Annotated in this window: 62 protein-coding genes and 9 pseudogenes (2 of these 71 running past the window's edge); 35 read left to right on the top strand and 36 right to left on the bottom strand. The window is 69.1% G+C overall.

What is annotated here, in order from left to right; genetic code table 11:
* On the bottom strand, window positions 1–848 hold the 5' portion of the coding sequence (locus OHA89_RS01150; RefSeq protein ID WP_406364917.1) for a DivIVA domain-containing protein. Its footprint begins 196 nt before the window's first position; the window shows 848 of its 1,044 coding nt (coding positions 1–848); it begins with the start codon at window positions 846–848; its stop codon lies off the left edge, out of view.
* Window positions 849–1,048: 200 nt separating this feature from the next.
* Between OHA89_RS01150 and OHA89_RS01155 the strand changes: the two genes are divergently transcribed.
* Complete coding sequence (locus OHA89_RS01155) at window positions 1,049–1,279, top strand: hypothetical protein (protein ID WP_266615452.1); 231 nt, start codon at window positions 1,049–1,051, stop codon at window positions 1,277–1,279.
* Window positions 1,280–1,605: 326 nt separating this feature from the next.
* Here OHA89_RS01155 and OHA89_RS01160 read toward each other — a convergent pair whose 3' ends face one another.
* The 5 genes and pseudogenes from OHA89_RS01160 to OHA89_RS01180 all read right to left on the bottom strand — a co-directional run bounded on the left by OHA89_RS01160 (window position 1,606) and on the right by OHA89_RS01180 (window position 6,844).
* Window positions 1,606–2,988 carry a cytochrome P450 gene (locus tag OHA89_RS01160; RefSeq protein WP_266615454.1) on the bottom strand — a complete coding sequence of 461 codons (1,383 nt, stop codon included), beginning with the start codon at window positions 2,986–2,988 and terminating at the stop codon, window positions 1,606–1,608.
* Window positions 2,989–3,171: 183 nt separating this feature from the next.
* On the bottom strand, window positions 3,172–4,683 hold the full coding sequence (locus OHA89_RS01165; RefSeq protein WP_406364918.1) for a prenyltransferase/squalene oxidase repeat-containing protein: 1,512 nt from the start codon (window positions 4,681–4,683) through the stop codon (window positions 3,172–3,174).
* A pseudogene (locus tag OHA89_RS01170) lies at window positions 4,577–5,017 on the bottom strand (prenyltransferase/squalene oxidase repeat-containing protein); the annotation flags it as partial. The pseudogene OHA89_RS01170 and the gene OHA89_RS01165, both read right to left, overlap by 107 nt.
* A 195-nt stretch (window positions 5,018–5,212) precedes the next feature.
* Complete coding sequence (locus OHA89_RS01175) at window positions 5,213–5,806, bottom strand: isochorismatase family protein (RefSeq protein ID WP_406364919.1); 594 nt, start codon at window positions 5,804–5,806, stop codon at window positions 5,213–5,215.
* A gap of 474 nt (window positions 5,807–6,280) precedes the next feature.
* Window positions 6,281–6,844, bottom strand: a complete 564-nt coding sequence (locus OHA89_RS01180) for an EF-hand domain-containing protein (protein WP_266615459.1) — start codon at window positions 6,842–6,844, stop codon at window positions 6,281–6,283.
* Between the two features lie 135 nt (window positions 6,845–6,979).
* On the opposite strand from OHA89_RS01180, the gene OHA89_RS01185 reads away from it, so the two are divergent.
* The 9 genes from OHA89_RS01185 to OHA89_RS01225 all read left to right on the top strand — a co-directional run bounded on the left by OHA89_RS01185 (window position 6,980) and on the right by OHA89_RS01225 (window position 15,911).
* Window positions 6,980–7,729 (top strand): phenylalanine 4-monooxygenase, encoded by a 750-nt coding sequence (locus OHA89_RS01185; RefSeq protein WP_266615460.1) that lies wholly within the window; start codon window positions 6,980–6,982, stop codon window positions 7,727–7,729.
* Window positions 7,730–8,192: 463 nt separating this feature from the next.
* Complete coding sequence (locus tag OHA89_RS01190) at window positions 8,193–8,351, top strand: hypothetical protein (protein WP_266615462.1); 159 nt, start codon at window positions 8,193–8,195, stop codon at window positions 8,349–8,351.
* A gap of 90 nt (window positions 8,352–8,441) precedes the next feature.
* On the top strand, window positions 8,442–8,747 hold the full coding sequence (locus tag OHA89_RS01195) for a transposase (RefSeq protein WP_266615905.1): 306 nt from the start codon (window positions 8,442–8,444) through the stop codon (window positions 8,745–8,747).
* Window positions 8,744–9,106: an IS3 family transposase gene (locus OHA89_RS01200; RefSeq protein ID WP_406364920.1), complete on the top strand. Its 363-nt coding sequence runs from the start codon at window positions 8,744–8,746 to the stop codon at window positions 9,104–9,106. Before OHA89_RS01195 ends, OHA89_RS01200 begins: the two co-directional genes overlap by 4 nt.
* Window positions 9,107–9,328: 222 nt before the next feature.
* On the top strand, window positions 9,329–10,408 hold the full coding sequence (locus tag OHA89_RS01205) for a polyprenyl synthetase family protein (protein ID WP_266615463.1): 1,080 nt from the start codon (window positions 9,329–9,331) through the stop codon (window positions 10,406–10,408).
* Window positions 10,409–10,438: 30 nt separating this feature from the next.
* On the top strand, window positions 10,439–11,191 hold the full coding sequence (locus OHA89_RS01210) for a methyltransferase (protein ID WP_406364921.1): 753 nt from the start codon (window positions 10,439–10,441) through the stop codon (window positions 11,189–11,191).
* Window positions 11,188–12,147, top strand: a complete 960-nt coding sequence (locus OHA89_RS01215; RefSeq protein ID WP_406364923.1) for a UbiA family prenyltransferase — start codon at window positions 11,188–11,190, stop codon at window positions 12,145–12,147. The genes OHA89_RS01210 and OHA89_RS01215 overlap by 4 nt, the downstream gene beginning before the upstream one ends.
* Window positions 12,144–13,487 carry an FAD-dependent oxidoreductase gene (locus OHA89_RS01220; RefSeq protein ID WP_406364924.1) on the top strand — a complete coding sequence of 448 codons (1,344 nt, stop codon included), beginning with the start codon at window positions 12,144–12,146 and terminating at the stop codon, window positions 13,485–13,487. The genes OHA89_RS01215 and OHA89_RS01220 overlap by 4 nt, the downstream gene beginning before the upstream one ends.
* A 303-nt stretch (window positions 13,488–13,790) precedes the next feature.
* Entirely contained in the window at window positions 13,791–15,911 is a 2,121-nt protein-coding gene (locus OHA89_RS01225) for an MMPL family transporter (RefSeq protein ID WP_406364925.1), read from the top strand.
* Window positions 15,912–16,070: 159 nt separating this feature from the next.
* Here the strand turns inward: OHA89_RS01225 and OHA89_RS01230 are convergent, their stop codons facing one another.
* Together OHA89_RS01230 and OHA89_RS01235 are read right to left on the bottom strand one after the other, a co-directional pair.
* Window positions 16,071–16,583 (bottom strand): transposase, encoded by a 513-nt coding sequence (locus OHA89_RS01230; protein ID WP_406364926.1) that lies wholly within the window; start codon window positions 16,581–16,583, stop codon window positions 16,071–16,073.
* A complete protein-coding gene (locus tag OHA89_RS01235) occupies window positions 16,580–17,200 on the bottom strand; it encodes a hypothetical protein (RefSeq protein WP_406364927.1) in 621 nt (206 codons plus the stop codon). The genes OHA89_RS01230 and OHA89_RS01235 overlap by 4 nt, the downstream gene beginning before the upstream one ends.
* Between OHA89_RS01235 and OHA89_RS01240 the strand changes: the two genes are divergently transcribed.
* On the top strand, window positions 17,199–17,411 hold the full coding sequence (locus tag OHA89_RS01240; RefSeq protein ID WP_266615473.1) for a hypothetical protein: 213 nt from the start codon (window positions 17,199–17,201) through the stop codon (window positions 17,409–17,411). The genes OHA89_RS01235 and OHA89_RS01240 overlap by 2 nt on opposite strands.
* A gap of 30 nt (window positions 17,412–17,441) precedes the next feature.
* On the opposite strand, the gene OHA89_RS01245 is transcribed toward OHA89_RS01240, so the two are convergent.
* The 3 genes from OHA89_RS01245 to OHA89_RS01255 form a co-directional block, all read right to left on the bottom strand.
* A complete protein-coding gene (locus OHA89_RS01245; RefSeq protein WP_266615474.1) occupies window positions 17,442–17,777 on the bottom strand; it encodes a YnfA family protein in 336 nt (111 codons plus the stop codon).
* Between the two features lie 305 nt (window positions 17,778–18,082).
* Window positions 18,083–18,484, bottom strand: a complete 402-nt coding sequence (locus OHA89_RS01250) for a MerR family DNA-binding protein (protein ID WP_266615475.1) — start codon at window positions 18,482–18,484, stop codon at window positions 18,083–18,085.
* Entirely contained in the window at window positions 18,481–18,771 is a 291-nt protein-coding gene (locus OHA89_RS01255; protein ID WP_406364928.1) for a hypothetical protein, read from the bottom strand. The genes OHA89_RS01250 and OHA89_RS01255 overlap by 4 nt, the downstream gene beginning before the upstream one ends.
* A gap of 293 nt (window positions 18,772–19,064) precedes the next feature.
* Here OHA89_RS01255 and OHA89_RS01260 point away from each other — a divergent pair, with 293 nt between their 5' ends.
* The 4 genes and pseudogenes from OHA89_RS01260 to OHA89_RS01275 all read left to right on the top strand — a co-directional run bounded on the left by OHA89_RS01260 (window position 19,065) and on the right by OHA89_RS01275 (window position 20,899).
* A complete protein-coding gene (locus tag OHA89_RS01260; RefSeq protein WP_406364929.1) occupies window positions 19,065–19,814 on the top strand; it encodes a hypothetical protein in 750 nt (249 codons plus the stop codon).
* 5 nt (window positions 19,815–19,819) lie between these two features.
* Window positions 19,820–20,218 carry an STAS domain-containing protein gene (locus tag OHA89_RS01265; RefSeq protein WP_406364930.1) on the top strand — a complete coding sequence of 133 codons (399 nt, stop codon included), beginning with the start codon at window positions 19,820–19,822 and terminating at the stop codon, window positions 20,216–20,218.
* A gap of 251 nt (window positions 20,219–20,469) precedes the next feature.
* Complete coding sequence (locus tag OHA89_RS01270; RefSeq protein ID WP_266615482.1) at window positions 20,470–20,652, top strand: DUF6233 domain-containing protein; 183 nt, start codon at window positions 20,470–20,472, stop codon at window positions 20,650–20,652.
* A 23-nt stretch (window positions 20,653–20,675) separates the two neighbouring features.
* Window positions 20,676–20,899 (top strand): annotated as a pseudogene (locus OHA89_RS01275) (hypothetical protein).
* 78 nt (window positions 20,900–20,977) lie between these two features.
* On the opposite strand, the gene OHA89_RS01280 reads toward OHA89_RS01275, so the two are convergent.
* Both OHA89_RS01280 and OHA89_RS01285 read right to left on the bottom strand, forming a co-directional pair.
* The gene (locus tag OHA89_RS01280) at window positions 20,978–21,187 is read right to left on the bottom strand and encodes a hypothetical protein (protein ID WP_266615484.1); all 210 of its coding nucleotides are present in this window, start codon (window positions 21,185–21,187) and stop codon (window positions 20,978–20,980) included.
* Between the two features lie 441 nt (window positions 21,188–21,628).
* Window positions 21,629–21,799, bottom strand: coding sequence for a hypothetical protein (locus tag OHA89_RS01285; RefSeq protein ID WP_266615485.1), 171 nt, complete (start codon window positions 21,797–21,799; stop codon window positions 21,629–21,631).
* Between OHA89_RS01285 and OHA89_RS01290 the strand changes: the two genes are divergently transcribed.
* Window positions 21,792–22,052 carry a hypothetical protein gene (locus tag OHA89_RS01290; protein WP_266615934.1) on the top strand — a complete coding sequence of 87 codons (261 nt, stop codon included), beginning with the start codon at window positions 21,792–21,794 and terminating at the stop codon, window positions 22,050–22,052. The two genes, OHA89_RS01285 and OHA89_RS01290, sit on opposite strands and share 8 nt — an antisense overlap.
* Window positions 22,053–22,349: 297 nt before the next feature.
* On the opposite strand, the gene OHA89_RS01295 is transcribed toward OHA89_RS01290, so the two are convergent.
* Both OHA89_RS01295 and OHA89_RS01300 read right to left on the bottom strand, forming a co-directional pair.
* Entirely contained in the window at window positions 22,350–22,508 is a 159-nt protein-coding gene (locus OHA89_RS01295; RefSeq protein ID WP_257559632.1) for a hypothetical protein, read from the bottom strand.
* Between the two features lie 106 nt (window positions 22,509–22,614).
* On the bottom strand, window positions 22,615–22,743 hold the full coding sequence (locus tag OHA89_RS01300) for a hypothetical protein (protein WP_406364931.1): 129 nt from the start codon (window positions 22,741–22,743) through the stop codon (window positions 22,615–22,617).
* Between the two features lie 902 nt (window positions 22,744–23,645).
* On the opposite strand from OHA89_RS01300, the pseudogene OHA89_RS01305 reads away from it, so the two are divergent.
* The 3 genes and pseudogenes from OHA89_RS01305 to OHA89_RS01315 all read left to right on the top strand — a co-directional run.
* Window positions 23,646–24,464, top strand: a pseudogene (locus tag OHA89_RS01305) (serine/threonine-protein kinase); the annotation flags it as partial.
* A 523-nt stretch (window positions 24,465–24,987) separates the two neighbouring features.
* Window positions 24,988–25,497 carry a tetratricopeptide repeat protein gene (locus OHA89_RS01310; RefSeq protein ID WP_406368347.1) on the top strand — a complete coding sequence of 170 codons (510 nt, stop codon included), beginning with the start codon at window positions 24,988–24,990 and terminating at the stop codon, window positions 25,495–25,497.
* 133 nt (window positions 25,498–25,630) lie between these two features.
* Window positions 25,631–26,881 carry an MFS transporter gene (locus tag OHA89_RS01315; RefSeq protein WP_406364933.1) on the top strand — a complete coding sequence of 417 codons (1,251 nt, stop codon included), beginning with the start codon at window positions 25,631–25,633 and terminating at the stop codon, window positions 26,879–26,881.
* A gap of 450 nt (window positions 26,882–27,331) precedes the next feature.
* Here the strand turns inward: OHA89_RS01315 and OHA89_RS01320 are convergent, their stop codons facing one another.
* Complete coding sequence (locus OHA89_RS01320; protein WP_266615491.1) at window positions 27,332–27,895, bottom strand: GNAT family N-acetyltransferase; 564 nt, start codon at window positions 27,893–27,895, stop codon at window positions 27,332–27,334.
* 150 nt (window positions 27,896–28,045) lie between these two features.
* Between OHA89_RS01320 and OHA89_RS01325 the strand changes: the two genes are divergently transcribed.
* The 4 genes from OHA89_RS01325 (at window position 28,046) to OHA89_RS01340 (ending at window position 30,959) form a co-directional block, all read left to right on the top strand.
* Complete coding sequence (locus tag OHA89_RS01325; RefSeq protein ID WP_406364934.1) at window positions 28,046–28,390, top strand: helix-turn-helix domain-containing protein; 345 nt, start codon at window positions 28,046–28,048, stop codon at window positions 28,388–28,390.
* Between the two features lie 331 nt (window positions 28,391–28,721).
* On the top strand, window positions 28,722–29,291 hold the full coding sequence (locus OHA89_RS01330) for a PadR family transcriptional regulator (protein ID WP_406364935.1): 570 nt from the start codon (window positions 28,722–28,724) through the stop codon (window positions 29,289–29,291).
* Window positions 29,292–29,318: 27 nt separating this feature from the next.
* Window positions 29,319–30,299, top strand: a complete 981-nt coding sequence (locus OHA89_RS01335) for an NADPH:quinone reductase (RefSeq protein ID WP_406364936.1) — start codon at window positions 29,319–29,321, stop codon at window positions 30,297–30,299.
* 513 nt (window positions 30,300–30,812) lie between these two features.
* On the top strand, window positions 30,813–30,959 hold the full coding sequence (locus OHA89_RS01340; protein WP_266615499.1) for a hypothetical protein: 147 nt from the start codon (window positions 30,813–30,815) through the stop codon (window positions 30,957–30,959).
* Window positions 30,960–32,118: 1,159 nt separating this feature from the next.
* Here OHA89_RS01340 and OHA89_RS01345 read toward each other — a convergent pair.
* The 3 genes from OHA89_RS01345 to OHA89_RS01355 form a co-directional block, all read right to left on the bottom strand.
* Window positions 32,119–32,562, bottom strand: a complete 444-nt coding sequence (locus tag OHA89_RS01345; protein WP_266615501.1) for a DUF2267 domain-containing protein — start codon at window positions 32,560–32,562, stop codon at window positions 32,119–32,121.
* A 58-nt stretch (window positions 32,563–32,620) separates the two neighbouring features.
* On the bottom strand, window positions 32,621–33,016 hold the full coding sequence (locus tag OHA89_RS01350; protein WP_406364937.1) for a DUF2267 domain-containing protein: 396 nt from the start codon (window positions 33,014–33,016) through the stop codon (window positions 32,621–32,623).
* A 99-nt stretch (window positions 33,017–33,115) separates the two neighbouring features.
* Window positions 33,116–33,550: an Hsp20/alpha crystallin family protein gene (locus OHA89_RS01355; protein ID WP_266941411.1), complete on the bottom strand. Its 435-nt coding sequence runs from the start codon at window positions 33,548–33,550 to the stop codon at window positions 33,116–33,118.
* 129 nt (window positions 33,551–33,679) lie between these two features.
* Here OHA89_RS01355 and OHA89_RS01360 point away from each other — a divergent pair, with 129 nt between their 5' ends.
* From OHA89_RS01360 to OHA89_RS01370, 3 genes and pseudogenes are all read left to right on the top strand, one after another.
* Complete coding sequence (locus OHA89_RS01360) at window positions 33,680–34,345, top strand: HSP18 transcriptional regulator (RefSeq protein ID WP_266615505.1); 666 nt, start codon at window positions 33,680–33,682, stop codon at window positions 34,343–34,345.
* Window positions 34,346–34,408: 63 nt separating this feature from the next.
* A complete protein-coding gene (locus OHA89_RS01365; RefSeq protein ID WP_406364938.1) occupies window positions 34,409–34,801 on the top strand; it encodes an STAS domain-containing protein in 393 nt (130 codons plus the stop codon).
* Between the two features lie 21 nt (window positions 34,802–34,822).
* Window positions 34,823–35,293, top strand: a pseudogene (locus OHA89_RS01370) (transposase); the annotation flags it as partial.
* A gap of 87 nt (window positions 35,294–35,380) precedes the next feature.
* On the opposite strand, the gene OHA89_RS01375 reads toward OHA89_RS01370, so the two are convergent.
* A complete protein-coding gene (locus OHA89_RS01375) occupies window positions 35,381–36,520 on the bottom strand; it encodes a CdaR family transcriptional regulator (RefSeq protein ID WP_266615508.1) in 1,140 nt (379 codons plus the stop codon).
* Window positions 36,521–36,607: 87 nt separating this feature from the next.
* On the opposite strand from OHA89_RS01375, the gene OHA89_RS01380 reads away from it, so the two are divergent.
* A complete protein-coding gene (locus OHA89_RS01380) occupies window positions 36,608–37,663 on the top strand; it encodes a ferredoxin reductase (protein WP_266615509.1) in 1,056 nt (351 codons plus the stop codon).
* 7 nt (window positions 37,664–37,670) lie between these two features.
* Window positions 37,671–38,789, top strand: a complete 1,119-nt coding sequence (locus OHA89_RS01385) for a fatty acid desaturase family protein (RefSeq protein ID WP_406364940.1) — start codon at window positions 37,671–37,673, stop codon at window positions 38,787–38,789.
* A gap of 364 nt (window positions 38,790–39,153) precedes the next feature.
* Here OHA89_RS01385 and OHA89_RS01390 read toward each other — a convergent pair whose 3' ends face one another.
* The 4 genes and pseudogenes from OHA89_RS01390 to OHA89_RS01405 form a co-directional block, all read right to left on the bottom strand.
* Window positions 39,154–39,366: a hypothetical protein gene (locus OHA89_RS01390; RefSeq protein WP_266615511.1), complete on the bottom strand. Its 213-nt coding sequence runs from the start codon at window positions 39,364–39,366 to the stop codon at window positions 39,154–39,156.
* 118 nt (window positions 39,367–39,484) lie between these two features.
* On the bottom strand, window positions 39,485–39,751 hold the full coding sequence (locus OHA89_RS01395; protein WP_406364941.1) for a hypothetical protein: 267 nt from the start codon (window positions 39,749–39,751) through the stop codon (window positions 39,485–39,487).
* A 605-nt stretch (window positions 39,752–40,356) separates the two neighbouring features.
* A complete protein-coding gene (locus tag OHA89_RS01400) occupies window positions 40,357–40,560 on the bottom strand; it encodes a cold-shock protein (RefSeq protein WP_008734837.1) in 204 nt (67 codons plus the stop codon).
* A gap of 248 nt (window positions 40,561–40,808) precedes the next feature.
* A pseudogene (locus OHA89_RS01405) lies at window positions 40,809–41,158 on the bottom strand (MerR family transcriptional regulator).
* 370 nt (window positions 41,159–41,528) lie between these two features.
* Here OHA89_RS01405 and OHA89_RS01410 point away from each other — a divergent pair.
* Window positions 41,529–42,398 (top strand): annotated as a pseudogene (locus tag OHA89_RS01410) (PHP domain-containing protein); the annotation flags it as partial.
* Window positions 42,399–42,436: 38 nt separating this feature from the next.
* Here the strand turns inward: OHA89_RS01410 and OHA89_RS01415 are convergent.
* From OHA89_RS01415 to OHA89_RS01435, 5 genes and pseudogenes are all read right to left on the bottom strand, one after another.
* A complete protein-coding gene (locus OHA89_RS01415; RefSeq protein ID WP_266615515.1) occupies window positions 42,437–42,904 on the bottom strand; it encodes a hypothetical protein in 468 nt (155 codons plus the stop codon).
* Between the two features lie 53 nt (window positions 42,905–42,957).
* Window positions 42,958–44,214 carry a hypothetical protein gene (locus tag OHA89_RS01420; RefSeq protein WP_406364942.1) on the bottom strand — a complete coding sequence of 419 codons (1,257 nt, stop codon included), beginning with the start codon at window positions 44,212–44,214 and terminating at the stop codon, window positions 42,958–42,960.
* Between the two features lie 95 nt (window positions 44,215–44,309).
* Window positions 44,310–44,636 (bottom strand): annotated as a pseudogene (locus OHA89_RS01425) (transposase); the annotation flags it as partial.
* A 551-nt stretch (window positions 44,637–45,187) separates the two neighbouring features.
* On the bottom strand, window positions 45,188–45,640 hold the full coding sequence (locus OHA89_RS01430) for a CBS domain-containing protein (protein WP_257552335.1): 453 nt from the start codon (window positions 45,638–45,640) through the stop codon (window positions 45,188–45,190).
* A 404-nt stretch (window positions 45,641–46,044) separates the two neighbouring features.
* Window positions 46,045–46,176: a universal stress protein gene (locus OHA89_RS01435; RefSeq protein ID WP_266615522.1), complete on the bottom strand. Its 132-nt coding sequence runs from the start codon at window positions 46,174–46,176 to the stop codon at window positions 46,045–46,047.
* Window positions 46,177–46,395: 219 nt separating this feature from the next.
* Between OHA89_RS01435 and OHA89_RS01440 the strand changes: the two genes are divergently transcribed.
* Entirely contained in the window at window positions 46,396–46,569 is a 174-nt protein-coding gene (locus OHA89_RS01440; RefSeq protein WP_257552336.1) for a CsbD family protein, read from the top strand.
* 268 nt (window positions 46,570–46,837) lie between these two features.
* Here OHA89_RS01440 and OHA89_RS01445 read toward each other — a convergent pair.
* The 3 genes and pseudogenes from OHA89_RS01445 to OHA89_RS01455 form a co-directional block, all read right to left on the bottom strand.
* Window positions 46,838–47,044, bottom strand: a pseudogene (locus OHA89_RS01445) (DJ-1/PfpI family protein); the annotation flags it as partial.
* Window positions 47,029–47,178 carry a hypothetical protein gene (locus OHA89_RS01450; RefSeq protein ID WP_257552338.1) on the bottom strand — a complete coding sequence of 50 codons (150 nt, stop codon included), beginning with the start codon at window positions 47,176–47,178 and terminating at the stop codon, window positions 47,029–47,031. The gene OHA89_RS01450 and the pseudogene OHA89_RS01445, both read right to left, overlap by 16 nt.
* A 225-nt stretch (window positions 47,179–47,403) precedes the next feature.
* Window positions 47,404–47,829 carry a DUF4259 domain-containing protein gene (locus tag OHA89_RS01455; RefSeq protein WP_406364944.1) on the bottom strand — a complete coding sequence of 142 codons (426 nt, stop codon included), beginning with the start codon at window positions 47,827–47,829 and terminating at the stop codon, window positions 47,404–47,406.
* A gap of 166 nt (window positions 47,830–47,995) precedes the next feature.
* Here OHA89_RS01455 and OHA89_RS01460 point away from each other — a divergent pair, with 166 nt between their 5' ends.
* Window positions 47,996–48,448: a hypothetical protein gene (locus tag OHA89_RS01460; protein ID WP_406368770.1), complete on the top strand. Its 453-nt coding sequence runs from the start codon at window positions 47,996–47,998 to the stop codon at window positions 48,446–48,448.
* Between the two features lie 67 nt (window positions 48,449–48,515).
* Here the strand turns inward: OHA89_RS01460 and OHA89_RS01465 are convergent.
* The 3 genes and pseudogenes from OHA89_RS01465 to OHA89_RS01475 form a co-directional block, all read right to left on the bottom strand.
* A pseudogene (locus tag OHA89_RS01465) lies at window positions 48,516–48,633 on the bottom strand (histidine phosphatase family protein); the annotation flags it as partial.
* Window positions 48,630–49,412 (bottom strand): hypothetical protein, encoded by a 783-nt coding sequence (locus OHA89_RS01470; protein WP_406364946.1) that lies wholly within the window; start codon window positions 49,410–49,412, stop codon window positions 48,630–48,632. The gene OHA89_RS01470 and the pseudogene OHA89_RS01465, both read right to left, overlap by 4 nt.
* A 454-nt stretch (window positions 49,413–49,866) precedes the next feature.
* Window positions 49,867–50,376 (bottom strand): DUF5994 family protein, encoded by a 510-nt coding sequence (locus OHA89_RS01475; RefSeq protein ID WP_406368349.1) that lies wholly within the window; start codon window positions 50,374–50,376, stop codon window positions 49,867–49,869.
* Window positions 50,377–50,668: 292 nt separating this feature from the next.
* Between OHA89_RS01475 and OHA89_RS01480 the strand changes: the two genes are divergently transcribed.
* The 4 genes from OHA89_RS01480 (at window position 50,669) to OHA89_RS01495 (ending at window position 52,123) form a co-directional block, all read left to right on the top strand.
* Window positions 50,669–51,244, top strand: coding sequence for a DUF5994 family protein (locus OHA89_RS01480; RefSeq protein ID WP_266615536.1), 576 nt, complete (start codon window positions 50,669–50,671; stop codon window positions 51,242–51,244).
* A gap of 5 nt (window positions 51,245–51,249) precedes the next feature.
* Complete coding sequence (locus tag OHA89_RS01485; RefSeq protein ID WP_266615538.1) at window positions 51,250–51,438, top strand: hypothetical protein; 189 nt, start codon at window positions 51,250–51,252, stop codon at window positions 51,436–51,438.
* Between the two features lie 95 nt (window positions 51,439–51,533).
* Window positions 51,534–51,800 (top strand): hypothetical protein, encoded by a 267-nt coding sequence (locus OHA89_RS01490; protein WP_266615540.1) that lies wholly within the window; start codon window positions 51,534–51,536, stop codon window positions 51,798–51,800.
* A 50-nt stretch (window positions 51,801–51,850) separates the two neighbouring features.
* Window positions 51,851–52,123: a hypothetical protein gene (locus OHA89_RS01495; RefSeq protein WP_257552344.1), complete on the top strand. Its 273-nt coding sequence runs from the start codon at window positions 51,851–51,853 to the stop codon at window positions 52,121–52,123.
* Here OHA89_RS01495 and OHA89_RS01500 read toward each other — a convergent pair.
* A protein-coding gene (locus OHA89_RS01500) for an ATP-binding protein (RefSeq protein ID WP_266615542.1) crosses the window boundary here: on the bottom strand, window positions 52,120–52,996 show its 3' portion. It continues 392 nt past the right edge of the window; the window shows 877 of its 1,269 coding nt (coding positions 393–1,269); the start codon falls outside the window, past its right edge; it ends in the stop codon at window positions 52,120–52,122. The two genes, OHA89_RS01495 and OHA89_RS01500, sit on opposite strands and share 4 nt — an antisense overlap.

Genomic DNA, 52,996 nt, shown 5'->3' on the forward strand with positions numbered 1-52,996 from the left:
AATGCCGCCTGCTGCACGGTTTTGCGGCCCTGGAAGTCGGCTCGGGGGATTAGCTGGTCGGCGGTCTGGGTCTGACCAGCCTGGCAGGTGCCCGGGGTCCCGGTGAGGGAGTCCCCCGCCAGCATCGCGGCCAGCGCCAGCCCGACGACCGCGGTCGCCGTGGCCAGCGGACGTAACGCCGGCCGCGCCACAAGGTCCCTCCCCTGCCGCCGTAACCGGCCGCCGACGCCGGCGGCGGACGCCCGGGTGTGCAGACTTTCCCCTTCTCGTGATTGCGACCCGTGGGCTCGGGCGGCCGTCTGGCCGGCACGGTGCAGGACTTCGTCCGCGTCGCGCTGGGCCTGGGCGCGGAGTCGTTCGGCGTCGGCTTCCGCGCTCGCGCGGATATGGTCGGCTTCCGCGTGGGCGTCCTTGCGGACGGTTTCGGCTTCCTGTGTGGCGTCGTCCAGGGTCTGCCGCACGGAGGCACGGAAGCGCTTGCTCGCGGGCTGGGCCCGGCGCTGGAGCAGCTTCACGTCCTGCCAGCGGCCACGCCAGTCGTCCACGAGTGCGGGGTCGGCCCGGAACCCGGCAGCGGCGGGCGGATCCAGGTCCCGGGGGGTGGTGACGACCCGGACGAATTCGAGCAGGGCCTCCAGGGAGGTGAACCGCTTGCCGGCCAGCAACTCGTTGAGGCCGGCCTTGGTCAGCCGCGGCCTCGCCGAGGCACTGGCCAGGGTCGAGTAGCTCGGCGCGCCGTTGGCAATGTGAAGCCGGTTCAGCTCCTCGGTGAACTCGTGCAGCGCGTCCTCGAACGCAGCGATCGCGGCGGCATCGTGCGGCTCGATCCCGGGATCTTCATGAGTCACCGGATCACCCCCCTTGTTCGGAAAGCAACGCTAGAGAGTCTTGGCGCCGTACGTACACGGAATCTGCCGAACGATGCTGAACGCCCGACGGCGTTCGAGGTCAGGACGGATTCACCTGCGCAATGCAGGGCGGCGTCCGGGTCCATGCGGGCCCGTACGGATCACTAGGAACCCGTCCTCGCGGCCGCTCTCCTGGAGACATGACCGACACCGACGCGACACCACAGAAACCCGACCCGACACGTCCCCCCACCCACCCGGAACCGACCGCACCCCCCGAAACGAACCGGCACACAACCCACGACAGCCTCGTGCTGCTCGCCCTCCTCGCCACCTGCGCCGGCATCTACCTCGCCGTCGGGGACACCGGCTTCGCCGGCATCATCAGCGCCGTCGCCGGCCTCTACGGCACCTGGCGCATGCGCCGCTGAAACACACTGCCAGTGGGAATCGAACATGGCTCATCCCACGGCCCAGCTGGCTCTGCCCACGAGAAGGGGTTCTGGCTCAACTTCTGTGGAGCTGCGTCGCGTGCGCTCGTGCCCGCGTCGGACCAACGCGTTGACCAGCTGGTCCCCATCGTCCAGCGTCCCTATGAACTGAGCGTCGAGCCGTCACCACAGAAGTTGAGCCAGAACCCGAGAAGGAGCAGCAATTCGACGTCGAATGGGAAGGCACACTCGGCCAGGGATCGCGTCGCAAGCGCCGCCACGCCGTTTCGTACGGATCACCGCGCTGGCCGCACGCCTATCTGCACTCACTCTTCAGCGAGGCGGGCAGGCCAGTGGGGGCTGGGTCGTAGTGTGGCGTGCAGTGTTGTGGAGGGATGGAGCTGTAGGCCGACCGTGGGGACCACTTTCCCTGGGGCGATGTCTACGTGGAAGCGCTGGGCCAGTGTTGCGATCACCAGTGTTGCCTCGACCAGGGCGAACCGGGCACCGAGGCAGGCGCGGTGGCCGCCTCCGAAGGGGAACCAGGCATACGGGGGCACACTGGCTTGGGCGTGCGTGTCCCAGCGTTCGGGGCGGAAGGCCGTGGGGTTGGAGAACCAGCGGGCGTCTCTGTGTGTCGCCCACGGGCTGCACCAGAGCGTCGTCCCGGCCGGGATCCGGATTGCTCCCAGGGTGGCTCCTTCCCGTGCCACCCGGGGAGGAATGATCCACGCGGGCGGGTAGAGCCGTAGGGCTTCCTTGATGATCTGCTGGGTCCAGGTCAGCTGCTCGTAGTCGGCGTACGTCGGGGGGCGCCCGTCGAGTACACGGTCGAGTTCCGCGGCGAGCTCCCTTCGCGCGTGCGGCGATGCCGAAAGCAGGTACCAGGTCCACGTCAGCGCGGTCGCCGTGGTTTCGTGTCCAGCGGCCCACAGCGTCACCGCTTCGTCTCGCACCTCAGCGGCGGTGAGCGGCCGTCCTTCCTCGTCCCGGGCTGCGAGCAGCCTGCCCAGCAGGTCCTCGCCGCTGTCGCCGGCCTCTCCTGATGCCTGTCGGGCGTGGATGAGCTGGTCGATCTCAGTATCGACGGTCGCGACGGCGTTGAGCAGGCGTCGGCGGGCGGGGGTACGCACCCAGGGCGGCAGGAAGAGTCCGATGCCCCGTAGCTCGGCGCCGATCTCTCGCCCGGCCACGGACATCGCGTCTCGTAGTGCGTGGGCCTGGTCGCCGATGTCGTTGCCGAAGAGGTTTCGGACCACGATCCGCTGGGAGAGCTGATCCATCTCTCGCAGCACATCGATCTGGGTGCCTTCCTGCCAGCGGTCGGCAAGCGCCACGGCGCAGTCGACCATCGTCGTGGCGTAGCGGCGTACCTGGGAGGGGCGGACGGAGGGCTGGACCAGGGATCGCTTGCGGCGCCAGACAGCGCCCTGGCTGCGCATGACGCTCTTGCCGACCAGTTGTTTGAACGCCCAGCCGGCATCGAGATTCTCGAAGTGTCCTTCATTGCTTCCCAGGAGCTCGGCGATGTGCTCAGGGTGGGTGAGGGAGATGATCTTCATCGGGCCGAGCGACCAGGTCACGACGTCCCCGAACTCGTCGCGCAGACGTTCTAGGAACGCCAGCGGGTCGCGGCCGAATGCGGGGAGGTTTCCGAGCAGCGGCAGTCGGCGTGGGCCGGCTACGGGGACGAACGGGACAGGGGGCACTCCTCGTGAACGAGCAGCGTCGTGAACGGTTGTGCGCGGGAAGAGGAGCGGTGCCGTGGCTCTCACCCAGGTGAAAGGTGGGCCAGTAGTGGCGAGCTCAGTCCGCCGACCGACCAGGCGTCCCCCCGCAAGGGCCTTGGTGCCGTCCGGGGCCGAAGTCGTCGGAACGTTTCCGGACGCTGGTTACGGCTCTGGCGAGTGCGGCACGTCCGTCGTTTTGCACGGGAGCTCTCCCGGCCGCCCCTGGTGTAGGTAGCGGCCGAGTGCCATCAGGGGAAAGACCTGACGGTAGAGGTGGTATCTGATCGAGTAGTCGCCGGGGAAGCCGGTGCCCGTGAAGTGCGGCTCCTCCCACGTTCCGTCTTCGTGCTGAGCCTGGACGAGCCATCTGACGCCCCGCTCGACAGCCTCGCTGTCTCCTTCACCGGCCGCCAGGACTGCGAGCAGCGCCCAGGCGGTCTGGGAAGGGGTGGAAGTGCCCTGCCCAGCCCACCGTTCGTCTCGGTAGGAACGCACATCCTCGCCCCAGCCCCCGTCCTCGTTCTGCACGGAGCACAGCCAGGTAACGGCTCGGCGGATCGCGGGGTGCGCCGCGGGCAGTCCGGCAGCCGTGAGCGCGGGGACAACCGCGCCGGTTCCGTAGAGGTAGTTGACGCCCCAGCGGCCGAACCAGGCCCCGGACGCCTCCTGCTCGGCCAGGAGAAAGGCGATGCCACGCCGGGTGCGGGGGTCATCCCGCTTGCCTTCGCAGGCGAGCATTTCCACGACATGCGCGGTGACGTCGGCGGACGGCGGGTCGGGGTGCCGGAGCCGGCGCAGCGCGAGGATGACCTCGGCGGTGTCGTCAAGGTCGGGGTTGCTTTCGTTGTGGAACTGAAAGGCCCAGCCGCCCGGGTCGAGTCTGGGCCTGCGCACGGCCCAGTCGCCGGGCCGTGCGTGCTGCTTTCCCAGCATCCAGTCGGCGGCCCTGATAAGCGCCGGGTGGTCGCAGCGCACCCCGGCGTCGGCGAGAGCGTTGACGGCCAGGCTGGTGTCCCACACCGGCGACTGGCTGACTTCGATCATGCGGGCACCGTCCTGGCGCCAGACGGCGAAAGCGTCCAGCGATGCCAGGCCCGCGTGCATGACGGGATGTTCCAGTCTGTAACCGAGCAGGTGCAGGGCGATCAGCGCGTAGGTGGCATCCACCTGAAGGCCGCCCCAGCAGCCGTCACTCTCCTGGCGCTCCATGATCCAGCGCGCGACGCTGCTCATGGCGGCCCTGCGCAGCCGACCCGGTGCCACCTTGTGATACGCGTGGAGCGCCTTGTCCAGGCAGGTGAAGAAGCGCGTCCAATGGCTGGCCGGAACACGCGGCGCGGAGGGAGCGGACGTCTGCGACTCGGGATACAGCTCGCCAAGAGTGAACGGTGCGGGCCGTACGGGACGCTCGGCGCAGACGACGCTCAGCGACACGATGGTCTGCCTGGACCAAGAGGCGAAGTGGTGAATGTTGAGCGGGAACCACTTGGGCAGGAACATCAGCTCGGGGGGGCAGTGCCGGCAGGTCCTCCCACTTCCACCAGCCGAACAGTGCGAGCCAGATACGCGTGAAGACCCGGCTGGCGGCGGTACCACCGTGGGCGCGGATCCACGCGGCCGCCTTGGCCATGTGCGGCTCGTCAGGCGCGTCTCCAGCAAGCCGCAGGGCGACATACGCCTCGATGCTCGTGGAGAGGTCACCTGGGCCCCCGTAGAAGGTGGACCAGGTACCGTCCTCGCGTTGCTCGCCGCGGATGTAGAGGCTGGCGGCGTGTGTGATCTTCTCGTCCCCGATCCCGAGGAACTGGCGTAACAGCAGGTCCTCGGCATCGCCCGTCACATTGCACTCGAAGGTGCCCTTCCACCAGCCCTGAGCGTCCTGGCGAGACAGAAGATGCCCAACTGCCCGTGTCCTCGCGCGCTCAGCCAACTGGCGCGTCGTCAACCGCCTGGCGGGGACCTTGGTCCCCGTGACGGTCCCAGGCAGAGTGGGATGGGATGAGCGCATCAAGTAAAAGCCTCACGGTCGGTGAGCTCAAGAGCGGGCTGCCCCTGGTGCTCCAACGACGCGAAGCGGCTGTCGTGACACTCGATCGAGGCACCCCGGGCAGGGGCCGTGCACCCCCAGTCCAACGAGCTCTCGCAGAACCGGTTCCGCGAGTGTGGACCGCCACGGAGCGAGGGCGTTGTCCTCCCTGCTGGGCTACCTCGGCGCCGGTGCCTTGCCGGACATCTCGATGCCTGCCCGGCGGAAGTCGTCCAGAGTCGAGGCAATGGTGCCGGGGGCGACACCGACCGTGTAGTCCAGGCGTACCCGGGTTCCGAATCCAGCCGCGGCAGCGTCCAGAGCGGTGGCACGCACGCAGTGGTCGGTTGCGATGCCCACCACGTCGACATCCCGCACCCCGCGTGCGCGCAGCCAGTCCGCGAGGGAGGTGCCTTCGGCGTCCGCGCCTTCGAAGCCGCTCTTGGACGCGCTGTGGGCGCCCTTGAAGAAGACGGCGTGGACCTTGCCGCCGGCGGCGGCGGGGGCGAAGTTCGGGTGGAATTCTCCGCCTTCGTCTCCGGCGACGCAGTGGACGGGGAAACTGTCCTTGAAGTCCGGGTTCGAGGAGAAGTGGCTGCCCGGGTCGATGTGGTGGTCGCGGGTGGCCACGACGTACTGGTAGTCACCGTCCGCGCCCTGCTCCACCAGCTCGGCGATCGCGGTGGCGATCTGCGCGCCTCCCGCGACGGGAACACTGCCTCCTTCGCAGAAGTCCTTCTGCACATCCACGACGATCAAGCCTCGGCTCATCACGAACACCCCTCAGGACGACGGAACGACCCCTGTCTTCTACCTGCCTCCTCACCTCCACCGGAGACATAGCGGGCTGCGCTCACCCACACAGCCGCAGACATTCACCGCAGGAACGATTCGCACTGTCGACGCAGTCAGAGGCCAAGTGCGCTGCGCGGTCGGGGCGAAGGCTGCCGTCGGGCGCCGGGTGGCGGCGGCCACACCTGCGAGGAAGCCCTCGGCGGCCTCTACCTCCCAAAGCGGACGGGGCGCGACGCGCCCATACCGCGGCCGTGGATCAGATCGTCCCCCCGGTGGCTGCCCGGCGGTTGCGACCAGGTCGGGGAATCGGTTTTGGACCAGGGATCCGCGCCGGGTCTGCAGGAGTAGCCGGCCGCCCGGGCTGGCGGTAGTGACCCGTACGGCCGGTCCGAGCGGACATGAACAGCCGTCTACATTCAAACCGGTCCGTCTGGGCGACAGGTTTGCCTGCTATGCGGGGTCCAGTGGTCCGAGCAGCCACACACCGGTGGAGGTCGGCTCCTCGTTGAAGTAGAACTCACGGATTGCCTGGAGCATCTCGTCCCGGCTGATCAGCCCGTCGGCGTCCCGGTCGAGACGGCCGAAGACCTCTCGAGCGTCCGCTTCAGGCAGCCCCATCAGGGCGCCGGACCAGCGAACCTGCTCATCCCGGGTCAGTTTCCCGTCGCCGTCCTCGTCCGCGATGTCCATCAGCGCATCGAGGAACGGCATGTACCCGGCGTCGAAGGAAGCGGGCGTGACCAGCAACCCGGCGGCGAACGCCGCCTGGTACTCGGCGAGGCTGATGCGTCCATCGACGTCGCTGTCCGCGGCCCGTGACAAGTGCTGCCACAGGCCGTCGCTCAGCTCCCGCATGTGCTTGAGCGCGGGGGCTTCACGCGCGAGACGGAAAGCGGTGGCGAGGCGGTCGCAGGCCGACTCAAAGTCGGCGCGGTCGATATAGCCGTCACGGTTGGTGTCGAAGGTGGCGAAGCGGCGGGCGAGCTTGCGCTGCAGGAACGGCGAGATGTCCATGCCCGACACCCTGCCCGCCACAGCAGCGCCCGAAAAGCCCCCGACAGCCGGTAGCACCCGTACGAGGCGCCAGATTGAACCTCGGCCACAACAGATGAAGCGCCCATCCGTCAGATAGAGCACGGGACTTCCCACGTGGGCCGGAGCGCACTCAGGGCCACCTGGCGCGCCGTGCACGGTGCGCTGCTGCGCGCGCAGGACCTCTGGGCCTGCCGGGAAGTTCTGGGGGCCCGGGGCGTCGCGCCGATTCCGGCCGGCGGTGTCCCGCAGCACGAGGAGGTCTCCAACCGGCTGCAGGCCCTGACGGGCTTCCGCTTCACCCTGGCGGGCGGGATCGTTGCGAACAAGCGTTTCCTGGGCGCGATGGCCAAGGGGTATTTCCATGCCGTGCAGTACGTACGGCATCCAGCGATGCCCCTGTACACGCCGGAGCCGGACGTCCTGCACGACGTGTTCGGGCACGGCATCCATCTCGCCGATCCGTTCTTCGCCGACCTGTACCGCACGGTGGGCCGGGCCGCGGCCCGGGTGGAGACTGCCGACGCGCTGGATCTGATCAGCCGCGTGTACTGGTTCACCCTCGAATACGGCACCGTCCTCGAGCAGCGGCGGCCCAGAGCGTACGGGGCGGCCCTGCTGTCGTCCTACGGCGAGCTCGGGCGGTTCACCCAGGCCGACCTGCGGCCGTTCGACCTCGCCGAGCTGGTCCGGATGCCGTACCAGGTCGCCGGCTACCAGCCCGCCCTCTTCACCGTCCAATCCCCGGCCCACCTCGCCGACCTGCTCCACGGGTTCCTCGACGACTTCGACGAGTCCACCCGCGATCGCTACCGCCTGCCCGCCCTGTCCGAGCGCGGCTTCATGGCCCGTCCGCCCACCCGATGAAAGCGAGCGGCCGCAGCACCGCCCCCCGCAGACCGGGTATCGCCGCCCTCCCCGCAGACGCAGGCCGGGTGGAGGTCACCGGGCAGTCTGCGTCGTTGACGAACGGGCATCCGCCTCGGCGAGATCCCCCGGCACGGACAACCTCGGTGTCGCGGCAAGCTCAGCGCTCCTGGTCCCCCGCTCCGGCGGGGAACCTGCCACCGGCATCGCCGCACCCGGGCCGCCCATATCCCGGGCGGGTGCGTGGTGCATGGCCGACAACCGGACGACGGTGAACAGGACGACCGCGGCACTGCCGCCCAGGGGGGACTTATCCACGGTGATCTCGCCGTCGGCAATGCCTTCCTACACCACACGGACGGTCAGGGTCAGATCACTGAAAACCCGTACATCCGGCGGCCGTGCCACGCAACATCGTCACGACCGGCACCACCGCCGACCGTGAACCGAAAGAGAAGGCCCGATGATCAAGCGAATCCTGGACCAGTGGACCGCCGACCAGGAGCAGAAGCGACGGTGCCTGACCACCGCCCTGAGCACCCCGCCGGCCCGCGCCGCCGCGCCGTCCCGGCCGCGACGCCGAGGGCTCGGACACGGGTGGAACGGCATCAACGCAAGCTGAGGGGCTGGGCCGTACGGGCCCTGACCCCGGATTTTGGACACCGGAGAGACTTGGATCTTGATGGTCCAGGAGAACGGAGTCCCCGTGGGGATGAAGCACTATCCCGCTGGGTTCAAGGCGGACGCGGTCGCGTTGTACCGGTCGAGGCCGGGAGCGACGGTCAAGTCGGTCGCGGCTGATCTCGGGGTGAACACCGAGACGCTGCGGAACTGGATCAAGGCCGCCGACGGACGCCGCCCCGGCGCTCATTCCGCGCCGCCAGCCGCTGCCCAGACCGGAGGTGACATCGTTCAGGCGGAGCTGACCGCGGCACGCAAGAGGATCCGTGAGCTCGAGGAAGAGCCCGGCATTCTCCGCAAGGCGGCCCGGCATTTCGCGACGGAGACGCGCTGGTGAACCGCTGCCAGTTCGTTGAAGATCACCAGCGCCGTCACGGCGTGAAGCGGCTCTGCGACATCCTGGGCTTGTCCCGCTCGAGTTTCTACTACTGGCGCCGCACGGCGGCCGCAAGAGCGGCCCGGCAGACTGCCGAGGCCGGGCTCGCAGCCCGGATACGCAAGGCCCACCAGGACTCCGACGGTACCTACGGCGCCCCAGGAATCACTGCCGAGCTCCGTGACGAGGGCGGCCCGGTGGTCAACCACAAGCGGGTCGCGAGGATCATGCGAGCCATCGGGCTCGAGGGGGTCCGTCTGCGCCGTCGGCATCGGACCACCGTCGCCTCATTGGCTCCAGCAGATCATACGCCCGAATGACTGGTTGTCACGCTTCGTGTCCGGACTGATACGGTGCGAATGTGTACGCGTGATCAGCAGTCGACTTCGCGGCATCGTTTGCGGTCATGGATTTCGACACAGCGAAGCCTGATCGGTCCTCTCACCCGCCATGCGACCGGCAGACGAGTGGTTCCGGCGTTCACGATGACGGGCGTCTTACCGCTTGCCTGTCTCTTCGGTTTGCCCACCTGGAGGATTTGCATGTCGCTTTTAACATCCCACGGCACCGTACGAGCGGATGCACCTGCGCCGTGGGACTGTTCGGCGGTTGATGGGTTGCTTGCTCGGTTCCTCGCCGACAAGGAGCAGGCATCGGGCGGTCCCGAAATCGCGATGTTCGTGGAACTGCTGGAAGGGTTCCTGTCCGGTGGCAAGCGGCTGCGCCCGCTGCTGTGTTACTACGGCTGGCAAGCCGCGGGTGGGCACGGAAGTACCGTCGCCGTGACTCATCTGGGTGCCGCGTTGGAACTGTTCCACGCCGGCGCTTTGATCCACGACGACGTCATGGACGGCAGCGACATCCGGCGGGGGCGTCCGACGGTGCACCGCTCGCTCGCCGAAAGCCATGGCCGGCATCCCTCGGCTGACCGTTTCGGGGTGAGCACGGCGATCCTGTTGGGCAATCTTGCGATGTGCTGGTCCTTCGACCTGATCCATGTCGCCGAGCTGGCCACCCCTCGGGCAGGAATGCTGAGAGCCCTGCTGGACGCCATGCGCATGCAGGCGGTGACCGGCCAGTATCTCGACCTTCTCGCAGCGGGGAGCTCCGACATCGCTGTCGAGGAAGCGCTTGCCATCTGCCGTGCCAAGACCGCCCGTTACACCGTGGAGTATCCCTTGATGGCCGGTGCGCAACTGGCGGGCGCCGACCAGGGCATGCTGGACGCGTGCAGCGCCTACGGTGTTCCGCTCGGTGAAGCCTTCCAGCTCCGCGATGACCTGCTCGGGGTCTTCGGCGATCCGGGAACCACCGGCAAATCGGATCTCGACGATCTGCGTGACGGCAAGCACACCGTGCTGCTGGCCATTGCCAGGCAACGTGCCGACTCGGTCCAGGCCGGCGCTCTGCGCGCCCTGATCGGGAACGCCCGTCTCGACCGTACCGGTGCCCAGGACATCCGCGACATTCTCGTCGCCACGGGAGCACGCGACGCCGTCGAAGACATGATCGCCCAACGCCGGATGCGTGCCCTGGCTGTTCTCGACGGCTTCCCTTTCCCGGCTGCCGCGGCCGCATCCCTGAGGCATCTGGCCGACATGGCCACCCGCCGCGACCGCTGAACAGGCCATCACCCCGAACAAGGAACTGTCATGGCAAGTCGGTATGTCCCCTCACTCCTCGCCCCTGCTGCTGCGCCGGGTGGCGACGCCCTCTTCGATGTCGGCCTGCAGCTGGTGGAGAGGCACGACGGAGGAAGGAAGCCGCAGGAATTCGAGATGCTTGGGTTGCGGTGGGATCTCATTCCCCAGGTGTTCGCTCCGGTCCACACCGACTCCACCCAGCTGTTCACCCAATGGCTGCCGTTCCCCGTAGGGGGAAGCTTTCTGGAGGTGGGCTGTGGAGCCGGCGTCACCGCGGTGATGGCGGCGTTGGCGGGGTGCTCGCGGGTCACCGCGGTGGACATCAACCCTGAGGCGGTACGCAACACCGAGCTCAACGCCGCCCGCCACGGTGTGACCGACCGGATGAACGTGCTGCACAGCGATCTGTACGACGCCTTGGCGCCCGGTGAACAGTTCGACGTGGTGTTCTGGAACTCCAACGTCATCTGCGCCCCCGAGGAGTTCGTCTACACGCGCCCCATGCAGCACGCGATCTTCGATCGTGGCTATGCCACGCACCACAGGTACCTGCGTGAAGGCCTGGCACGGCTGACCGATTCGGGTCGGCTGTTCCTGGGGTTCAACAGCCTCGGTGACCCCGGCCGGCTGAACTCGCTAGCCGCCCGGTGCGCTGTGCGGCTCACGGAGCGGGAACAGACGACCCGCCAAGCTGGTGACGTTCCAGTGACGTTCCAACTGCTTGAGGCCGCCGGCGTCCGCGATGAGCGGAGGAGCGCGTGACCGCCACGCAAACGCCGGTCGCCGCCTCGATCAGGCCCCGGCCCAAAATCATCAGCTACCTCAGGCTCGCCAAGGCCCGGGTCTATCACTATGCCTATGGCTGGGCCCTAGGGCTGCTGCTCCTGCGGTCGGACGGTTTTCTGAGCGGCGGCACGCTGCTCGCCATGGCATTCATGCTTGTCGGCACGCTGGCCATCCAGTGGAGCGCGTCAGCCGCCGACGACGTGAGCGGGTTCCTGAACGGCAGTGACGCCCGTAACTACGTGGGACGGCCACTGGTGACGAGGGTGAGGAAACCACTGCTCACCGGTGCGCTGGCCTTGCCGGAGGCGGTTCGGTTCGCCGTCGCCGCGTGGATCGGCGGGATGCTCGCGATCTCGCTTGCCGCTGGCGTTCTGGACTGGCGGGTTCCCTTACCGGCCATGGTGGTCGCCTTCGGTGTGCCCGCTCTCGCTGTCCAGTACTCCTGCGGTATCAAGCTGAGCTACCGGCCGCTGGGACTCGAGTCGACGATCTTCTTCACTGGTGTCTGCACCGTACTCGTGCCCTACTGGTTCGCCGCCGGAACCGTCAGCCGTGAGACGCTCCTCATGAGTGCGTTGTTCGGACTGTGGTTGCTCCTGGTGGTGTCGTACGGGAACGCCTCCGACCGGGCAGGAGACGCTGCCGTCTCCCGGAAAACCCTTGCCGTCGTCCTGTCACCCCTGGCGTTCGCCGTCGTACTTCATGTGCTGGTTGCGGTCAATGCCGTACTGCTTGTTCTGCTTTTCACCACGACACGGCTGAACGCGGGATTCATCGTGCTCAGTGCTCCAGCGGTGGCACTCCAACTCGCCCAGCTGTACTACGGGGTGTATCGCCGCGAATTGCGCAAGGCCCGGTTCCTCGTGCTGATCTCCATCGACCTCGGGTTCCTCGGCCTCGCCACCGCGCTCCTGACGGGGCGCCCCTCATGAACGAAAGCGTTGGCGACCGGGCTGTCGTACTCGGAGGAAGCATCGCCGGAACGTTCTCGGCCAGGGTCCTCTCGGAGTTCTACCGTGAAGTCATCGTCGTGGACCGCGACCGGGTGGTCAGCGTGAGCCGGCCGCGGCGCGGCACTCCCCATGCCGGGCATGCCCACGGACTGCACGCCCGCGGCTGCCTAATCCTGGAGGAACTCTTTCCGAACCTGCTTCGGGACATACGGCACGCACAACTTCCCGTGGGGGATTTGGGCGAGCAGCGCTGGTACTTCAACGCCCGGCCGTTCCGGTCCACGCGGACCGGCTTGCCGTCCGTGACTGCCCAGCGGCCCGTGCTGGAGGAGTACTTCCGCAACAAAGTCGCCGCGCTGCCCAACGTCACTTTCCTGGAGCGGACTGAGGTTCTCGGCTTTCTCTCCACACCGGACGGCAGACAGGTGACCGGGGTCCGGCTGCGTTCGACTGCAGCGGATGCCGGAAGCGCATTCGATCTCGATGCCGATCTGCTCGTCGATGCCACCGGCCGCGGATCGCGCACGCCGGTATGGCTGGAGGAGCTGGGGTACGAGCGACCGGTCGAGCAGCGGATGACGATCGGTCTGGCCTACACCACACGGCTCTACCGCCGCCGCCTGGACATGCTCAACGGTACGCAGTTCATCAACTGCATCGCATCACGCGAGTTCCCGCGAGGGGCGTTCTTCGGACAGGTCGACCGCAAAACCTGCATCGTGTCGCTGACCGGCATCCTCGGCGACCATCCACCGACCGATCCCGGCGGATTTCTCGCATTCGCCAGGTCCCTGCCCGTCGCTGACGTCTACGAGCAGATTCGGCACGCCGACCCGCTGAGCGACCCAGTCTGCTTCCGCTTCCCGGCGAGCGTGCGCCGACACTACGAACGGCTGCCTCGCCTTCCCGAGCGGCTACTCGTGCTCGGCGACGCAGTGTGCAGCCTCAACCCCAACTACAGCCAGGGCATGACCGTCGCGGCCATGGAAGTGATGGCCCTGCAACGGCACCTGTCACGCGGCACGCCGAGCACCATCGCGTTCATGCGCGACGTCGGGCGGATCGTAAACCAGCCGTGGTTCATCTCGACGACCAGCGACCTCAAGTACAACGGAATGGCAGGGCATCGTGGGCTCACCGCGCGGATGGGGAACGCGTACGTGACGCGGTTGCATCATGCGGCGGCGAAGGACCCCGCCGTCACAAATGCCCTGATGCGAGTCGCAGGGCTGATCGACCGGCCGACCGCGCTCATGCGCCCACGCGTTCTCCTCGGGGCACTGCGACCTCAGGAACCTGGGACAGGGCCCGTCGAGTGACCGGACCGCCCACGGCTGCGGTGCCAACCGACCTGGCCGGCACAGCGCGCGGCGAGCGCCTCCACGGTCCGGGAATGACCGGCCGCTGCCTTACGGCGTTCGCTACCTCGGCCGGCTCCCCCCTTGGCCGCACAGCCGCCAGATCACCGGCGGCGTCGCGACGGCTCATGCTCCGCGGTACCCGCCTGCCTCTGCTGCGCTGGCCCGGCCGGACGAGCCAGAGCGGAAGAGGCAGAACAAGGCACGTACCGGGCCGACAACGTGATCGTTGGACAGGCCCTGCGACACACCAGAGAGGGCGCGATGAAACCGTCAAGACGACGAGCCTGGCTGACCGTGGTCCTGGCGATGCTGGCCGCGGTGTGCGCCGGTGTCCTGGCGCCGGCTGCGATGGCATCGCTGACCACCGGCGGCTCGGTGGCCACCGGGATCGAAGCAGTGCACGCCCAGCGGCGGGCCGAACGGCTGGGTGTTCCCTCTCCAGACCTGTTCCTCGCCCTGTCCCGCGCCGGAGCGCACCCGGCGCAGCCGCCTTTGGAAGACGGCGTCGTGGCAGTGGCCGCAGCCCTGGCCGGCGACCGCGAAGTGGCCGGCGTATGGGCCCCCACCGTGCGCGACAACGCGTGGTTGCTCTCCCGGGATGGCGAGACCATGTTGGTCGCCGCCCGTTTGAAAGGGGTGGACGGGCAGCCCCCGCCTGATGTCTCCCGTCTGGTCAAAGCCGCCCGCACGGCGGCCGGCGGCCTGCGGGTGGAGGCCAGCGGTCCAGCTGCCGCCAACGAGGAAATCGACGAAACAAGCGCACGCGACCTCATGCGCGCAGAGCTGATCACAGCCCCCGTACTGTTTCTGCTGCTGATCTTCGCCTACGGCTCCCTGGTAGCCGCCCTCCTGCCAGTCCTGGTGGCCGTGCTGGCAGTCGGCTGCACCATCCCTGTGCTGGGACTGCTTGCCCAGGTCACCGAAGTCTCCTGGGCAGCGGTCAACGCCGCCTCGGCGATCGGCGCGGGACTCGCAGTCGACTACAGCCTCTTCCTCCTGGCCCGGGTCCGCGAGCAGCGTGCACGAGGCGACAGCGCACAGCAGGCGCTGTCCACCGCGCTGCACTCCACCAGGCGGTCCATCGTCTTCTCCGCCGCCGCGATCACCGCCTGCCTGGCGGCCGCACTGGTGGTGCCCGTACCGGTACTGCGCGCCCTGTCCATGGCGGGCATGATCGTCTCGATCCTGTCCGCCGCCGTTGCCCTGCTAGTGCTACCCGCTCTCCTGCGTTTACTCGGTCCGCACACCTACGCTTTCGACCCCTTGTCCCGGTGGCGACGCACCCACCACGAGAACGGCAGCAAATTCTGGCGGTCCACCGCCCGCACGGTCACCACACGTCCCCTGCTCACCACCGCTCTCGCGGCCGTCCTGCTGGGAGTGATCACCCTGCCGCTTGGCCACGCCCGGCTCGGCCTGGCGGACGAGCGCACTTTGCCGCCCTCCGCCCCGGCGGCGGCCGCCGCCCAGCACGTGAGGGACACCTTCGCCGCCCCACCCGAACGGCTGCTGACCCTGGTCGTCACTGGCCCCGATACCGCCCAAGGCCTGCCCGCCTACACGGAACGACTGGCCCGCGTCCCCCACATCATCGGCGTCCGCATCGTGCGCCCCGCCCAGCCCGCGAACGGACCTAGCCATACCGACCGTCCTTCCCTCGCCGCCGTGCTCCTGCTCGCCTCCGCCGCCGACCCAGGCACCGAGCAGGCGGCAGCAGTCGTACGGGCCGTACGCGCCACAACCGCACCCGGGGCCGTCCTGGTGGGCGGCCGGGCCGCAGAGGTCACCGACACCATCACGGCCATCCGCAACACCATGCCCCTGTGCTTCCTCCTCCTGGCTTGCGCACTCCTGACCCTCCTCGCTGCCTACACCCGCACGATCATCGCCCCGCTCAAAGCCCTCCTGGTCGCCATGGCCAGCCTGGGAGCCAGCCTCGCAATCCTGGTAGTCCTCTTCCAAGACGGCCACGGCCGCACCCTGCTCGGCAACTTCACCGTGACAGGAACCCTCGACACCCCCATGCTCCTGTTCACTCTCCTCGTCGCCCTCGCCCTGTCCATCGACTACGAGATCTTCCTCCTCGGCCGCATCCGCGAGGAATACGACCGCACCGGCAGCAACCGCACCGCCATCATCGACGGCATCGCCCGCACCGGCCGCCTCGTCAGCAGTGCCGCCGCAGCCCTCGCCCTGTCCGCCGCAGCCATGGGCACCTCAGACGTCAGCCTCCTCAAATTCACCGGCGTCGGCATCGCCATCTGCGCCCTGGTCGACGCCGTTCTCGTACGCGGCATCCTCGTCCCTGCCGTCATGGCAGCGCTCGGCCCCGCCAACTGGTGGACACCCGCACCATGGCGAAAACCCGTCACCGCCTCCTGAACGGAGCTGATCAGCCGGACCGGACGATGAGAGCCTGGTCCCGATCGGATCCGACGCTCCTATGTCGCCGCTGTCGGCCGGGTGGTCGCGCGGCGGTGGCCAGGAGTTCACTGCCGAAGAACTTAAGAACGTCGGCGCAGTGGTGACCCCGTCCGCCGGTCAGGTCAGGTTTGGTTGACGCGGCGTGATTCCCCGCCCAGCGACGCCGCTCACCCAGCGGGCCTGCTCTTCGTCTAGGTGCTGCGCGCCCTCCTGACCGACGCGAAGTCCGACGCCTATCCCACCGGGTGGCTCCGAGCCCTCGCCGACGAGCGCGTCGCCCCTGCTCTGCGACTCGGCTCGACCGTAGAGCTGTCGCTTGATCTTCTTGATCCGGTTCACGGCGCCCTCGATGCTGCCCGAGCTCCAGTCCAGGGTGAGCCCGGCTGTCACGGCGTCAAGGTCCCGGAGCAGGTGGAGTGCGAAGCCGGTGAGCCCGGGCAGCTGGCTGGCCTCGACCGCGTCGATCCAGGTGGGAAGGGTGGAGCCGAGGCGGCCGGTGAGTATCTCGCCGAAGCCGCGGACGTGCCCGGCGGCCGTGTCCAGTTCGGGACAGCGTGCCAGGACATCCTTCAAGCCGGCGCGGTCGTCCTCGCTCAGCGCGGTGGGGTGTCGGGTGAGCCAGCCGGTCACCTGGCGCACCGTCGGAGGCCGGGGCGGCTGGCCGGCCGGAGCCCCGCGGAGGGTGGCGATGTGGGCGCGGACCATCTGGTAGGTGACGGGCGCGTTGTCGGCGACGAGTTCACTGTGGAGGTGGGTGACGCTGGTGCATCCCTCGGGCGCCTCAAAAGCTCCTGGCCGTCCTGCTGCAAGAGGTCGAAGGCGACGAAGTAGGCCGGCCACCGGGCGGCCAGGGCCCGGGCGCCGCGGGCGCGGGTGGCGGCCCAGCGCTGCAACGCCTCGAAGGGCAACCGGCCGGCCTCGGTGTCCCAGACGACCAGTTCGCCATCGAGGACCGGGCCGTGCGGCAATTGCTCGGCTGCCGTTCCGCCCAGGCTCCGCTCCGACTGCGCTTGCCCTGCTGTTGTCGACAGGTGCCACTGGCCCGGAGGCAGCAGTTCTCTCCCTCCCTGGTCACACCACATGTGCTCCGGGTGACTCCCGCACTGGCCTCGACCGGATCCCTGTTGCGGCGCGCGACTGGTCTCGCGGGCTTCCTGTACATCGCCCATGCTGAGGAGGAGAGCGCTGTCGGCCCGAGACTTGTCCTTGAAAGGGCCGAACGGGGGCGCCTGAGAGGAGGAAGTCATGCGTATGAGAAGAATGCTGGGCCTCGCCTTGGCTGCAGCCGCCCTGGCCGGCGCGAGCGCGGTCGGTGCTTTCAGCGCTCAGGCCGCCGCGTCTCCGACCATCACCGGGGAAGAGTGCGCGGCCGCGGGTGGACAGGTCAAGGAGAACCCGTACAGGGCCTCCACCTGCACGTTGCCTGACGGGAGTCAGCAGACGATCACGGTGGGCTGACGTCAAGCGGTCCGGGACGGCCGGGCGGGGTCAGTTCCCGCGGGGCGCGTACATGATCACGGCCATGCCCGCGAGGCAGACCAGGGCGCCGATGACGTCGTAGCGGTCAGGGCGGTAGCCGTCGGCGACCATGCCCCAGGCGATGGATCCGGCGACGAAGATCCCGCCGTACGCGGCAAGAATGCGGCCGAAGTTGTCGTCGGACTGGAAGGTGGCCACCACCCCGTACAGGCCCAGCGCGATGACGCCAGCGCCGATCCACACCCAGCCCTTGTGCTCGCGGATGCCGTGCCACACCAGCCAGGCCCCGCCGATCTCAAAGAGGGCGGCAACGGCGAACAGGGCAACGGAACGAGCGACGGTCATACCGGCGAACCCTATCGACGGCCCCCGCTCGTGATCTTCAGCGGGTCGGCATCCTTCTGGCAGCCGCACCCGCCCTCACCTGTGCTCTTCGTGCCGCAAGAGCAGGAGCGGCGGCGCTGTCCGAGCCACCATGTCCCGCCGGCGAGCACGGCCAGGACCACGGCGAGGGCGGGCAGCCAGCCCACCACCGCACCCGCGCCGGCCCCAGGACGCCCGCGGCGATCAGGACGGGCAGCGCGCAGCACGCCACGCAGGCCAGAGCGGCCAGGCCCGCAAGCGCCTTGGGGGCCTTGTCGGAGTGGGCGTCAGCAGCAGGGTCCGGCATGGCGGTTCTCCTCGGCAAGGTCGGTGAAGGGCATGGGACAGCAGGCGCTGGACGCGCACACGGTCAGGTCGTCGCAGCCCGCCTCGACCGCGGTGGCCAGGGCGGTGCGGATGGTGGTGAGGTCGGCGATCTTCGCGTCGACCTCGGCGAGCTTGGCCGAGGCGCGCTCCTGGAGCCCGGCGACGGGGCGGCCGTGGCGGTGGCGGCCGGCCTCGAGCAGTTCGGCGACTTCCTCCAGGGTGAAGCCGAGCCGCTGCGCGGCCTTGATCACCCGCAGCGCGGTCACCGCGTCCTCGCCGTACAGGCGGTGTCCGCCGTTGCTGCGTTCCGGCTCGGCCAGCAGGCCCCGCCGCTCGTAGTAGCGCAGCGTCTGCACGTTCACCCCAGCCGCCTCGGCGACCTGACGATGCCCTCGACTCCGGACACATCCGTCCAGGACTCCAGCCACTCGCATGCCTCGGCCAGGTCCGTGGTCATCGGGCACAGGGTCCACGGGGCTGGGGCCGTCAGGCCGTGCCCGGTGAACAACTCCTCGAGGAGTGCGCGGCGCTCCGGGTACAGGCGCGCCAGGAGCTCCACCCCGTCCAGCTGCAACACATCGAACGCCACGGAGTAAGCCGGCCACCTGGCGGCCAGGCCGGGAGCGCTGCGGCGGATGCGGGTCGGCATCACGGCGAGCGCACAACTGGGTGGAGGCCAGAACGGCTTAAACACGGGGCAAGTGCTCTCAACCACCCTGTGACCGGACGAAGCATCCCGCGCAACGGCTCGTGTGCCGGGGCAGCAGGGAAATCGTCGTCCATCCCGAAATTCGGAGAAGGTTCAAAGATTGACGCAACAACCACTCCGGGGCGTCCCGCTGTTCGGCTGAGCGGCACCCCAGGCCCTGTGCCCATACTGAAATGAGGGGAGGAACTCCGACATATGAGCGCGGAAAAGTGCCGCCGAGGAGGCGAGCCGAGATGACAGTGGAGCAGTTGTCACACGTCGACACGGGTTTCCTGCAGCAGGTGGAGGATGCCAGTCGGCGCTACGCAACCCGCACGACGGAGCGTGACGGCCACATGGAGGCGCTCGAGCAGCACGGCATCCTCTATGCCGACACCCAGGAACGGGTCAACAACAGGCTGAACCGTCTGGGCGTCGACTGGGCCATGGCCACAGCGATCGAGCGGACACCGGAGACCGCCACGACCGGTACGAGCCTGGATCTGGACCGCGAGCTGGTCAGCACCGACCTGCTGGTGCTCGAACGGTTCATGGGCCGCAACGATCTCATCGGAATCGACTACCTCGAAGGCGGTTTCCTCGCCGCCCGCTCGGTCGGCCGAATAACCGTCCGGAGTCCCGGGTCGTCCCACCACGGCACCGGTTTCCTGGTGTCCCCCTCTTTGATGGGCGCCCGGGCGCGTCATCCATCCGAGGGGCCGCGGCGGGGCTGTCTGGGGCGCTCGGTCGGGTGCGTGGCGGTGTGGCGGGTGCTCACCGACCGGATGAGACCAAGGCCCCAACTTCTTGTAGAGGTCGGCTTTCGACAGGGCAGTCAGGTCGTCCTTGGCTTTCGGTGCGGAGCGGATTCGCGCCCGGTCACGCCACGGTCGGTGGCCTTGCTACGGGCGCTTCAGCGCGCCGCGCACTGGCCCTACGCGGTGCCGCGCCAGGATGAGGCCCCGTGGGTCCGGAGCCTTCGGGTGACGGGAGCAGAACATTGATCAACGTGGACGTCCAGCACTGCGGCAGCTCGATTCTGGTCAGCGCCGCTGGGGAGATCGACGAGGGTGCGGGAGAGGTGCTCCAGCGTGTGCTGGACCACGTGACCATGGACGAGCGGGACCTCCTGGTGGACCTGCACGCCGTCGCAGCCATGGACGCCGACGGCCTGCTCCACCTCCTGAACCTGCACCGTCGCGCAGAACGCATGCGCCTACGGGTCCAGGTCACCGGCTGGCAGCCCCAGCCCCAGCAATGCATGGCCACCGTCGCCGGCATCCCCGGACCCGGAGCGGCCACCGGGGAGCGCTACGCCCTCGCAGGGTTCCGCCGACTCCTCGAGGAGAAGGCACAGCGCGCACGGGACCGCTCCGACTTCGCCGACGGCTGGCTGCCCCGCATCTAGTGCAGAGAAGCCACGCCCCCGCGTGCCGGTACGGGGTCGGGGCCAGCCCCTTGTGCGAGGCGTGCAAGGCCGCGCGGCGGGCGCAGTACGGGAGCTGAAGCCGTGTCTGTCCTGCCGCCCGACCTGCCCCGGCTGCTGACGCCGGTCACCTACCTGCACGGCGAACTCGGCCGGGCCGAACAAGCCCTTGCCACGACCGAGGAACGCGATGCCCTCGCCTCGTCCCGACGGCCGCCGAAGGAGCCGCCCGCGTGGCTGGTCGAGCGCGGGATCGGAAGCGGACGGCCCCCGGCTCGCGTGCACACCGGGACTGCTGGGACACCGGCAACCGCTGCGCCCCCGCCGACCCCGAGCAGATACGGCGGCTGCTGGCCGACGGCGTGCCCGCCTGCATCCACTGCCGACCCGACACCACCCTCGCAGTGCCGGAGTGACCGGGCACCGGCAGGGTGAAGGGATGAGCCCTGCTCGTGTAGTCGTCTATCCGCCGGACGCCCAGGGCGGGCGCCGCGTCCGCTGCGACGGCGAGATCCTCGGCCGCGCACTCGGCCCCGCCGACCTCCTCGAATTCCTGCGCCGGGCCGGCCTGGAGCGGACGTCGTCCGGCTGGACGATCCGCCGCTGATCGAATGGCGCGGCGGCGGGCACGCCGTCTGGAGCCCCGATCCCGGCGAGGCATGAGAGCAGCAGTGCGGGCCGCCACCCGGCGAGGGTGGCGGCCCGCACTGCTGCTCCGGTCAGTGACTGTGCCCCGAGGGTCTAGGCCTCGGCCGCCGCACGGAGGCTCATGACGTAGATCTGGGCGTCGTCCTCGAACAGCGTCACCTGCTCGGCGCCACCATCGAGAAGCTCCTTCCACACCTCGCCCACCCACGACTCGGCATCCCCCTGCGTCGTGAACTCCTCCGGCTCAACCGCCGGCGCGGTCTCCGTGCCGTCGGCCTTCTCGTATCGCCACGTCCAGACCATGCTTCTCTCCGATCCAAGATCCACAATTTCCGGTGAGGCTAGCGGTCGATCACCACCACGGCTCCCCGTTCACCACATTGAACTCCACGCACAACCGCGTTCCGTGGGCGAACTTCTTGCCGCCTTCCACTTCCACCCGACCGTGGACAGCTTGTTCAGGGCCGCCGTGACGGAGGTAGCGTCCTTCCAGCCGGTCAGCTCCGACCGATACCCCTTCGGCGTGTACGTGATCAGGCGGGCGCGTACCTCGGTCCCGTGACCTTCCATCTAGGCGCCCACGTCATCGACCCGCAGGCCCTTGCCGTAGACCGACAGCCCTACCTTGCCGTCACTGGCCTTGGCGTTGGCTTGCGCGGGGGCGGCGGCGAACACCAGGCAGGCCGCCGTGAGCGCGTCGATCGTCTTTCTGATGCCAGCTCAACCGGGCGCGGGACGGGAAGGTCACCCTTCGGAGGCCGCGGTGGCCGAGTTGGCGAGGACGTCGTTACGGCGGACGTCCTCGCCGAGGATGGCGAGCATGTCCGCCAGGGGGCCCGCAAGGTCGGCGGCGGCCTCCGGGTCCTCCTCCCGCAGCAGGTGCCAGGCCGCATGCGCGTTGCGGGCCGTGCACACCGTGTCGGCCTCGGGGCGGTACCGGGCGGCCTGGCAGCAGAGGGCGGTCGTTGAGGGGCCCGGGCTGCTGTGGAAGCCCCCGGGGTACGTCCTCAAGGCCGAGGAGGCCGTGGTCCTGGGCGCCACCCGCCGGGGCCTGGCCCAGCTCCTCGGCCGCACAGGAGGTTCCGCCCCCAGCCCCCCAGCCCTGACGGGCCGCAGCCGCGCCGCCATCCAGGCGGTGAGCGAACGCAGTTCGCGCCGGCGTGCGTAGGTGGCAGACTGCCCGGCGTCCGTGACCGCCCGGGGCCCGGCACCGTTACCCACGGAATGGCCCACTATGACCTGTACGAGCAGCTGGACGAGGCGGGCGAACGGCTGGCAATTCTCACCCGCCTCGAGACCGAAGCGCTCATCACCGTTCTCGGACAGGTCGCCGAGGCGCACGCCAATCTGCGGGCGGCAGCACTGGAACTACAGGCGACGATTGGGATGCGGCTGCCTGCGGGCCGACGACCCTCCCGTGGGGAGGAACGAGAGGGGCGTCGGCCTGGGATGGTCCCTCGCGGGATCACACCCGAACTTCTTGCTCCCAACGGGCCAGTATCTCGGCCACGCGCGGGTACCGCTCGAGTAGCTCGGCATCGGTCAAGTCCATGTCGGCTGTCCCCAGGATCGTGGCGGTGCCGGCTGGCAGCATCAGTTCTCTGGTGCGGTACTCGTCGGTCACGGGACCTCCAGCGTTCGTTCGGCTGAGGCGCCCACGATCCGCCTGGCAAATGCCTGCGTCAACCCCTGCGGAAGAAGTCGTTCCAGATGCAGCGCATGACGTTCCCCTACTCGTTGTCCAGGGACGTGTCTGGTTCTTCGCTCCACCGCTGGAACGTCTCCGTCAGCTCCGCCTCGACCTCGTCGGGCAGGTTGCTCCGCCATGTGATCTCGCCGGTCTCGTACCAGATCTCCATCCAGGAAGTCCTGGCCGCGCCACCAGCACCGGCAGCTCGGTGACCTCCCAGATGCCCTCTGGCGGCTGTCGCAGCCGTCGGGCATGCTCGCCGTCGGCGTTCCGGCGCCTGAAGCTGGAGCGCTGAAGGCCCGTCCTCGACCGCGACCAACAAAGTCGAGCGCCTGATCGAGCGGCTCGCCTCCCGCGCGTTGACATCGGCGCACGATAACAGGGGCGCTGCTGATCTCCCCGGGCGGGTGGATCCACACGTTGCCGGGAGGACGGCCCCTGCCATCCGCTGCTGTGTCGTGCGGTCACAGGGGTGAACCGAGGCCGGCGCCTCTTCCAAAGGGTGGGACCCAGGATCCGATCTCAGCCGACCACTCTCGTGCCAAAGATCAGTTACGGGACAGCCCTTAGCCTGGCTGTCAGCCGCGCGGTCAGTCTGCGGACGTAGTGGGCGAGGACGGCGGCAGTGGGGACGACAAGGATGTGCAGGGCCAGGTTGACCCAGGTCAGGGGCTCGAATTGCCACGCCCGCCGCTGCCGACTTCGGGTGATCTTGGGGGCAACAGGCGGCCATCCGCGGAGGAGGGCCGATACATGGCGGTCGACAAATGCCCCGGTCCGCGTCCGAGGTGGGCGCGGACCGTACCCCCGCCGTCGATCCGGACTCCGTACGAGGCGAACGCATCGCCCGGAACGGCCTGATGGGGGGCGGCTGCTGCCGCGCTGCGGCTGGGCCCGGCATCGCTCTCCAGCGCCGCACGCCTCGTCGTGGCTGAGCGGCCATCGAGCCGACTGCCTGCGGCAACTCCCGACAGATGCTGCGCCTTTGGTCGTTGCGGAGAAGAGCTCGGCATCAGGCCAACCCATACGAGGCTCTGCCCTGCGCCTTAGCTTCACCCTATGATCGGCTTGATGGGGGACATCTTCAGGGTGGGCGACACCCTGGCCAGCGACCGGTACCACATTGATCGCCTGCTCGGCCGGGGCGGTATGGCGGTCGTGTACGGGGCCTGGGACGAGCGCCTGGAGCGGGCGGTGGCCGTCAAGGTGATGAAGACGGGGCTCGGGCTGGACGACGGGCACGCGTCCCGGTTCCGGCGTGAGGCGCAGGCGATGGCCTCGTTGTCCCATCCCAACGTCGTTACCGTCTACGACACTGGAGAGGAGCCGTGTCCCCAGGGCCCGCCGGTGGCGTACTTCGTGATGGAGCAGGTCCACGGCCCCTCCCTGGACGGCCGCCTGAAGGCGGAGGGGCCTCTTCCGCTCACCGAGGCGGTCCGTATCTCCCGCCAGGTACTGGCCGCTCTTTCGGCCAGCCACATCAGGGGGATGGTCCACCGAGACATCAAACCGGCCAACGTCGTTCTCACCGGGGAGGGCTTCGCGAAGGTCGCCGACTTCGGAATCATGCGCGCGGTCGATGGAGCCGGCAGCACCGCCCTCACCGGTACGCACGCGGTCATCGGGACCCTGCCGTACATGGCACCTGAACAGTTTCAGGGCCGCGCCACCCCCGATGCGCGGTCCGACCTCTACGCGGTCGGCGTGGTCCTCTTCCAGATGCTGACCGGGACGCTCCCCTTCGACGGTGCCGACTCCCTTGCACTCATGTACCAGCACGCCATGCAAGCACCCCCGACCCTCGCAAGCCGTGGCACCGACGCCGGTCCCCACCTCGAAGCAGTCATCGCGCGCGCCCTCGCCAAGAATCCCGACGACCGCTACCCCGACGCCCAGGCGATGCGGACCGCCCTCACGGCTCCCACCTCCGCAGGCACTCCGTCCGTGCCCTCACGCCCAGGCTCCGCCGCCTCCCCGCCCGGTACACCTCAGCTGCCCGAGCTGCCCGAGGCATCCAAGCCGCCCGCACATGGTCCTCATGCCCAGACCAGGACAGCAGAGGCGCCATCGTCTCCCCCGGTACCGGAGCGCCCCGTCGATCCGGAGATACTCGCTCTCATCAGCCTCACCCGCGAGGCCGCCGAAGCGGAGCGCCTTGAAGACACGCCCGCCGCCTGCCGTCTTTACGCCGAGCTGGCCGAGCGCTCAGCCCGAAAGCTGGGTCCAGTGGCCGTGGCCACCTTGCTGGCCCGTCACAATCACGCGCATTGGGCAGGGGAAGCGGGTGATGCAGCCAAAGCGCGTGACCTGATGGCGGCGGTGGCGAAGGACCGTACGCGGGTACTGGGCGCGAATCATCCGGACACCCTCGCGTCCCGCCACGAGTACGCCCTCTGGATGGGGGTAGCGGGAGATGCCAGGAAGGCACGAGCCCAGATGCGGGCGGTGGTCTCTGACCGCACCGGGCTGCTGGGCGCGAATCATCCCGACGCCCTCGCATCCCGCCACGACTACGCCCGCTGGACGGGGGGAAGCAGGTGCAGGCCAGCGGGCCTCGAGTCTGTTCGCGTCGGTGGTGGAGGACCGCACCCGGGTACTGGGCGCAGACCATCCCGACACCCTGGTGTCCCGGCACAACCACGCTCACTGGGTCGCGGCGACGGGCGACGTCGCGACGGCACGGGACCTGTTCGCCGCCGTGGTGAAGGACCGCACCCGAATGCTCGGTGCGGACCACCCCCACACCCTGGTGTCACGCCACAGTCACGCCGTCCTGGTGGGGGCGACGGGAGACCCTGCTTGGGCACGGGACCTGATGGCGGCGGTGGCAGCTGACCACGCCCGAGCGCTGGGTGCGGCCCATCCCGACACGCTGCGAATCCGCGAATCCCTTGCCCAGTGGACGGACGCAGCCCGGCGTTGAGACCGTGGCACCTGCAGTCTTTTTGCCTGAAGGCCCCGATCAGGTACTGGGGCGCAGCGAGAGCAGTCGGTCGGCGACGTCGTAGACGTTCAGGCGCAGGGCGCGGATGTCGACCGCTGCTAGCCTGCCATCCATGATCAAGAGCGGACTGGCGGGCCGAATAGGCAACATGGTCGGGGACACCAGGCCGGAGCGCGTACTGATCGCCGCCAGTTTCGTCAACCGGGTCGGCAACGGTCTGTTCAACGCGGCGTCGGCGCTCTATTTCACCTTGGTCGTAGGCCTGCCCGCGGTGCAGGTCGGCGCCGGGCTCACCATCGCCGGAGTGATCGGCTTGTGCGCAGGGATACCCGGAGGGCATCTCGCCGACCGGCGCGGGGCGCGCACGATCATGATGCTGACCCTCGCGGTTCAGGCGATGTCGATGGCGGCCCTTGTCCTTGTCGAGAGCTGGGCCGCGCTCACGATCATCGCGACGGTCGACCAGATCGCCGCAGCGGCGGGTGGAGCGGCCTGGGGCGCTCTGGTGGTCCGGGTCGGGGGCGATCGCCCGGCCCTGTTCCGGGCGAAGCTGCGCACCTTCGTCAACCTGGGCGTCATTCTCGGAACGGTGGGTGCCGGGCTGGCGCTGGCCGCGGACACCCGTGGCGCTTATGTCACGCTGATCCTCGGCAACGCGGCGAGCTTCGCCCTGTGCGCGCTGCTTTTGCTCCTGTTGCCCCGCTATCCGGTGCTGGCGGCACCGTCGGAGCAGCGTCGCTGGGTCGCTTTCGCGGACCGCCCGTTCCTGACGTTCACAGCCCTCTACGGGGCCATGGGACTGCAATACCCGGTGGTCTCCCTGCTCCTGCCGATCTGGATCTCCGAACACACCGAAGCACCGCGCTGGACGGTGGCGGCACTGTTCGCGGTCAATGCCGCCTTCTGCGTACTGATGCAGACCAGGATCGGCTCCCGTATCGAAACCCCGCACGACGGCGGCAGGGCGTTTCGCACTGCGGGGCTGCTCTTCCTCGTCAGCTGCCCGATGATGGCGCTCGCTGCGTACACCCCCGTCTGGGCGGCAGCGGGACTGGTCCTGGCAGCGATCTTCGTCCATAGCCTGGCAGAGGTCTGGGAGTCCTCGGCGGGCTTCGCCCTGGGCTTCGGCCTCGCCCCCGACCACGCCCAGGGCCAGTACCAGGGTCTCCTCGGCCTCGGCTTCAACGCGGGCCAGGCCCTTGCCCCCGCGATTCTCACCACCGTGGTGCTCGGTCTCGGCACAACGGGCTGGCTGCTGCTGGCGTTGTTCTTCGCGGCGCTGGGCGCTGCCGGCCCATCGCTTGCCCGCTGGGGCATGCGGACCCGGCCGCAGCAGGGCGTTGCCGCGGAAGTGACGGGATGACCAAGGAGTAGGTGTGTCAGGCCGCCTGGCCGTAGCCGTCCACGCCGGGGACATCGCCGCGCAGCGGACTGAAGGCGACGTCCAGGGGCGGGTCCCACCAAAGACCCTTGGCCGAATGGGTGACGAGCGACACCGGCCGGACACCAAGATCAAGTACTTGCGGAATTGGGCCTTACCTCGGGGCTCCCCCTGAAGGTTCCGCCGTGTCGATCGCACAGGGGTCTGCCAATCGAACGGCTCTGTCTCACATTCGGTGGTGACGGAGGGTGGCTAAGTGGTCAACGCTTGAACTTCTTCGGGGGTTGACCACAGAACAGGTTTTATGGCGAGACCGTCCGGGTGTCTTCGTTGCAGAGCCGAGGCTGCCTCGGGTTCAACCTGGTACGACTCCTGCGGTCCACCTACCGGGTTCCGGTGGGCGTGGATGCAGAACGGTCGTTCGCACCGTGGCTACTGCTGCTCCCACTGCTCCTTGGTGATCTCGTATCGTACGCCTCCATGCTCGGAGCCCTCGACCATCTCCATGTCGGAGGGAGTAGGGATGGTGTCCGCGAGCGTCATTTCGAGCTTCTCCATGATGTTGCGCGAACCGTGGTTCACGGACATCGTCGCAGCCCAGACCATGCGCACACCGAGCTCTGTGAACGCCTTGCCCAGCAAGGCCCGCGAGCCCTCGGTGGCATAACCCTTGCCCCAAGCCGCCTGCCGCAGCCGGTAGCCGAGTTCGGCTTCGTCCCGCGGGCCCTCCAGCCCGGGACGCAGGTGGAACCAGCCGATGAACGCGCCGCCGTCCCTCTCGTGCGCGGCGAATAGTCCGAGGTCGCCGCCCCACTTCTCGTAACCAGCGAGGATATTCGGCAGGTCGCGCTCGCGGACGAGCTCCGGCGCGGTCGGATCGCCGCCGGTCAGGTAGCGCATCACCGCCGGGTCGCTGTCCAGCTCGATCAGCAGGTCCGCGTCATCGGCAGTGAAGCGGCGCAGGGCCAGGCGCTCGGTATCCAGGTAGGTGTCCACGAGTCGATCATGCCTGCAGCAAGTTGGTCAGCCCAACGATTTTCCTCGGCAACTCGGGGGCGTTGCCATGACGTTGCAGGATAAAGAGATGGGTGCGGCCTGGCGCCGGCCCGTGCCCCGTTGCCCCTGAAGGATCGGTCACTTTTCTCCGTGCCCCTCGCCTCCGCCGTGCCCGTCGTGGTGACCGCCTCCGAGCGCCACCGGCTGAAGAAGATGGCTTACGGCCACAAGACCCCGCATCAGGCCCGGCAGCGGGCAACCATCGTGTCATTGGCGGCCCGAGGGCGTCCCAACGCCCGGATAGCCGTGCAGACGCGGCTGCACGTGGACACGGTGCGCACCTGGCGGGGCCGCTTCGCCGCTGGAGGCATGCCGGCCCTGGCCGACCGCAAGCGTTCCGGTCGGCCGGTCTCGTTCACCGCGCTGCAGGTTGCCCAGGTCAAGGCGCTGGCCTGTCAGTTACCCGCCGGGACCGGCGCGCCGCTGTCGCGCTGATCGTGTCCGGAGCTGGCCCGGGAGGTGGTCGCCCGATCCAGGCGCATTGCCGCTGCCACCCGACGCTGGCACCCGAGCAGGCCCGGGCAATGCGCGTTAACCACGAATACGACCGCGGCGGCGCGCTTGCCTACCTGGCCGCATACGACGTCCATCACGCCCGTGTCTTTGGCCGCTGCGAACCCAGAACGGGCATCAGGCCCTTTATGAACCTGGTCACCCAGGTCATGACCACCGAGCCCTACGCCAGTGCCAAAAGCGTCTTCTGGATCGTCGATACACGGTACATCGATTCGATGTACACATCGAATCGATGTGAGAGGATAGGGCCATGCTTGACCTAGCGATACTGGGCTTCCTGGCCGAGCGGCCCTTGCCCGGACATGAACTGCGACGCCGACTCTCGGAGCTGACGGGCTACACCCGGCCGGTGAGCGACGGCAGTCTGTACCCGGCGATCAAGCGTCTCGCCGCGGCGGGCCTGCTGGAACGGCGCGCGGACCCGGCTGGGGGTGCGGCCCGCTACATACTGAGCGTGACCGCCGCCGGGCGCACCGACTTGCTGAAGCGGTTGCGCAGGCCCGCTGACCACGAGATCAGCGACTTCACGCGGTTCTTCACCGTGCTGGCGTTCCTGTCCCTCCTGCCGGACGTCGCCGAACAGCACGCGGTGCTGCGGCGGCGACTGGAGTTTCTGGAGGAGCCGGCGAGCTTCTTCTACGACGGCGACCGGCCGCTGCGTGCCGAGGACATGACCGACCCCTACCGGCGCGGCATGCTGCTGACCGCCCGCGCCATCAGTAGCGCCGAACGCGACTGGTTGCACGAGGTTCTGGACGATGACGAGCCAGTCACCGCGCGCACCGAGACGGACCCCCCTCTACGCTCGGACAACCTGTGAGCTGACCAGCCCCGGAGGTAGCCGCCCATGATTGCGTCCTGGTACGACCGACAGGGCCCCGCCGCCGACGTGCTGCGCGTCGGCGAGCTGCCCGACCCCACCCCCGGCCCGGGCGAGGTCCGCGTCCGCGTCACCGTCTCCGGTGTCAATCCCGGCGACACCAAGAAGCGGCGTGGCTGGCTCGGCTCGTCGATGCCCTACCCACGGGTGATCCCGCACAGCGACGCCGCCGGAGTCGTCGACGCCGTGGGCGAGGGGGTCGACGAGCGCCGTGTCGGACAGCGGGTGTGGATGTACGGCGCCCAGTCCTACCGGCCCTTCGGCACGGCCGCCCAGTACACCGTCGTACCCGCCGATCTGGCTGTCCCGCTGCCCGACCACCTCGGCGACGAACTCGGCGCAGCCCTGGGCATCCCCGGCATCACCGCCCACCGCGCCGTGTTCGCCGACGGCCCGGTCGACGGCAAGCTCGTGCTGGTGCACGGCGTCCTGGGCGGGGTCGGCTCCCTGGCCGCGCAGCTCGCCTGCTGGGGCGGGGCCAGGGTGATCGCCACCGTCCGGCGCGGCGCCGATCTCGCACAGGTCGACCCGGCTGCCGTGTCCCACGCCGTAGCCCTGGACCAGGAGGACCCGGCGGCGGCGATCCGCGCGTACGCGCCCGGGGGCGTGCACCGGATCGTCGAGGTGTCCCTGTCCGCCAACGCCGACCTGGACAACGCCGTCGTCGCGAACGGCGCGGTCATCGCCGCCTACGCGACGAGCGCGGACCGGACCGAGATCCCCTTCTGGCCCCTGCTGTTCAACAACGTCATCCTGCGCCTGATCGGCAGCGACGACTTCCCCGAAGAGGCGAAACGCCAGGCAGCACGCGATCTCACCGCCGCGGCCGCCGCGGGCGCCCTGACCGTCGAAGTCGGCGACCGCTACGAGCTGGCGGACATCGCCAAGGCCCACGACCGCGTCGACGCCGGCAGCCGCGGCCGCATCCTGGTCGTCCTCCCGCAGTGACCCCACCCCGCACCACGGCCTGCGGCTGGCTGGCCTTCAGCAACGGAGAGCACGTTGCCGTGGTGTCCGACCGGCTGCAGGAGGGGCGAACACCGACCGAGGCGATGGCCGGCCTGGAGTACGAACCCGACCCGCGGATGTTCACGCCCCGTATCCCAGCGGCGGCGGATCTGCGCTCGGGACAGGACGCCTGGTCGGTGCCGCCCGTTGAAGGGCCGCTGGCAGGTCGTCGGCAAACGTGCTGAGGCTCGCCGTCCGCGGTCTGGGTCCCGGAGATGCCGTGTTGATAACGACGTACCGATCTGACGGGCATCAGGTCGCGAGCCGTTCCTCGAAGCCCGTACCGAGGCAATCGATCAGGGGGAGCTTCTGGAGAAGCAGTGGGCCGCGCTGGCCCCGGAGTTCCGCGTGGCGGTGGCGGTCTTCGAGCCCGGACAGCTGGCCGATGCCGCCATCCGCCAGGAGGCGGCGGCTGGGCGGGTGTGATGATCACCCGCCTGCTGGGTCCGCGATTTGGGCTTCGAGGTCGGCGACGCATCGGTCCTGGAAGCGGAGGTTGGAGCGGGCCGCCTTGAGGCGTTCGTCGAAGGACCGGTTGTCAGTGGTGAGTTGGCGGACGCGCTGCTTGAGATCGGTGTTCTCGGTGGTGATCCGCTGTAGCCGGCATCGCGGCTGTCGGAGGGGCTGAAGTAGACCTTTCGCAGGGCTTCTTGCATCTCCTGGACCATGCGCTGGTGGTAGTCGCGGGGAAGACGGACGGGTCCAGGCCGGCCAGGGACGCCACGTCGCGACGCTGGCACTCGTCCGCGAGCGACTGCACCCACGTCAAGTTCCACACGGCGTGGGCTGCAGACCGTGGACATACATGGCCCACTGGAACTCGGCCCGCAGCAGGGGCCGCAGGCCGCGCAGGTAGATCCGCCCGGTGCGTAACTGCATCACCATCTGCCAGCCCTAGTACTGCGCCGGCCTACTGTTTCCGCGGACCTGACCTGAACTCGGCCGGGGGCGCGGGGATCGCGGTTGCTTGACCGGAGACCACCTCACTATCGATGTCCTGCGGTACCCGGGCTCAGACTTCCGCCCGGGCGATCCTGATGGCGCTCGGCTCCTCCGTTCTTCCCTCGGCGGTCAACTGCTTATCCAACGGGGGACTGCGTACTGCTGGTCCTGCTCTCCTGCGTACTACTCAGTGGCCTGTGACAGCGCCACTCTTCGGCAGCCAGCCCCGTCGCCCGTCCTGCGTCTGCTCTGGCTTGGAACCCCACTGCCGAACTTCCCGGTGCGCGCGCCCGCAGCCGACGCCTTCACCGAGGTGCTGCTCACTACTTCACTGCGGGTGCTGCGAACTGCACTTACGGGTACTGCCACTGCGTTAACTGCGGTCCTGCTACGGCGGCCCCTGATCACTGCGGGCCGCCCGGTCCGGTCGTCAGTCCCGTCGCCGTCATGGAACAGCCCTGACTTCGGCACTCCACCACCGCACCACCCTGCGCACTGCAACCACGTGTACTGCGGGTACTGCTGCCCGGCAGTTCGTCTCTGCCAGGCCTGCTGTCTCTCTGGGCTACGAGAGAAACCATAACCACGCCACCACCCAATGTCTACTCTGGCCGTCATAGATTTTCGCGTGTTCGACGGTGAGGTACTCGACCTCGAACGCGGCCTGTCTCTGCTCTCGGGGGCAGCTGACGGGCGGCACCGCATCCCGTCGCACCGCCGCCTCGGCTCGACATTGCAGAGGGGTGCGGCAGCTGAAGTCCTGCCGGGCGGCCTCTGCAGGGTTCGAGGGCTCTGCCGCGACTGCTGCGAGGCACGATCAGGCGGCGGGCTGGGGTCGGCACAGTTCGGCCTGGCCGAAGAGGAGGGCGTAGCCGTCCGGGAGCTGGCGAAGGATGCGGGCGAGGAGGTCGGGTCCGGCGAGGCGTGTGACGACGGCGAGTACGGCGCCGGTGTCCCAGCGGGCGGTGGCCGGGGTGGCGCCGGTGCGGGAGGCCAGGTCTTTGATGAAGCCCCAGCCGGTGAGCTGTTCGGTGTCGGGGATCTGGGCGGTCAGGGTGACGGCGGCCTCGACGGGCAGGCGCTGTGCGAGGTCGACGCGTTCGTCGCCGGTGACCTGGCGGCCGAGGGCGGCGAGGACGGTGTGGACGGATTCTGCGGCGCGTTCGCGGGTGGGGTAGGCGCCCTCGTAGCGCACGCGTTCCAGCATCTGGTCGAACGTCATGGCCGCAAGGGACGGGTTCGCTCGAGGCTGGTCGTACATGGTGCTGCGGTTGCCTTTCTCTTCGCGGGTTCGGGTTACGGACGGTGGCGGCGGGCGGTCAGGCGGGCTGGGGGTGGCCGAAGAGGAGGTCATACCCGGGCGGAAGCTGGAGCAGGACCTCGCGGATGAGGACGTCACCTGCGGCGGCGGCCACGGTGGAGAGGACCGCGCCGATGTCCCACAGGGCCGTCTTCTCGGTGGCGCCCTCGATCCAGGCCGCAGTCGCGCGGACGAAGCGTTCGGGTGAGAGAGGTTCCGCGGCCTGCAGGGGGTTGAGGAGGATCAGGGCGTACGTCTCGGGGAGCCGGGCGGCGAGCTCGGCCCGCACGGTGCCGACCAGGTGCGCGCCCAACAGAGCCAGGACGACGCGGGCCGCCCGTTCGGCTTCCGACAGGGTCGTGTATTCGCCGCGTTCCTGGACGTGGGCCAGGAACGCCTCCCGGCGCATCGGCATCACGTCACCTCCGGGGAGGGTGGGGGTGCAAGGGGGCGCGGAGGACGGGGTGCCGGAGGGGGATCGGTTCCCCGTCCTCCGCCGCTGGTGCGGGAGTGTTCAGCCGGAGATCTGCTTGCGGCCGGACTCGCCACCGATGCTGATCTTGCGGGGCTTGGCGCGCTCGGCGATCGGGATCCGCAGGGTCAGGACACCCGCGTCGTAGTCGGCTTCGATGTGCTCGGTGTCGAGGGTGTCGGCCAGCATGATCTGTCGGGAGAAGACACCGAGGGGCCGCTCGGAGAGTTCCATCTGCACGCCGTCGGACTTCCCCGCGGGCCGGCGCTCGGCCTTGACGGTCAGCATGTTCCGCTCGACGTCGATGTCGATCGCCTCGGTGCTCACTCCGGGGAGGTCGAAAGCGATCACGTACGCGTCGCCCTGCCGGTAGGCGTCCATCGGCATCACGGACGGCTTCGACCACGTGCCCGACGTACCCGACAGCTGCTGGACGATCCGGTCCATCTCGCGGAACGGGTCAGTGCGCATCAACATCGCGAAACACCTCCAGTTGGTTCAGGCAGAAACTGCCAATGCGCTTCAACGTGCTCCTGTTGTAACATGTCATCGAAACGATGACAAGCAAGGAGTCATCTGGAGGATGACAGAGTCCCGGAGAACGCCATGAACGAGGCCCCCGAACCGACCGCAGCCGTCCCCTTCCTGGCCGCCGCGGCGGCACTGGAGACCATCGACCAGGCCCTCAGGGGCGCGCAGCAGTCCACGGAATCCGCCACGGCCGAGGCAGGGCCGGCGCCGGAGGCAGGCCCACACCCGGCTCTGGCCGCACTGCTGATGCTGCGCGAGGTCCGCGAGCAGCTCGCCAGCTGGGAGAGCGGCCTGATCGAGACCGCCCGCGACCGGGGCGCGAGCTGGGCCGACCTCGCAGGCCCGCTCGGGGTCGCCAGCCGTCAGGCAGCCGAACGCCGCTACCTGCGACTGCGCCCCGGCACCGCCGGGAGCACCGGCGAGCAGCGGGTCCAGGCCACCCGCGACACACGCGCAGCCGACCGCACCGTGACCGCTTGGGCCCGTGACAACGCGGCCGACCTGCGCCGGCTCGCCGGCCAGGTCACCGCCCTCACCGCTCTCCCCGCCAGTGCCGATTCCGCCGTCGACGATCTGAACCTGGCCCTTGCCGACAACGACGCCGCTCGCCTCGTGCGCCCGTTGGCCGACACCCGGCCTCATCTGCGGCCGGAGGATGCCGAACTCGCCGAACGCATCGACGCCCTGACCCGACACACTGACCAGCTCCGCCAAGACACCCACGACCAGCGCAGCATGTGATCCGCACCCCGAACCCTCGACCGGCGTCGGGACCACGCCCGTCGACCCAAGGAGTGATCCACCATGGCCGAACGCCCTCCCCAGGAGGCCGGCAGCAACGACGTCGCCGTGGACGTCTTGGACCACACGGTCGCCGTCCGGCCCGTCGGAGAGATCGACATCGAGACGGCACCCTCCCTCCGGCTCGCCCTCACCGAAGCTCTCGCCCACGCCTCATCGGCCAAGGCCGTGGTAGTCGACTGCAGCCGCCTCACCTTCTGCGACTCCTCGGCACTGAACGCACTCCTCACCGCGCGACGGGCAGCTCAGGAGACCGACACCGTCATCCGCCTGGCAGCCCCCAACCACCAGCTCCAGCGCCTCCTGGAGATGACCGGCGCCCTGCCCCTCTTCCCCGTGGACGCAGACCCGCCGACCGACGGCCGCATTCCGAGTGACTGCGTCAGTGACAACTGACTCCATTGGGCGCTCAGTTTTGACTTGTTCCCCACGCTGCCCCGGCAGAAGTGGAAGCGCCGTTCCTGTTCCTGCGGGAACGGTGCCCACGGCCCGCGGGTCTACGACTGGGCCAGGGTCGAGGTCCCTCCCTGGCATCGCGAGGACCGGCGGCACTGGGTGATCGCCCGCCGAAGTGTCCGCCGGCCCGAGGAGATCTCTACTACATCGCCTACTGCCCGGCCGAAACCACCCTCGACGAGCTGATCCGCATCGCGGGAAGCCGGTGGGCGGTCGAGGAATGCTTCCAGACCGCAAAGCAGGAGTGCGGCCTGGACGACTACCAGGTCCGCCGCTACGACGGCTGGCACCGCCACATGACCCTGGCCATGGCCGCACACGCCTGCCTCACCGTCCTGCGGGCCCGCGAACTCGACCGGGAAAGCAGAAGTCAGCCACTACAAACGACGCGGCCACACACCACCCGAAGCCAGCAAACCATCACAACCAAAACCGTTGCAGTACCAGCTGATGGCACCGAGAACGAGGCACGATTCCTGGACTGCTCGCGGACGCGGTCGTGGACGGTCGAAGTACGCGTCAGCTGACCCGAAGACCGACCGCCAGCGTCAGTTCAAGGACCCGGTGTGGCGATGCGAGATCCGGAAACAGCTCCCGCAGCTGCGACATCCGGTACCGGACCGTCTGGGGATGGACGAACAACGCCGCCGCCACCTCGTCCCGCCTGCCCTGGTGCAGCAGCCACGCTCGCAACGTCTCCTCCAGCCGCCGTGCCGTCGCGACAGGCAAGGTCCGCAACGGCGCGAGGGCTCGGGCACGCAGGTCTGCGAACGCGTCCACGTCGGCGCTCAGCACCAGCTCGGGCAGATGGTCCTCGGTGTCGCGAATATCGGAGGAGAGGGAGCGCGCGCGTACGGCTCGTGCGTACGAGGCGGACGCGCGAGTCCATGGCCGGGCCGGGCCGACCACCGCGGTGCGGTCGGTCAGCTGCCGCAAGAGATGTGATCGGTCGGCATCGGGGACGAGCAGCACACCGGTGGCGTCCGGCAGATCGTCGAGGACGAGGGTGCTCGGGTCGAGCGCGCGGTAGGCAGGCCGGGCCTGGGCGGCGGGCAGAAGGACCGCGGTCAGCGAAACCGGAGGCTGCCACCCGGCCCGTTGAACAGAGGCCAGCAGCACGTCCGGGCTCGCGCCGGCGAGGAGGTCGCGGGCCAGGTGTTCCAGGTGGCGCTCGTGGGCCCTACCCCGGGCGCCCAGTTCGTCGGCGTGGCCCGCGGCGCTCGCGGCGGAGAGCTCGTCGATGTAGGCGAAGGTCAGCTCGGCGAACTTGGCGACCTCGGCGGCGGGCAGACCTACCGGTACGGCACCCGCTGCCAGGCATCGCCAGGCCACGCGGGCGCCGACGCGGTAGGCGCTGAGTAGGGCGTCCATCGAACGGCCGTCGCGCACCTCGCCGCGGCCCAGCTCGTAGGCTGCGTCACCGGCGTCGCCGCCTGTGGCCTTCCCGCTCGCGAGGTCCAGGTAGTGCCCCAGGGCGGTACGGACGGCTCGGCGGATGGTGGCGCCCATGCGGCCCGAAAGGGCGTTGGCGTAGGGAGGGACCTCGTCGATGATCGCCTGGACGACCTCGTCGGCGGTGGTCTTCAGCGCGGCCCGAAGTACGGTGACCGTCGTCTCGTCCAGGGCCAGTTCGCTGGCCCTCCGGATTGCATGGCTCACGGTTTTGTTCCCTGCGAACAATTCAGCCGATCAAATTTACGTCTTACGGTCAGGACTTTACCCCTTGAGGCGCAGCAAGCTGGAGCCATGACGAGTACAGCCCTCCGCAGCAGGGCGTGGAAACTGCTGGAGATGGTCACGACGCCGCTGCTGCCGTCGGACTACCTCGACCTGGTCAGCCCGCTGCGTGCGGGCGCCGACCTGCGTGGGCGCATCGAGGCCGTGCACCCCGAGACGGATGACGCCGCGACCATCGTGATCAGGCCGGGACGGGGCTGGCGCGGCCACACAGCCGGTCAGTACGTGCGGATCGGGGTCGACGTCGACGGGGTGCGCCTGTGGCGTGCCTACTCCATCACCTCACCGACCAACCGCCAGGACGGCCGCGTCACGATCACCGTGAAGGCGATCCCGGACGGCAAGGTCAGCAACCACCTGGTCCGCAGGGCGAAACCGGGCACGTTGATCCAGCTCGACCAGCCGACCGGCGACTTCGTGATGCCGCAGGCCAAGCCCGCCAAGGTGCTCTACCTGACGGCCGGCAGCGGCATCACGCCCGTGATGGGCATGCTGCGCGACACCGAGTTCGACGACGTCGTCATGATCCACTGCGCGCCACAGCCGCACGACGTGATCTTCCGCAACGAACTGCACGACCTGGTCGCGGACAAGAAGCTGCGGCTCACCGAGGTGCACACCGACACAGACGGCATGCTCGACATCGCCCGTCTCGACGAACTCGTGCCCGACTGGGCCGAGCGCGAGACCTGGGCCTGCGGGCCCGCGGGCCTGCTCGACGCCGCCGAAGAGCACTGGACCGAGCACGGCGTACAAGAGCGCCTGCACACCGAACGCTTCCGCCCCGGCGTCGTCGTCGCCGGCGACGGCGGCGAGGTCACGTTCAGCACCACCGGCAAAACCGTCGACGCGGACGGCGCCACGCCGTTGCTGGACGTCGGCGAGGAGGCCGGCGTGCTCATGCCCTCCGGGTGCCGGATGGGCATCTGCTTCGGCTGCGTCACGCCGCTCAAGGCGGGCGCCGTCCGCGACCTGCGCACCGGCGACATCACCGAGGCCGAGCCGGGCGTCCTCATCCAGACCTGCGTGTCCGCCGCGGCGGGCCCCTGCGACATCGAACGGTAGGAGCACCTTGACCGCCATCGACCCCACCGCCCACCTGACCGCGGAGCAGATCGAGGAGCTGGGCCGCGAGCTGGACGCGATCCGCGACGAGGTGATCGCCGGCCGCGGCGAGAAAGACGCCGCCTACATCCGCAAGGTCATCTCGGCGCAGCGCAAGCTCGAGCTGGTCAGCAGGGGCGTGCTGCTGTTCTCGATCTTCCCGCCCGCATGGCTGATCGGCACCGCCGGTCTGTCCGTGGCGAAGATCATGGACAACATGGAGATCGGCCACAACATCCTGCACGGCCAGTGGGACTGGATGCGGGACCCAAAGATCCACTCCACCACCTGGGACTGGGATCACGTCTCGCCGGCCGATCAGTGGAAGCACTCGCACAACGAGCTGCACCACACGTACACCAACGTGATCGGCAAGGACAACGACCTCGGCTACGGCATCATGCGCGTCGACGAGGACCAGAGGTGGCACCCGTTCCACCTCGGCCAGCCGCTGTGGAACTTCCTCAACGCCTGCTTCTTCGAGTACGGCATCGCCGCGTACGACCTGGAGCTCGGCAAGAACCTGCACAAGCGCCGCCGCAAGAACCCGGAGTTCCGCGCGCGGGCCAGGGCCGTGGGCCGCAAGATCCGCAAGCAGGTGCTAAAGGACTACGTGATCCACCCGCTGCTGTCGGGCCCGTCGTTCCTCACCACGCTCGCCGCCACGTTCACCGCGAACCTGGTCCGCAACATCTGGACCCACTCGGTGATCATGTGCGGGCACTTCCCCGAGGGCGTGCAGGTCTTCGAGCGCCGGTCGATCAGGGGCGAGACGCGCGGCCAGTGGTACCTGCGCCAGATGATGGGCTCGGCGAACATCAGCGGCAGCAGGGCCATGCACTTCATGACCGGCAACCTGTCGCACCAGATCGAGCACCACCTGTTCCCGGACCTGCCGAGCAACCGGTACGCCGAGGTCGCGGTGAAGGTGCGCGCGCTGTTCGAGAAGTACGAGCTGGAGTACGTCACCGGACCGCTCCCCAAGCAGGTGTTCTCCGCCTGGCACAAGGTCTTCCGGCTCGCACTGCCGAACAAGAAGCCCAAGGTCAAAACGCCGGACCGCGAGCAGAAGCTCGTCGCGGCCTGATTCCCGGTATTGGTTCAGATCTTTCGGCCGGACCGGCGGCACCGCCGGTCCGGTCAGCCGCGGTGGAACAGGTCTGCGCCTGCCGACCGGTGCCTTCCTTTTGACGCGGTTCCTTCGCCGCCGGGAACCTCCCGGCCTTCCTGGCGCCACTGCCGCTCGAGGGCGTCGTAGATCGGACAATCCGACACCCACCCGCCGCCCGCCCGCACGTCGGCGAAACTTCTCTGCGCTGGAACGTTCCTGTGGTCCATAAGCAGCCCAACGACGCCACGCCGGGCGCCGTGGCGGCCCGTATCCCGACCGTCACCAGGAGACCCGCAACGGGGTGACGGGTATGCCTGCCTTGGGCGCCGCCGGTTCGGGGTCAGGATCCGAGGACGAGCAGCACGCGGGGTGCGTTGGGCAGGTCCTCAGGGACGGTGGCGGTGCCGGTCAGGGGCATCAGGTGCCCGTTGGCGCAGTCGCCGGGCTGCTGATGGTCGATCTCCCAGTCCCAGCCGGCCGGAATCGCAGGGGAACTGGTGGCGTAGAGAGGTTGGCGGCAGGAGCGACACCAGTAGAACGACCGCCCCCTCACCCCGGCGCCCCCTCCCGCGGACGCGCCACGACTGCCACTGCGGACGCTAGGACCCGGCCCGGAGAGCTGGAGCGGACCGGACGGCGAAAGCCCGGAACGAAAAAGCGGAATGCATCATTCACATCAGCTGAAACGATCCGGCCGCCTCCACGTCACCCCTCCACAAGAGAGCGGCCTGCTGGCCGAGCACCCTGGCGTAGCCGGCAGCGCGAAGCGAACTGCGGCCTCCAGGCGCAAACGGGAGCGCGGTGTTCGGGCGCAGGCCCGTCGTTGCGCGGAGTGTGGTGTGCAGGCGGGTGCGCAAGTGTATGAGGGCGTGGAAGCCCGCGAGGTGCGTGAACCGGGTCAGCAGGCGGTCGATCAGGATGCCGTCGCCGGCTCCCATCGCCCACACGATCGCCTCGACCGTCTCCCGTACCGCGGGAGACAGTAGCGAAGGACCGGCTGCGTGCCCGCCGGAACCGGGGCGGGCCCCCGCGGACGGCACCGTCACCTCGTCACACACGGGCAAGGTCCCGACGAACCTGCACGCATGATTGCGACCACGAGTTGGCGCTCCTCAATCATGGCTCGATCCTGCGCTCCCCCGAGGTCAGGCAAACTCAGGAACGCCGTTTACAGACCAGCCTGGGCATCGCCCTGGGCATCGCCCTGGGCACCGCGCTGACTGCCCACCGCACCCTCTGGTGGATCAGCGGCACCCTCGCCCTGATGTGGGCCCTGATGTGCTTCCTGCCCAAGCGACCGCGCAGTCAGGCAGGCAGAGCCCCTCTGCACGGCGCGGTACCCGGTCCCCTGCTCGATGGGGCGAGCGCGCGGGAGATGGCGATGCACCACCACGGACGAGGGCCGCGCGCAGTCGCGCAGCCCTCGTCCGGTGCGTGTCCATTGCTCTGGGGCGCCGGCCTGGCTTCCGTCGTTCGGGTCGCCCGCTACCGGGCGGCCGGGAAGCCGGGCGATCTCGGTGCCCGCAGGCGGAGGTGGGGAGGGTTAGGCCGGGTTGATGTTCTCGGCCTGGGGGCCCTTCTGGCCCTGGGTGACGTCGAACGTCACGATCTGGCCCTCCTGGAGCTCGCGGAAGCCCGAGGAGTTGATCGCCGAGTAGTGGGCGAAGACATCCGGGCCGCCGCCGTCCTGGGCGATGAAGCCGAAGCCCTTCTCCGCGTTGAACCACTTCACAGTTCCCGTAGCCATATCCATGCCTTCCAGTCGATGAACGCCTCCCACGATGTGCGGAAGGCGGAGGTGATCGCCCTGGTTCCTGCGGCACAGCACAGCAAAACACCCACGCCGAAGGCGTGGGCAAAGGGAACTTCCGAACCACGACAGCTGACCCAAACGCTACACGCCCGCACACCCTGTCACCAGAGGAAACGACTCGGCACACCCGGGCGCGGGCCAGCCCGGGGCCCGCCAGGTGTCCGGCGGGCGTGGGTGCGGTCTCAGGCCGCGGCCGCCGGGTTCGCCGAACCGGCGGCGCGGCGGTACTCGGCGTTGACGCGCCGGGCTTCCTCGAGCTGGTCTTCCAGGATGACGATCCGGCAGGCCGCCTCGATCGGTGTGCCCTGGTCGACGAGTTCCCGTGCGCGGGCCGCGATGCGCAGCTGGTAGCGGGAGTAGCGGCGGTGGCCGCCCGCAGAGCGGAGCGGGGTGATCAGGCGGGCCTCTCCGATGGCGCGCAGGAAGCCCTGGGTGGTGCCGAGCATGTCTGCCGCCCGGCCCATGGTGCAGCGGGGAAGTCGTCATCGTCGAGGTGGCCACCGAGCGGGCCGGCCGGGCTCTCTGCTGTCATTGCACCTCTCTGTGGAACGCGTGGAGGGGCCCGGGTGCCTGTCGGCACCCGGGCCCCGAAGGAACTGCAACACCATCTCGGCCCTGATACTGCGCCGGCGTTCTGTTTCCGCCTGCCCGACCTGAGCTTCGTCGGGGATGCGGGGATCGCGGATGCGTGACCGGAGTCCACCTCACTAACGATGTCCTGCGGTACCCGGACTCGCGTGGCGTCCGGGCGATCCTGATGGCGCCTCAACTCCTCCGTTCTTCCCTCTGGTGATCAACTACTTACCTGCGGGAACTGCTGTACTGCTGGGTACTGCGAACTGCACTTACTGCGGGTACTTCCACTGCGTTAACTGCGGTACTGCTCTCGGCGGCCCCGGATTATGAGCTGTGGCGTTCACCTGCATGTCGCCAGCGGCTACTCGGCCCGCTACGGCGCCTCCCACCCCCGTGACCTGGTACGACCCGCGGTCGAGCGTGGGATCGGGACTCTCGCGCTGACCGACCGGGACACGGCGACCGGGGCCGTCCGGTTCGCGAAGGCCTCTATCGCCGCCGGGATCCGCCCCGTCTTCGGCATCGACGTCGCGGTCGCCCCCTGGGCCCCGTCCCGCCCGGGGCCCGCCGCCCGCCTGCGGACGCCGGTACGTGGCGGTGCGCACGTGGTGGAGCCGCCGCTGCGGGTCACGCTGCTGGCGCGTGATGCGGCGGGCTGGGCGCGGCTGTGTCGTCTGGTGTCCGCCGCGCACGCCTGTGCGTTGGGTGGGCCGCCGGTGGTGTCCTGGGCGGTGCTCGGGCGGTACGTGGACGAAGGGCTGACGGTGTTGCCGGGGCCGGTGTCCGAGCCGGTGCGGGCTCTGTCGGCCGGGCGCCCGGACCTTGCCGGGCGGTTGATCGCCCCATGGCGTGAGGTGGCCGGTGCGAACCTGCGCCTGGAGACGGTTTGGTGGGGCCTGCCCGGAACGGGCCCGGGCTCGCTGCGCCTGGCCGCCCGCACCGTCGGACTTGCCGACCAGCTCGGCATCCGAGCACTGCTGACCAACGCGGTCCGCTACGCCGACCCTGCCCAGCACCGCCTTGCCGATGTGCTCGATGCGGCCCGGCTGCTGCGCCCGATCGACCGGCGGATGCTGGACTGCGGCGAGCGCTGACTGAAAGACCCCGGTGCCATGAAGGCGGCGGCAGAGCGGATCGCGGAGGCGGTCGGAGCCAGCCCGGGCCGCGCGACCGCACTGCTGGCCGAGACCGATCGGATCCGTCTCGGCCACTCAAGGATCCTGCCAGCTGCCGGTCAGCGCAGCACGGAGGAGAAGCTGTCCAGCTGGACCCAGGTGACCTTGTTCGTGGCCTGGGGGCCGTAAACCATCACGCGGCCTGCGGTATCGGCCTCGACGCGGGTGGAGTTGATGCCGAGGTTGTTGTTGCGGGGGCAGACGCCGCGGACCATCTTCGGCGGCTGGATCGCGGCCGGCAGATTGCCCAGCTGGGAGTCCGTGGCGAAGTCACAGCTGATGCGGCCGCGCAGCTGCAGGTACTCGGTGCCGGCGATGCTGACGACCCGGGCCTGCGGAGGCTCGCCGGCGGCGGCGGTGACTCCGGCGGCCAGTGCGATGTTGCTCCAGTCCACGACGGAGACGAATCCGCCCTGAGCCGTGGCGGCGGCGGCGGAGTGCGCGAGGAGAGGAATCCCGACGGCGGCAGCCGGGGCGGCTACCGCAGCGGCGAGGAGGGTACGGCGGCTCGGGGTGTGCGTGGTCATGGTGGATCCTCCGGATCGGGAAAGAACGGTGCGGTGCGTCGGGCGCTGCCCGGTCAGCGCCAGGCGACGGAGACGCTGTCGAGGTCGATCCAGGTGATGGCATTGTCGCTCGCGGCGCCGTACACCCAGAGCTGGCCGAACTGGTTGGCCTCGATCTGGCACACCCCGCGGCCGTAGTACATGTTGCGCGGCACGTTCTGCCTGGCGCTTCGGGTAGGGAAGAGCCGTTGCGGGAGGGTGGCCACGACGGCGTCTGCCGTCAGGTTGCCCGTGAGGATGCCGCGCAACTGGAGGAACACCGTGTCCCCGAGGGCGACGAGTCGGCCGCGCGGAGTCTCGGTTCCCGAGTTGATGCCGGGTGCGAGGGTCAGGTTCTCCCAGTCGGCGAGGACCTTCACGCCGTCGACCGCCGACTTGGTGGGGTACCAGCAGATGGTGATGTTGCGCCGCCCCGTCGTGCCGGGGACGGTGTCGCTGAACCCGAACAGTAGCCGCGTCTCGGCCGTCTCGGGATCGATCTCGACGGCGAGCCCCTCCGGCTCACGTCGCTGCAGGCCGTCGGCCGCGGTGACGACCTGCGTGTCAAGCTTTGCCTTGGTGTCTAGGGAGTACGAGGTGATGAAGGAGGTTCCCGGGTACGTCGTCACCGGGTCCTTCTTCCACTGGTAGATGTACAACACCCCGTTCAGGGTGGTGAAGCCCTGGAAAGTGAGGCCCGTCTCGGCGCCGGCGGGGAGGGTGAAGGTCTCCCCCATTTCCACCCACTCGTCGTTCGCGGCCTTGGCCAGGTCGTAGCGGGTGAAACACCGAACGCCGGACTTGATGTACACGATCGTCAGGGTGTTGCCGGCGAGGTCGACGGACGGGCCTGTGCTCCGGCCGCCCGGCGGGCAGAACTTCTTCGCGGCCGGCACGTCTGCCTGGTCCAGGGTCGCACCGTTGACGAAGGGGAAGCGGGTGACCGCCGTGCCGAAGCTGTTACTGACCCCGTCGTTGGGATAGACGGGACCGACCTCGGTCCACAGGTACGTCTGGGTGCCGACCGGCTGGGCACCCATCGAGATGCCATGTCCGAAGCCCGTGAGGTACATGCTGCCGGTCAGTTTGCCGGTCTTGCGGTCGATCCGGTTGAGGTACATGTTGCCCGCCGGCGTCGTCGCGGCGCTCTCCATCTGGAGGACGAACACGTGCCCGTTGAGCGGGTCGGTGGCGATCGCCTGCGGTGCCGGGTTCTTGGTCAGGGCGATCGTTTGGATCAGCTTGCCGGTCACCCCGGACAGATCGATCCCGTTTATATCTGTAAAGGACATGCTTCCCTCCCATGGACCCGGTACGGACCCACCGGCCGAGATCGTACCTGTGCCCATCTGGATCAACCCGTGCCAGGGGTGCCGCACTGCCGAAGTGCGGTCGGTTCCTCCTCGCGGCCCTCCTGCCTGCGGACTTGCCGCCGTAGCAGGCTGTTGAGGTGGTCGAATACGCCTTCTTCCTGCCAGCGGGCGAAGTAGGCGTAGACGGTGCTCCAGTGCGGGTAGTCGTGCGGGAGGTAGCGCCAGGGGATCCCGATCCGGTTCACGTAGAGGACCGTGTCCAGCAGACCGCGCAGATCGCAGTCCGGTGGACGGCCGATGTCCAGGCCGCGGCGTTCGGACCGCCAAGCGGTGAGGACTGGCTCGACCAGCTCCCACCGGGCATCGGACAGGTCACTGGGATTTCGGCGACGTTCAGGCACCATTCTGGGCTACCCAGCCAGGCCCTGGCGGGCCTGGGCGCAGACACCGGCGCCCGAAGCGCACGGCGCACAACCTGGCGTCTTGGGATGAAACAGGAGCAGCCAGGGGAGCCTGCGAGCAGCACAGAGCGGACCGCGACCATCGGCCGCGGGACGCTGCGGTGCGGGTCGCGGATCTCGGGCTCCTCCTCCGTGCCGGTGGTCTCCGGGCCCGTCCGCCGGGTCGGCATCGGTGCGCCGCGGGCCGCGGGCCGCGAACACCCGTACCGCCGCCCGCAGTACGGCTCCCCCGGTGTCCGCGGGCACCAGCACGAACAGCGGGATCAGGCAGGCGGCGCCCGCCTCCGCAGCGCTCGACGACCGCTTTGCCCAGGGCCGTGCCGAACGGCGGCAGCCCTTCCAGGGTCAGCCCGCCCACCGCGAACGTGACCTCGTCGGCGGGGATCAGCAACCGGCCGCCCGGCAGGGAGATCAGCGGCACTGACGCGTTCACGGCGACACCCCGCCGGGTGGCGTTCGCGGGTGGCGTTCACTGCGCCGGGCGGCGGACCTCAGGTGCGGGTGGCAGCCTTCGGGTGCCGGGATGTGTCGGGCTCTGCGGCCGAGATGGCCGCGAAGGCCGACCCCGGATCCCGTTCCACCGTGAGATCGCCCAGGGTGACGACGCCGACGAGTTCGCCGTCCTCGGTCTCCACGGGCAGGCGCCGCAGCGCGTGCCGGCGCATGAGGTCCATGGCCTCGTCGACGCCGTCGGCGGGCCTCACGGTGACCGGTTCGGTGCTGCAGATCGCGTGCACCGTCGTGTCGGCAGGGTCACGGTTCTCGGCCATGGCGCGTATGACGAGGTCCCGGTCGGTCAGGATGCCGCGAAGCCGGCCCTCGTCGACGACCAGGACGTCCCCGATGCCGGCATCCCGCATGACCCGTGCTGCTTCCGCCAGCGACGTCAGTTTCTCGACGGTCACCGGCTTCCCGGTCATCACCTCGTGGACTCGACGGGTCATGACACCTCCCGCGGCTGGAAGCGGTTCCTGCGGGGCGCCTACCCTCCCCTGCGATCAGTAAGCGCCCTGCGCCACCCGCCGCCGGAGCCCGTCCTCAGGTGATGGGTTCCGGTGCCGGTACGGGCCGGCAAGGGGACCTGACTGAGGGTGCGGCTCGGGCCGCGGTGCCGGGCCCGGCTGGGGATCGGGCCGGGGCCGGGGGTGGATCCGGCGTCGGCTGCGGGCCAGGGGCGGGGGCGGGTGCCGGTCGCGGCGCCTGGGGGTCGCCGGGCCAGGGGTGGGTGGGAGGCGCCGGATGCGGTCCGACGGGTCCCGCGGGAACGGATGGGTAGGCGGACCGCCCTTCTCATGCGTATGCGTCATAGGTTCCTCCAGGTGGTCATCAGGGACCGGCAGCGGGCCGGTCAGGCACGGTCGGTCCTGCCGTGGGTCGTGTCCTGGCGGACGATCACGACCGGGCAGGACACGTGCGCGGCGCATTGCCGGCTGACCGAGCCCAGCACCACCACGCGGGGCGTCCGACCACTGGTGTCCATGGCCTCATCCCTTCTCCCCCGGCCTGCGGTCCTTCCCCTCGTCCTGTGCCCGGTCCATCGGACGGACCAGGTGTTGCGCGCCTACCCAGCAGTAGACCGGGCGGCCCGGACCGACGTCTGGAACGGCGTTCTCGATCGGAACCGAAAGTTTGGGACGCCGGGAACGGGTTAGACGCTGCCAAGGACCGATTCCGAGTTCCAAGCGATGGGAGTGACATCGTGTCGGGCGAAGAGAAGATGCGGGCCAAGAAGGAACAGGCGACGGGCAAGGCCAAGGAAGCCGCAGGCCGGGCCGTCGGTAACGAGCGTCTCACCGCGAAGGGGCGCACGGAGCAGGCCAAGGGCGATGCCCGCCAGGCCAAGGAAAAGATCAAGGACACCCTGGAGGACTAGCGGGAGTACATTCCAGTTTCCTCCGTGTCCCATAAGAAGGCCGCCTCTGGACCGGTGTCCGGAGGCGGCCTTTCCCCCATGGGAGGGGTGACATGAGCAAGCGAGAGCCGAGGCGTCGACGGCCGCCCACCCCACCGTCGCAAGGAAGTCCGGACGAGGCCGTCGGGCATCGCCTCGGAGACACCGCCACGGGCGACGGCGGGGCAGGAGGCCACGCCGCCAAACGGCAGCAGACCGGCAAGGGACGCGAGGAACAGGTCCGCCCGCATCAGGCGCGCGCGGCCGAAGAGCGCTGACTATCGGCGAACTCCCGCACCAGCACGGTACAGAACGCGTCCAGATCAGCCGGTTTGCGACTGGTGACGAGCGTCGCGGGCGCCGCGTGGCAGACCTGGACCTCCTCGTTCACCCACGTGCCGCCCGCGTTGCGGATGTAGGTCGCCAGACTCAGCCACGAGGTCAGCGTCCGGCCACGAGCTCCATGTCGCGGGGGGATTCGACTTTGGGGACCACGATCAGGTCGGGCCGGGAGGTATAGGCGGTCATGGCGACGAGGTCCTTGACGCCCTCGATGGTCAGGGGGTGTTCATCCGGATGCCGAGAATGCACGGCGGGTTGGGGACGGCGAAGAATTCCTCAGCGGCGGTGCGGGCGGCCTGCTTGTTGAGCGGGGCGACGGAGTCCTCGATGTCGACGACGGCGACTGCGGCGCCGGAAGTCTGCGCGGTGGCGAAGCGCTCCGGGCTCAGGCCCGGGGTGATGATCCAGGCCCGTCCGGGCCGGCTGCAGCTCTTGATGGCCTCCGGGTAGGACTCGAGTAGCGGTTGCGGTGGGTCATGTCAGACTGAGCTGTTCTCCGGGAGGCTGTGGCAGGAGCACGTTCTGCAGGCGGCGGATGTTCGCGCGCCAGGGGCCGCCATCCGACTCGGCCCATAGGTCCATCAGTTCGGACGGTTCGGTCATGATGCGGTCGAGGGCCTGAAGGGCGAGATCGCGTAGGCCAGTGAGATCAGGGAGCGACTCTTCCGGCCCATAAATGGGATCGGCCGGCTCACCCCCGGGGCACTGCGCGGCGACAAGTGCGGCTGCGGCTACGGCGACCTCGGATGCGGGTGCTTCGAGGTAAGCCGCGGTGTCGATCACACGTGTGAGAGCACTGCGGACGATGCCCTCACGTTCGCCTGCAGCTACCTCATCTAGGTCACCGCCGAAGTCCGCTGCGGTGTCGTTGTCGAAGGGGCCGACGTCCCAAGTGCCCATGGTCTCTCCTGATCACGTTGTTGACCGGGGCATCTTGACAGAGGCCACTGACAGAAGCGTGCAGTCCAGAGCGGGGTTTCAGCCGCATGTGAGTTGTCGAGACAGATGTCACCTGGCCCCGATTGCCGTCACCCGCGTCAGTTCGCCGGGCTGCCACCATGCTGAGATGGCCCACGACATAGTGTTCTTCCTCGCCCCCGACGACGAGACCGCTGCTGCGACGCGCCTGCGGGGACCCGGTGAGGCCTTTGATTCAGTGGCCTGCCGTTTCATTGAGCCGGACAGTGCCATCGCCGAATGGGACATGTACTTCGAGGAGACTTCGGCCGAGGCCCCGCCGGTTGAGCAGCTCCTTGGGTGGGCGTGGCCGGAGTGGGTCACTGCTCCCTTGAACGACAGCGTTGAGGTGTTCGCTCTGCCGCAGCGGTTGACCCGGGCGCTGACCAACGCGAGCTCCGCCGAGCTGGAAGAGCTTGCAGGCCGCTGGACCACGCGGCTCCGGTGTGAGGACGGGGACGACATGACCGACGATGATCTACTGGCGATCCTGCAGGGAGTCGCCCGGCTCGCGGCATATGCAGTGAACACCGGTGACGGCCTCTACAGCTGGAGCTTCTGACCACCCACCCATCAGGCGATGCTGCGCTCGTCACCTGCGGTGTGACGGCGAGGATCGCTGCCGCTATCGCTTCCGGTGCGTCGCGGCGGCCGCGGGGCGAGCGGCCGCTCGGAGTCGGGCACTTCCGGCCAGGCGGACTTGGCGTGCCGCAGGACGAACAGGCGCCGGAAGGTACCCGGCGTCATGGCGTCGTCTGGTGCTGGTGGCCGACCTCGCGTACGAGGTCCAGCCCGAGGACACGGTCGAGAAGGGCGAACGTCTCGAACTTGGCACCGGCCGGCACGTCGGCGCGCTCCGCCACGCCGACCAGCATGTCCAGTACAGCGGGGACACCGAGATCATCGGCGAGCGCGGCATGAGCCTGTCGCAGCACGACGGCAGGGATCGGCCTGGACGGCTCCTGCGCCCACTCGGCCACCTGCTGCCGCCAGTGCCCCAGCGTCCGCCACGCCTGGGCGAGAGCGGCGCTGGTGACCGTGACCGGCGTGCGGTAGGCGTGGCCGAGCAGCAGCATCCTCACAGCCAGCTGATCGGTCCCCTCCGGGACGCCCCCGCCCGGGGGAGCCGGGCTGACCTGGCCCACGTCGATCCAGACCCCGCCGACGGCGCCCTGCACATCGGTTCCGTACGCGAGCACGTGCACATCGGCAGCGGCGCAATGAGTCTCGGTCGGCTGGTGAACACCCACGGTGGCGGGCGGGTGGATACCGAGAGTGGCCATGGCGTGATCGAGTGCATGGGCTTGCTCTTGCGGCAGGTCCGGCGTGATGTGGACCGTGAGGGATTGCAGACCGTGCAGCTCCGCGGTGCGCGCCAGTACGTCGCCGACCAAAGGCGCGCGCAGGTGCACCGAGCCGATCCTGGTGTCGAGGACCGGCAAATGGACACAGATACGCAGCAGGTGGCGGCGTGCGGAAGGAATCTCCACGAAGCGGCCGGTGCGGGTGTCGGCAATACGCAGCATGATCCGGAGGCTAGTCGTGGAAACCTCCGGCACCGGGGAGGACCTGACCAAGACGCCCACGTTGTGGCATACCGTGCGTCGCGCGAACGCGTGGCTCCGCCGCGATCAGCGTGGACGACAAGCCCCTCTGCCAACGCGTCAGGACGGCAGAAATAGGAGCGTCCCCTGGCCGCCGCCATCCGCGTGAGCCAGGGCTCCCCAGAAGTCAGGGGTGTTGGACAAGCAGCTCTCCTGGCCAGTGCCGCCACGGCCCGTCTCCGATGCGGGCCAGGCAGCCTCTGGCCACCGCGGGCGACGACGGCCCCTGACGTCGGGCACGGAATGGACCTTCATCGCTGGGGCGAACGATCCCGCACTGCACCTGAGGCCACGCGGGCCGCCTGGATGCAGTGGTACCCGAAACGCCCGATTCGAGGTGCTCCAGAGCACGGGGCACTACGCACCGGCGGAGGCCTCAGGATCGGGCTGCCGGGTCGGCGGCGCCGCCGTCCTCGGGTTCGGGTGTCGTGGCGATGAGGATCTGAGCGGCCTGCGTGATGTTGTCGGCGCGGACGGCGCGGGCCATCGCTTCGCGGGCGGCGTCGGCAGTGGTGACCGGGGGAACCACCAGCAGGGCGAAGTGGATGTTGTGGCCGCGGGTGATAAGGACGGTGTCGTCGCCGACCGGGTCGGAGTCGAGGTGCACGACCTGGGCGTCGATGACCAGGCGGCCGGGGAGGCCGTTCCAGGCGGATGCGTCCACGCCGACCCGGGTGATGCGCCCGAGATGCTCGGTCAACGTGCTGATCAGCGCGGGCAGCCCGGTCTCGATGTCGCGCGTGCGGGGCCACCACGCGCCGTCCAGGAGCCCCTCCCAGGACCTCGTGATCTCCAGCCGCAGCAGCGCCGTGCCAGGTTTGATCGCCTGGTGGATCGCATCTGGCAGGAGCAGTGGGAGCCTGTGAGGGGCCTCGGAGTCAGCCATGTGGGTCCGCCCGTCTACGGAGTGCGGCCGTTCCTCATCGCAGGCGGCGCCGGTGCCGACCTGCGACGTACGCGAGCCCGCCATCGTTTCACGGTACTCCCGCGGCCCGCACCGCCGCTCTCCACGACTCCTCCGCCGGAAAATACCTGGTCACACCGGCCATAGCTCATCGAACAGGCGTACAGTGAAAGCACCGGAAGTACTTCGCGCACCTGCTTTCACGCGGGTGTCGTTTCCGGTGATCGCCAAAAAACCGGACTGCCGACGGGCAGTTCGGGGGCAGGTCAACGTCATGACCACCACCCCCGACCGGACCGCGCCCCGCGACCTCGCCGCCAAGCTCCCGGCACGCTTGTCCCTCACCCCGAAGACCACCCTCGCCAGCCAGCTGGACGGGGCGTGGTGGCCCTACTCCCGCGACCTCGAAGCCGAGCTCCCACCGCTCGCCGCCGCCCTGGAGGAACCCTGGGGCCGCGTCACCCGCGCCACCGTGAATCACACCCGCTGGCCGGTCGTACCGCACACGGTTGCCGTGGACGGGCGCACGCTGCACGTGGGCTGGTTCACCGAACAGGACCCCGACAAGCTGATCCTGCTCTCCTACACCGTGGGGCGCTGGGACCTCCTCGTCATCCCGCCCGAGACCGAACCCGCCGCTGCGGCCCGCCTGATGGCCGCCGCCGCGATCCCCGGCAGCGTGCTCACCGCCGGCGTCTTGATTGCCAACGAAGCCGCCATCGGGCGCGGCATCCGCGACGCCGTGCGCCGGGAAGCCACCTGGGAGGGCGAAGGCGGGGCCTGCATGTCCCCCTTCGGAAACCCGATGGACCGAAGCACCCTCCCGCTGCCCGGAAACGGCTGGAGGTGAGCGACATGGAGGCCATCGTCCTCATCGCGCTGATCGCCCTCGCGATCGGCATCGGAATGCGGTGGATCCACCTGCTCAACGCCCAGCACGACGCGCGGATCGCGGCCTACCACTTCAGCGACCCCCTGCCGAGACCTCCCGGCCTGCCGGACGACATCAGTCGTCGAACCCACCGCACGGATGCCGACCGGTGAGGAACAGACCTTCCTCCGACCGGGGGCAGCGGGCGGGGCGCCACGGCGCCCCCACCCGCCGGCTTCTCCCCCACTCTGAGAGGGAACACGCCTACGTGAAGTACGTCGAGACCCAGACACTGCCGTCGCTCGGGCACGCCGAGGTAAGGATCATCGCGCACACGCCCGAAGCAGCCCGAGCGGTCGCGGAGGCGCTTCGCCACTGCTTCGAGGGCACGGAGCAGCGCAGCTACCCCGCCCTCGACGGCGCCACCCGCCTCCACCTCACCGTGGACACGGCAACACCCGCCGGACCCGCCCGCTCCTGGCTGGCCGCCAGCCGCACGTCCGCCGGCACCGGCGCCCACTCCGACGAGACCTGAGAGCCCCCAAGGGCCCCGGAGCCCACCCCCGAACACGAAAGGACGCGGTCATGGCCACACTGCGCGAACGCAAGACCTACCGCGAACAGGTGCTCCGGGTCCTGTACGAAGCCGTCGAAGGCAACCGCCTCCTCGGCATCACCGGAGCACAGCTGCGACACGACCTCCACGTACCGGAACAGGACCTGGCCGCCGCCTGCACCTACCTGGCGGGCGAAGGCCTGATCACCGTCGACTGGGAACCGGGCAACACCCCCGCGATGGTCACCCTCACCCACGAGGGAATCCGGCGCATGGAGGCCGAGGAGGAAGAGACGGCCTAGATGCGGGCGAACTTCTCGGTCTGGTGGGCGAACTCCTGGGCCATGGCGGCGCTGACCGTGGGCTTGGTGTCGCCGATGGTGCCCAGGTAGTCGTCGGTGGTGGGTCGGGTCCGGGTTCCGGTGTCGAAGGTGCGCTCGAACTGGACTTGGGAGACGGTACGTGCCACATGGGCGATGTCGGCGGGAGTGAACCCCTCGCTGGCGGACGCCAGCGCCGCGCTGTCGGCCTCCGCGCCCGCTCGGGCCAGGTAGCTCTCCCACAGCGCGGTCCTGGCGCGGTGGTCGGGAGGCCCGATCGGCAGCACGTAGTCGAAACGGCCGTGCCGAAGGAACGCGGAGTCGAGCGTGGTCACGTTGTTCGTGGCGCAGACGAGCAGCCGGCCGTCCTGGCCTCGGAACTGGACGATCGCCTTGAGCAGTTCGTTGACGACACCGACCGCGGTCGCGTCCGCACCGCTGCGTGTCCCGGCGATCTCCTCGACCTCGTCGATGAAGACCAGGACATGGTCGAGCTGGGCGATCTCGTCGAAGCGTCGGTTCAGCCCGCTCGCCAGCCCGTACTCGGCGGCCAGACGGGCGGGGAACAGTTCGAGGAAGGGCCATCCCAGGCGGCTGGCGATCGCGTGCGCGAACGTGCTCTTCCCGGTCCCGGGCGGACCGAACAGCATCACCGCCCGCGGCGGCTCCACCCCGTGCTGGGCGGCCAGTCCCGGGTGGGCCAGCGGCAGGACCAGACGCCGCTCGATGAGCTGCTTCTCCCTCTGCATGCCCGCGACCTTCTGCCACAGTCCCCCCGGTGGCAGCTCCGCTCCGAGCGAGGAGAGCATGCTGACCGCCTGAGGGGTCACTCGCCCGCGCTTCTCGAAGAAGACC

The organism is Streptomyces sp. NBC_01546 (assembly GCF_045208355.1).
In the GTDB taxonomy this organism is placed as follows: domain Bacteria; phylum Actinomycetota; class Actinomycetes; order Streptomycetales; family Streptomycetaceae; genus Streptomyces.

Excerpts from the sequence above, each read along its gene's own strand:
- OHA89_RS01155 (WP_266615452.1), top strand. The coding sequence starts at position 1,049 with ATGACCGACACCGACGCGACACCACAGAAACCCGACCCGACACGTCCC.
- OHA89_RS01165 (WP_406364918.1), bottom strand. The coding sequence starts at position 4,683 with ATGTCGCCCTGCGGCTTGCTGGAGACGCGCCTGACGAGCCGCACATGG.
- OHA89_RS01175 (WP_406364919.1), bottom strand. The coding sequence starts at position 5,806 with ATGAGCCGAGGCTTGATCGTCGTGGATGTGCAGAAGGACTTCTGCGAA.
- OHA89_RS01180 (WP_266615459.1), bottom strand. The coding sequence starts at position 6,844 with ATGGACATCTCGCCGTTCCTGCAGCGCAAGCTCGCCCGCCGCTTCGCC.
- OHA89_RS01190 (WP_266615462.1), top strand. The coding sequence starts at position 8,193 with ATGATCAAGCGAATCCTGGACCAGTGGACCGCCGACCAGGAGCAGAAG.
- OHA89_RS01195 (WP_266615905.1), top strand. The coding sequence starts at position 8,442 with ATGAAGCACTATCCCGCTGGGTTCAAGGCGGACGCGGTCGCGTTGTAC.
- OHA89_RS01205 (WP_266615463.1), top strand. The coding sequence starts at position 9,329 with ATGTCGCTTTTAACATCCCACGGCACCGTACGAGCGGATGCACCTGCG.
- OHA89_RS01210 (WP_406364921.1), top strand. The coding sequence starts at position 10,439 with ATGGCAAGTCGGTATGTCCCCTCACTCCTCGCCCCTGCTGCTGCGCCG.
- OHA89_RS01220 (WP_406364924.1), top strand. The coding sequence starts at position 12,144 with ATGAACGAAAGCGTTGGCGACCGGGCTGTCGTACTCGGAGGAAGCATC.
- OHA89_RS01225 (WP_406364925.1), top strand. The coding sequence starts at position 13,791 with ATGAAACCGTCAAGACGACGAGCCTGGCTGACCGTGGTCCTGGCGATG.
- OHA89_RS01240 (WP_266615473.1), top strand. The coding sequence starts at position 17,199 with ATGCGTATGAGAAGAATGCTGGGCCTCGCCTTGGCTGCAGCCGCCCTG.
- OHA89_RS01235 (WP_406364927.1), bottom strand. The coding sequence starts at position 17,200 with ATGACTTCCTCCTCTCAGGCGCCCCCGTTCGGCCCTTTCAAGGACAAG.
- OHA89_RS01245 (WP_266615474.1), bottom strand. The coding sequence starts at position 17,777 with ATGACCGTCGCTCGTTCCGTTGCCCTGTTCGCCGTTGCCGCCCTCTTT.
- OHA89_RS01255 (WP_406364928.1), bottom strand. The coding sequence starts at position 18,771 with ATGCCGACCCGCATCCGCCGCAGCGCTCCCGGCCTGGCCGCCAGGTGG.
- OHA89_RS01260 (WP_406364929.1), top strand. The coding sequence starts at position 19,065 with ATGACAGTGGAGCAGTTGTCACACGTCGACACGGGTTTCCTGCAGCAG.
- OHA89_RS01280 (WP_266615484.1), bottom strand. The coding sequence starts at position 21,187 with ATGGTCTGGACGTGGCGATACGAGAAGGCCGACGGCACGGAGACCGCG.
- OHA89_RS01300 (WP_406364931.1), bottom strand. The coding sequence starts at position 22,743 with ATGGAGATCTGGTACGAGACCGGCGAGATCACATGGCGGAGCAACCTG.
- OHA89_RS01310 (WP_406368347.1), top strand. The coding sequence starts at position 24,988 with ATGCCAGGAAGGCACGAGCCCAGATGCGGGCGGTGGTCTCTGACCGCA.
- OHA89_RS01315 (WP_406364933.1), top strand. The coding sequence starts at position 25,631 with ATGATCAAGAGCGGACTGGCGGGCCGAATAGGCAACATGGTCGGGGAC.
- OHA89_RS01330 (WP_406364935.1), top strand. The coding sequence starts at position 28,722 with ATGCTTGACCTAGCGATACTGGGCTTCCTGGCCGAGCGGCCCTTGCCC.
- OHA89_RS01335 (WP_406364936.1), top strand. The coding sequence starts at position 29,319 with ATGATTGCGTCCTGGTACGACCGACAGGGCCCCGCCGCCGACGTGCTG.
- OHA89_RS01345 (WP_266615501.1), bottom strand. The coding sequence starts at position 32,562 with ATGTACGACCAGCCTCGAGCGAACCCGTCCCTTGCGGCCATGACGTTC.
- OHA89_RS01350 (WP_406364937.1), bottom strand. The coding sequence starts at position 33,016 with ATGCCGATGCGCCGGGAGGCGTTCCTGGCCCACGTCCAGGAACGCGGC.
- OHA89_RS01355 (WP_266941411.1), bottom strand. The coding sequence starts at position 33,550 with ATGTTGATGCGCACTGACCCGTTCCGCGAGATGGACCGGATCGTCCAG.
- OHA89_RS01360 (WP_266615505.1), top strand. The coding sequence starts at position 33,680 with ATGAACGAGGCCCCCGAACCGACCGCAGCCGTCCCCTTCCTGGCCGCC.
- OHA89_RS01365 (WP_406364938.1), top strand. The coding sequence starts at position 34,409 with ATGGCCGAACGCCCTCCCCAGGAGGCCGGCAGCAACGACGTCGCCGTG.
- OHA89_RS01380 (WP_266615509.1), top strand. The coding sequence starts at position 36,608 with ATGACGAGTACAGCCCTCCGCAGCAGGGCGTGGAAACTGCTGGAGATG.
- OHA89_RS01395 (WP_406364941.1), bottom strand. The coding sequence starts at position 39,751 with ATGGGAGCCGGCGACGGCATCCTGATCGACCGCCTGCTGACCCGGTTC.
- OHA89_RS01400 (WP_008734837.1), bottom strand. The coding sequence starts at position 40,560 with ATGGCTACGGGAACTGTGAAGTGGTTCAACGCGGAGAAGGGCTTCGGC.
- OHA89_RS01415 (WP_266615515.1), bottom strand. The coding sequence starts at position 42,904 with ATGACCACGCACACCCCGAGCCGCCGTACCCTCCTCGCCGCTGCGGTA.
- OHA89_RS01420 (WP_406364942.1), bottom strand. The coding sequence starts at position 44,214 with ATGTCCTTTACAGATATAAACGGGATCGATCTGTCCGGGGTGACCGGC.
- OHA89_RS01430 (WP_257552335.1), bottom strand. The coding sequence starts at position 45,640 with ATGACCCGTCGAGTCCACGAGGTGATGACCGGGAAGCCGGTGACCGTC.
- OHA89_RS01435 (WP_266615522.1), bottom strand. The coding sequence starts at position 46,176 with ATGGACACCAGTGGTCGGACGCCCCGCGTGGTGGTGCTGGGCTCGGTC.
- OHA89_RS01455 (WP_406364944.1), bottom strand. The coding sequence starts at position 47,829 with ATGGGCACTTGGGACGTCGGCCCCTTCGACAACGACACCGCAGCGGAC.
- OHA89_RS01460 (WP_406368770.1), top strand. The coding sequence starts at position 47,996 with ATGGCCCACGACATAGTGTTCTTCCTCGCCCCCGACGACGAGACCGCT.
- OHA89_RS01470 (WP_406364946.1), bottom strand. The coding sequence starts at position 49,412 with ATGCTGCGTATTGCCGACACCCGCACCGGCCGCTTCGTGGAGATTCCT.
- OHA89_RS01475 (WP_406368349.1), bottom strand. The coding sequence starts at position 50,376 with ATGGCTGACTCCGAGGCCCCTCACAGGCTCCCACTGCTCCTGCCAGAT.
- OHA89_RS01480 (WP_266615536.1), top strand. The coding sequence starts at position 50,669 with ATGACCACCACCCCCGACCGGACCGCGCCCCGCGACCTCGCCGCCAAG.
- OHA89_RS01485 (WP_266615538.1), top strand. The coding sequence starts at position 51,250 with ATGGAGGCCATCGTCCTCATCGCGCTGATCGCCCTCGCGATCGGCATC.
- OHA89_RS01495 (WP_257552344.1), top strand. The coding sequence starts at position 51,851 with ATGGCCACACTGCGCGAACGCAAGACCTACCGCGAACAGGTGCTCCGG.